Below are 56,798 nucleotides of genomic sequence, written 5' to 3'. Positions count from 1 at the left end.
GGCAGTTTTCGCTTGATCGTGGCCATTTTCTCAATATCAGGACCTTGATTGGCGCCAACTTTAGGCAGGCTCATGAGTATGGTCGGTTGTGTCCACAGTGTTGCATGCTCCTGTAAATCTGTTGGCCCATGAAATCCATCCTGGAAAAAATCCAGAGACAGTACGGCTTGGGTAGTCATTTTGCGCATGGATTGGTAGGCCTCTAGGTCAGGCATTGATTCACTGGCGATGATGGGTCTGATGCCGCTGTCTAGCCAGGGCTGCAAGTCCTCGCTGTTTTTAAAGCCAGCATCCACCCACCATTGCAGTGCCGGAAAACTTGCCATGGCCTGTTTGATCAGTTTTAAATGCGAGGGATGGCCTGTGATTGCATTTAAATCAGCAATATACAGGCAGTCAAACGCATAAACTTGTAAAATAGCAGCCACCACATCGAGCAGGGCATGACTATCCGTCAGTTGTGATTGAATTGGACGATAATGCTGGCGTTGCCCCTGTACGGCCTGTACCACCTGGCCATGCATCAAATCGATGACGGGAATAATATGCACAATAAATCTCGCTTGAAAATCTGGGTCTGTGAATATGTCAGCGCTGGCGGCCTCGCTTCCGAGCCTTTGCCTGCCAGCTTGTTGCAAGAAGGCTTGCTGATGCGTGATGCATTGCTGGCCGATCTGTCTGCGCTAGGCGTTGATTGTATCACTAGCCATGACAGTCGCGTTGCAGCGCCCCAACATGCTGCTAGCCACGCTGTTCATCCCGATGAAGATCCGTATACGCATTGGCGTCAGCAATTAAGCACGCATGATATTGATGCCTGTTGGGTCATCGCACCAGAAACGGGTGGCATTTTGTATGACATGCATACCCTGGTACAAGCGGCGAACAAACCCTGGATAGGCTGCACAGCCAAAGGCATTCACCAAACCAGCGTCAAATCGCTCATGACTGACATGTGCCAGCAAGCAGGTGTTCCTGTCTTGCCTTATGTGTTTCTAGATCAGGCGGAGCCTCTGGAAAGCCTGCCCTGGTACGGTGATGCCGTATTGAATGGTTGGGTCATTAAGCCAGATGATGGCGCTGGGTGTGAGTCAACCTATTACTTTAATAATATGTTGGAACTTATTGAATTTACAAATAAAAATAAATTAAATGAGTTGGTTTCTTCATCTCGTTGTCTTCTGCAACCTTACTTGCCAGGGCGTGCGTTAAGCATGTCTGTCTTATCTACCCTAGACCAGGTAAAAGTCATTGCCGGGCATGAACAATTGATTACAGTACAAGAGAGTATGTTCCGTTTTCAGGGCGCGGGCGTGAATCAAGCGGCTGACTATCTGCCCGCCATGCAAGACCTTGCTGAACAAGTGCATCGTGCGATCCCCGGCCTGCTTGGTTATTGGGGGGCTGACATGATATTGACGGCGGACAATCAATTAATCCTGGTAGAAGTCAATCCACGCTTAACCACGCCTTATATGGCTTTGTCTCAATTACTCAGCACCAATCCGGCTGAAATGATCCTGGATGCCGTATTGAACCAGTTGCTAAACCCTGCTATTGCAAAGTCCTCAACGACACTGACCTTGACAACGGCTGCAATCGCTCGTGAGGAATCTTTGCCAGTATGAAACCACCAGTAATAGGTTGGGATATAGGCGGTGCGCATGTGAAAGCCGTGATGCTGGATAGCCAAGGCCAGATTGTACGGGTATCGCAACAGGCATGTGCCTTATGGAAGGGGTTGCCTTTGCTTGAAGCTGCGATCCAGCATGTATTACATGAATGGAGCATAGAATTGGAACGCTGTGATCATGCGGTGACGATGACGGGTGAACTGGTCGATTTGTTTGATAACCGCTTGCAGGGGGTGTGTGCTATTGCGCAAACGGTGAATGCTTATTTGCCACATGCCGGGTTCTATATGGCATCAGCAGCACAAGGCGCGCAGTTTACAGCCAAGGTTGAAGGGAATGAACCACATATTGCCTCCATGAACTGGCATGCTTCTGCGCAATGCTTGGCTACCATGCAAGAAGACTCTCCATTATTGGTAGTGGATATTGGGAGTACCACCACTGATATTACTGTATGTGATCAACAACAAGTGCAGCCTGCGGGTTGGACCGATGCTGAACGAATGGCCAGCCAGAGTTTGTTTTATACAGGAGTGGTGCGAACGCCTTTAATGGCATTGGGTCCGACGATACAATGGCAAGGAAAAACTCGCCACATTGCGGCTGAATATTTTGCAACAACCGCGGATGTTTACCGCGTGCTTGGCGAATTATCACCTGACTATGACATGGCAGATACAGCGGACGGGCAAGGGCGGTCGGTGGTTGATAGTATGCGGCGTCTGGCGCGCATGGTCGGACACGACCTTGCTGATACAGATGAACCGACTTGGCAATCATTGGCCGAAGTATTTAAAGAAAAGCAATTGGAAGTATTAATGCGGGCTATCCATATGACGCTCAATCAAGCGTCCACTCAACCAGTGTCCTTGCTAGGGCTCGGCGCTGGCAGTTTCCTTGCAGAGGCCTTGGCGCGAAGGTTGCAGATGCCTTACCAGGCGGTCTCTGGCTTACTGCCAGCAGCTCACGCACAATTAAAAATAGATGCAGAGGTGTGTTTTCCTGCCTATGCGGTGGCGAGGTTATGGCAAATATGGCATTGATCACGCTTGAGTTACCTTATGCTGAAGGCATACACTGGTTAAGGCAGGTCAGGCATCTGGCTTGGCCCATGTTGCTTGAGAGCGGAAGGGTTGAGACGTCCCCAAGCAAGACAACTCATATACAGGCAACCAAGGATGAAGAAGTCAGCCTGGGTGCCCGGTTTGATATTGTCGTCGCGGAGCCAGTCGCCAAAATCATTCATCGCCGGCCATATACCGAAGTGCATGCCAATGGCGCAGTGCAGCAATCAGAAGATGACCCTTTCGGCGTTATTCAGCAGTGGCTGTTGTTACATCAGGTGGAACGTAGCGCTGATATCCCCTTTGCCGGGGGAGCGCTAGGCTATTTTTCTTACGACTTGGGGCGCAGTATCGAAACGTTGCCGGAACTGGCGAATGAGGATATGCCACTGCCAGAATTGCTGGTGGGTATTTATGACTGGGCGATTGTGGTGGACCACCATTTTGGGCAGTGCAAATTAGTGTCACATGCCAAATTCACAGAGCGCAAAGCTCTCAAAGCCTTGCATCAGCAGTTGCTGCAAACACGAGTCGAAGAGGTGCTGTCTCCTTTTGAAGTACATGGCGAGATAGAAGCCAATATGAGCCAGAAAGACTATGCGCAGGCTTTCCAGCGTGTGAAAGAGTATATCCGGGCGGGAGATTGTTACCAGATCAACTTGGCGCAACGCTTTGTCGTCGATGTCCAAGGCGATGCTTGCGCAGCTTATGACCAGTTCAGGCAGTTGAGTCGCGCGCCCTTCATGGCATATTTACAAGTGGATGATGGCAAGGGGATGCCTTTTGCCGTCCTCTCCATGTCGCCGGAACGCTTCCTGCAGGTCATTGACCAAAAAGTAGAAACACGGCCGATCAAAGGTACGCGACCCAGGCACCAGGACGCCGCTCTGGATGCAGGGGTCGCGCAAGAGCTGGCTAATAGCATCAAGGACAGAGCCGAAAACCTGATGATTGTGGATTTACTACGCAATGATATCGGCAAGGTGTGTGAAGTCGGATCGGTCAAGGTCGATGCGCTTTTTAAATTGCAACGTTTTACCAACGTACACCACTTAGTGAGTATTGTTCGCGGGACTTTGGCCGCAGGTTTTCACGCATTGGATTTATTGCGGGGTTGTTTTCCTGGCGGCTCCATTACCGGTGCACCAAAATTGCGAGCCATGGAAATTATTGAAGAGCTTGAGCCTCACCGGCGCGGCATCTATTGTGGCAGTATCGGTTATATCGGTTTTGATGGTAGCATGGATACGAATATCGCGATAAGAACGTCTGTGATATGCAATCATCGCATGACCTTTTTTGCCGGTGGTGGCGTGGTGGCAGACTCCGATTGCGCGCGTGAATATCAGGAAACTTTTGACAAAGCTTCGCAGTTCTTCAAGCTTGTGGCCGCTTATAACAAAGTGAAAACTCGGGAACAATAACATGTGGGTGATCAAGCTCGGGGGTAGCGTGACACACTATGGCAGCCTGGTGAAATGGCTGCACCTGGTTGCGCGCTGGGGTGACGGCAAGGTGATTATTGTGCCGGGTGGTGGCATGTATGCAGATGCCGTGCGCGACTTTCAACGCATGCGTGCCGAGATGGCTGATGGGCATATCAATGACCAGCAGGCTCATGCACTGGCGATCTATGCCATGGATCAGATGGCGCGTAGTCTGGTGGCAATGGTGCCAGCGTTAACACTGGTACGCAATCCGCTAGAGATTGCAGAAAGTGGCTGGCAACATCGTGGTCTGGTTTGGTTGCCCAGCGAAATGGCTTTGAACCCGGTGCTTGCTAATGAGTTGGCCTTACCTGAAACCTGGGACATCACATCAGACAGTCTGGCCGCTTGGCTAGCCTGGCAACTGGAAGCGAGCCATTTACTACTGGTTAAATCAGATGATCGATTGTTAGCGATGCATAATGGTTTGCAACTAGAAAAACTGCAAGCCATAGACATGGTGGATCAAGGCTTCTCAAGTTTACTCAAGCAGGCCAAATTCCAGACCTGGATACTTCATCAAAGCCAATATAGACTTTTTGAAGAGGGGTTTTCAGTTCATCCGGATCAAGATTATTTATTGAAAACCGAGTAATTCACGCACGCAGAATTATTCTTTAAGTCTAACCGTTCCTGCCCAGCAATTTATTCCAAAGCATCACTTTTCTCAAAGCGGCCAAAATGCAGCATGATCGTTGGCAAAATCAGCAAGTTGAGGATGGTAGACGAGATCAGGCCACCCACAATAATCGTCGCCATCGGTCCTTCAATTTCGCGACCAGGCTCACCGCTACCGATAGCCAGCGGTAACAACCCCAGCGCGGTGACCAAAGCGGTCATCAATACTGAAGGCAAGCGTTCTGAGGCGCCGCGAATACAGGTTTCCAGATTCCAGGTGCAACCTTCCTTGTCGACGAGGTGCTGAAAATGCGAAATCATCATGATTGAGTTACGCAATGTGATGCCGAATAAAGTCACAAACCCAACCAGCGTACCTACCGAAATCCAGCCTCCTGTAAAGAAGGTGGCAATCACGCCACCGATCAAGGCGAACGGCAGGTTGGCGAAGGTTAGCATTAAATTACGCAAGCGGCCAAAAGCGATATAGAGCATCAGGAAGATCGCTACGCCTGCTACCAGGGAGTGAATAATCAAATCCTGACGTGATTGGGCATTGGCTTCGGCTTCTCCAGAGAACTCCAGGTAGTTACCGCTATTCAATTGCAGTTTTTTATGTAGAGTGTTGCGTATATCCTGAATTAATAAGGCCTGGTCACGGCCACTGATATTTGCCGTAATCGTTTGTATGCGCTTGGCCCCGGCGTGCAAAATCTTGGAGCGACCGCCTTCCTGTGCCACATATGCGACATCGGATAATTTCAGTATTTGACCTTCTGGGTTAAAAATCGGGATATTGCGCATGTCGGCAATATCATCCCGCGAGGCATCATTCAGCAGTACGCTAACGCCTATGGAACGGTTACCCATAAAAACGTGATTGACTGGCACCCCTTCATAGCAGGCTTTGACAGTATCGAGGACATCCATGGGTTGCAATCCCCATAGGGCAAGTTTTTCCTGTTTGAGTCTGATGATAATTTCCGGTGTTTCCGGTGGTGATTGCACCATGACATCGCGCACGCCACGGATTTTGCTGAGCAAATTCGCGACTTTTTGGGCATCCCTGTCAAGCGCGTCCAGGTCCTGGCCATAAATATTAATCACCAGGCCAGCGGCATAGCCGGAAATGGTCTCCTCAATCCGTTCGGTGAGAAAGGTATTGATGGCAAAGTTGGCGCCGACAAATCCTAATTCTACCTTGCCATCGTCGTCATCATCTTCTGTTTCACCCGCAAGCTCTTCACGAATATTATGCAAGATTCGTTCTTGCTCCGCACCGGACACCGTGCCAATCTCAACTTCGAACTCACTGTAATGGGTGCCAAAGGTATCTGCTGCATTCGGCGCACGTCCTACCCATTGCGCCACGCTTTTAACGCCGGGAATCTCCAGTAATACTTTGGTGACCTGGTTGCCCAATTTAAGGGTTTGCACTTCTGAAGTGCCAGGCACTGCCGTCATGTGCAAGATGTAATGGCCTTCACGCAGCGCAGGGATAAATTGTCCTCGGAATAAAGGCAAGACGGCCAGACCCAATGCAATGCAAATAAAACTGGTTGCTAAGATCAGCTGATAACGATTTTCGATAAGATGCAGCAATTTGACATAACGCTGTTTCAGCCAATGCAATAAAGGTGAGTCTTCGTTTTTAAGTGGTGCATTGGCGAGTAAGGCATAGCACAGGGCAGGGGTAAGCGTCAGAGCGACGACCAGCGATGCCAAAATTGCTGAGATATAAGCATAGCCTAATGGAGCAAACAATTTGCCAGCTACCCCCGATAAAGTGAGCAAGGGTAAAAACACCAGGGCAACAATTATTGTGGCATAGACCACAGAGCTGCGTACTTCCATGGAAGCCTGGAACACTACTTTGGCTGCGGGTAAAGGCTGCGCAAGCAGGCGGTTCTCGCGCAATCGGCGGAAAATATTTTCCGTATCAATAATGGCATCATCTACCACTTCGCCCAAGGCAATCGCCAGGCCACCCAGTACCATGATGTTGAGGCCCACGCCATATTGGTAAAGTACAACGATGGCTGTCAGCAGTGATAGCGGAATAGCGGTGGCAGAGATGATGGCTGTACGGACATTAAACAAGAAAACAAACAGGACCAACACCACCAGCATCGAACCGATCAGGATATCGGTTCGCAAGCTATGAATCGCTTTTTCAATAAAATTGGCAGGGCGGAACAAGCCTTCATGTAAAGTGACTTTTTGTGTCGTCAGGCTGGGTCTGATATCCGCCAGTTTGCGTTCTAGTTGCTTGGTTAAGGCATAGACATTAGCACCTAATTGGCCCTGGACCGACAGGTATACTGCGGGCTGACCATTGATAGCCGCGGCGCTGATAGAAGGTGCGGCGCCTTCTGTGACTTCTGCAACATCGCGGATGCGGATAGTGCGGCCAAGTTTGCGCAGCAGGGTGATATTGGCTAATTGCTCCGGAGTAGTCGTTTGGCCCTGGCTATTAAGGATAATCCGCTGGTTATCATTTTGAATATATCCCGCGCCGCGTACACCAGTGGCGCGGTTGGCCGCATTGACCACATCTTGTACATTCAATTGATATAGCATCAACTTGCGTGGATCAATCTTGATTTGGAACTGACGTACTTCGCCGCCATACACATTGACATCCGCCACCCCAGGAATGGCCATTAAGTGGGGAGTGAGATGCCAGTCTACCAGGGTACGCAATTGCATGAGCGAGAGTTTGTCTGAGGTCACTCCTAACCCCAGCACTGTGCTGGCTGAAGAGGTTAAGGGCGTGATGTTGGGCACAATGCCTGGCGGCAACTGGTTACCCAGCATATTCAGGCGTTCTGCAACGATTTGTCGGTTGCGGTAAATGTCTGATTTATCTTGGAAGATGACTGTAATAATTGACAGGCCGGGAATGGATTGCGAACGCAGGCTTTTAATGCCGATGGCCCCAGAAACCGTATTTTCTATTGGCTGTGTGACCAGCTTTTCGACCAGGCTGGCCGAGAGTCCAGGCGATTCGGTTTGAATCACTACCTGTGTCGGTGCGAACTCAGGAAACACATTCAAGTCACTTTGGCTGAGGCTGTAAGCCCCATAGACAACCACGAGTATGGCTAGGCCTATAATCACACCATAAAAACGAATGGCAAACCTGACCAGCGCCGACATCATGCGGATGGCTCCCGTTGGTTTGACTGTGATGGCAGCTTAGTCATCATTTTCGTTCTTGATCTGGAACTTGAATTCTTCTGATAGTAGCAGTTGCGCACCGCGAGTCACCACTTCTGTCCCGGGGCTTAGGCTGTTATCAAACCAGCCGTTATCCAGCTCAATGTCGGATGCGACAGGTTTGCGCAAAAACGTGTCTGGTTTGGTTTTGACATATATCCAGGCCATGCCGCCATGCCAGGCAATTGCCTGGTTGGGCACAATGACGCCCTTTAAGGAGGAAGACGCGTTCGCCGGGACAACATTCACCCGCATGCCTACACGCAAGTAGTCTGCTGGAGCGCTATAAAAGTAAGTTTTACCAATGTTGCTAATATCGGTCTGTATTGACTGTGAAACATAATCTGCCCGGATCGGGGGGACCTCATCCTGTATCGGCGATATAAATATACTGGAGTTGCCTTCAGGCGCTTTAAAATTGAGCGGAAAGCTGACCTGTACCAGCACTTTTTTCTGCATCAGTAAATCATGGAGGGGGCCTGGCGTAGGGTGTTTCGTCACCAATGTGGCCAGCGGTTGCCCCCATTGGGCGATAATGGTATCGGTGAGTGCCTTGATTTGTGCTTGTGCAGTTTTGATCTGCGTCTGGTCATTAATTACCAGTGCCTGTGCTTCCTGTACGGCTTTATCAGAAACGTTTTTGTCATCTTCGTTTAATTGCTTGTAACGCTGGTACTGTAACTGATGGTTTGGTAACACACTTTCTGCCAGGGCCAGTTGCGCCTTCAACTGCTGATACTGGCTGTTGTAGTCGACCAGTGTCTGGATGGAAATGACGGAGCCCAGCACCTTGATATTGCCGTGATAATTGTAAGCTTGTAAAGGTTGCACGCTAATGCCGCTGTTTTTCTGCGTGGCAAGATTCAGCTTGACGACTTGTAAGCCATTTTGTTCGGAAACCCTTAGCGGACTTTCAATTTCCTCTTCATCTTCACTCTGAAGGGACTCATATTCATCACGACCAACGAATACAATCGTCCAGATCAGGATCACAATAAAAACAATCTGGGCGCCGATAATCCAAAGTGCTTTTTTATTCATTTTGCGGGCACCTCTTTATTTCTGGTTGGCAGATGCCATTTCACGCTGTGAAAGGGCTATGGGCTTTTGCATGACATTTTCGATTTCCTGCAAAGACCGCATGACATTGGCTTGCTGGGTGATCAGGCGTTGCTGTGCACTATAAAACTGGATTTCTGTTTGCAGATATTCCGTTTTGTCTATCAGTCCCTGACGCCACTGTTTTTCCAACTGTGCCTTGCGGTTGGATTGTTGCTCGTATTCGCGTGTCAGGGTGACTAGCAGATTGGCGGCACCACGATACTTGATCAAGGACTGCTCTGATAACTGGATCACCTGGTGCTGTAAGGCATAAAAACGGGTTGCTTCATTTTGGCGTACTTGCTCGGCTTGCGCCCACAGGTCTGAAGATTTGTTGAGCAGATTAAGCATGGTCCCTATGCCTAATCCCCAGATTTTATCGCCATATTCATAGGCGATGCCAGGGTTCAGCGACAAGTCCGGATAGCGTTTTGCCATTGCCAGTTTGAGTTGTGATTCGGCTTTGGCGTATTGCGCAAGTCCACGCTGGATATCCATACGATTGGTCAGGGCGTAATGCTGGATTGTTGCCGCATCGGCATAGGTTTGCGATTGCGCAAAGCGGGATTTCAAGAGTTGCGAAAGCTGGATGGGGGCAATCGTCAGGGGCAGGTTGTTCTGCTCGGTCAAGCCAGCATCATGCAGGATTTTCTGTTCAGTCTGCCTAATTTGTAAAGTTAACTGTTGCAGTTGCCAGGCTGACTGGTCACGCTGCAAGCGGATAGGCAGCACATCAGCATTGCCTGCCATACCAAGATCAAGGCGCTTTTGATAGGCTGCCAGCAGAGCCTCTTGGGATTTTTGTAGCCTGGCCAGATTAGCCTGCATGGCTTGTTGTTCCGCCAGCTGTATCAGATCCATGCTTAATTGCTGGCGTAGCATCCACGCAGTTTCCGAAATCTGGATTTTTGCAATATCGGCCTGATATTGCGCGATTTCTATGTTGATCTGTCGTTTGTTGGCAGTGATGACTGGAATGTCCACCTGCAAGCCATAAGCCCACGGGTTGATATCACCATTGGCACGGTTGCTGTGGGATAAGTGACCATTCAACCCCACTTGCGGCCGCAACCCGGCACTGGTGATGCCCGCCAATGCGACAGCATAATCGGACTTGGCCACTTTGAGCACCGGGTGGAAGTACAGGGCCGATAAAGTTAAGCTATCGATATCCCAGGCTTGAATAGGCCAGGTGGTTTGAGGTGACTGCGTTTGAACAAAAGTTTTAAAACCATCCTGTGTTGGCGTGGCCTGCTGTATGGTTTCTATGTTCTGTTGCTGTGGAATAGGGTTAGCCTGAAAGGCGATACCGCAGGCGGTTAACAAAAGCGGTGAAACGTAAGCAAGCAGGCGCATGGCATTACAGAAGGCGGGTGCTAGTCGCACATTGCCCGGTGGTTATTTATTCAACAATCGTCGCGTGGGCAGCATCCAACGCGTCTTGCAGCAAGTCTTCCGGCAACTGGTTGATGGTGGTTGCCAGTAAGTCAGCTGCCTCAACCGTGCGAATTGGCAGGTCTGTGGTATTGAGTTCCGCGATTAAACCAGCAGCCACACCAGTGATCTTCAGCAATAATTCACGCTCTCGCATTAAAAGCTCAAGTTCTGCCCTGAGCATGTTTTCTTCGGCTGAATGCATATTCCGTCCCATGAACAACTTAATTTATGATGATTAGTCCAACATCTTGCAGTTGAACGACGGGCTTGTCAATGTGAAGTCTATAAGTTTGTGAGATCAGCTTAAAATGGGCTATAATACCGAATTGTCGGTTTTGGCTGGCAATGATTGCGAAAGTGGCGAAATTGGTAGACGCACTGGATTTAGGTTCCAGCGCCGCGAGGCGTGAGAGTTCGAGTCTCTCCTTTCGCACCACCTGGATTGAATGGTGGTGGTAATGAATAAAACAGGCTTCCATTCAGGGAGCCTTTGTTGTTTTAAGCATCCTATGATGCTTAAAACAACACTAGTCGGCTATCCATACTCTATCAGGTAATATTTTCATGCGCCCAATCGGGCTGCGACCAGAAAGGATCACTATGAATATCGTACAAACATCAAATGCACCTGCTGCCATCGGACCGTATGCGCAAGGGGTTGTGGTCGCTAATATACTTTATACCTCAGGGCAAATTGCTTTGCGTCCGGATGGCAGTTTAAATGATGGTGATATTGTGGAACAAACCCGTCAGGTGCTAGCTAACCTGCAGGCCATTATCGAATCTGCAGGCGGTAGTTTGCAGCAAGTGGTTAAAACTACCGTTTTTCTCAAGAATCTTGATGACTTTACCGCCATGAACCAGGTCTATGCAGAAGCCTTTGCCGGCCATACGCCTGCACGCTCTACCGTGCAAGTAGCCAAGTTGCCGCGAGATGTCTTGGTAGAAGTTGAGGCGATTGTTGCTTTAGCCTAGGTCTTGAAGTCCAGTTTTTGTGCTCCATATTGATAATGAATGAGCCGTTTTAGTGGCTTGTGCTGACTAGCAGAAAATGATTGTGCTGCTGCTTTCAGGATTGCTGGCTTGAAGTTTATTTCAATTCGGAGTTGTGTTATATTTTTATGCTCTTTTTTCATCATTTGATCACTTGTCTAACACTTTACTGTGGTCAGGTTGTGTGAAAATATGATTAATGCCCACTTGATGGCGCTCACTTACATAACCCATCGTTAAAAAAACGATTTTTACAGGAAGTTCAGCATGGCAGCAGTATCTGTTGAAACAGTCAGCAACTTGGAACGTCGCATGACCATCAAAGTCCCTTTGGCTCCGCTCGAAGGGCAAATCAGACAACGTTTACAGCAAATTTCACGTACCGCCAAATTTGCTGGTTTCCGCCCAGGCAAAGCACCTATTGGTTTGGTGAATCAACACTATGGTGACCAGGTGCGCGATGAAATCTACTCCAAAGCGGTTGAAACCAGCTTTGGTGAGGCTGTTGAACAGAATAAATTGCGCGTAGCAGGTTTTCCTAACATTGAACACATCCCATTCAAGGACGCGGCTGAAGAGTTTGAATACATTGCTACTTTTGAAATTTTCCCTGAAGTGGCTGTCGGAGATCTGACAAAAGTCAAAATTGAGCGTCCAACCCTAGAGTTGACCGATGCTGACGTTGAGAAAACCCTGGATGTACTGGTTAAACAGCGTGTAAGTTACGAGCCAGTCAAACGCATGTCTAAAAAAGGTGACCGCATCAACATTACATTGACAGCCTCTATGGATGGCCAGCAAGTTGAGAGTACGGGTGACCGCGGGATCGACCTTGTAATTGGTGAGCCAGGCCGTGTGAAAGAATTTGATGATGCATTGATCGGTGGTAAGGCCGGTACTGAAAAAACGTTTGATATCACCTATCCTGAAGATCACAACCCAGCCCAATTGGCTGGAAAAACAGTCACTTATGATGTGAAGTTCATCTCGGTTTCACAACCAGTGTACCCTGAAGTGGATGCTGAGTTTGCGAAAAACCTGGGTGTGGAAGATGGCAACATTGAGACAATGAAAGCCGAAATCAAGCAAAGTCTGGAACAGGAAGTCGACAAGCGACTCAAAGCACGTATTAAAGAAGCCGTTTTCCAGGCATTGGTTGATGAAACCAGCTTCGAACTGCCCAAAGCGATTGTTTCAGCTGAAACCAACCGCCTGATGCAGGTCGCAGCGCAAAACTTGCGTCAGCGTGGTGTTGACCCGGCACAAGTGCCAATGGAGCCTTCTGTATTCGAGGCGCAAGCCCAGCGCAATGCCAAGTTGAGACTCGTATTGAGCGAGTTGGTTAATAGTAACAATTTGCAGGCAACAGCAGATCAAGTCCGTGCCATGGTAGATACTTTTGCACAAAGTTTTGAAAAGCCAGACGAGTTGGTGAGCTGGTATTATGCTGATGTAAAACGCTTGGATGAACCAGCTGCACTTGCAACTGAAGAAAATGTGGTGGCTTGGGTGCTGGACAAGGCCAAAGTGACCAGCAAAAAAATTAAATTTGATGAATTGATGATGGCAGGTGCTTAAACCATGAATTATATGAACGCGAACGAAGGCATGATGCAACAACGTATGGAGCCGCAAGGTCTTGGCTATATTCCAATGGTCATTGAGCAAAGTGGCCGGGGCGAGCGTTCATATGACATCTATTCACGCTTATTGAAAGAGCGCGTTATTTTCCTCGTTGGCCCTGTCAATGACATGACGGCCAACCTGGTTGTGGCGCAGCTTTTGTTCCTGGAAGCTGAAAACCCGGACAAGGACATTTCCTTGTACATCAACTCGCCGGGCGGCTCAGTGACGGCGGGCATGTCGATTTATGACACCATGCAGTTTATTAAGCCGGATGTCAGCACCTTGTGTATTGGCCAGGCGGCCAGCATGGGCGCTTTCCTGCTGACTGCAGGGGCCAAAGGCAAGCGTTTTTGCCTGCCTAACTCCCGTGTCATGATCCACCAGCCATTGGGTGGCTTTCAGGGCCAGGCCTCTGATATCGAGATCCATGCTAAGGAAATTCTGTACCTTAAAGACAAATTAAATGGCATTATGGCTCATCATACTGGCCAGAACATTGAAACCATTGCCAACGACACGGATCGTGACAATTTTATGAGTGCTGACGCTGCCAAGGCTTATGGCTTGGTAGACCAGGTGATTGCCGCACGTAGCGCTGTTTAATCAGCGAGCAACCAGCAGGGGAATAGCATGGCAACTAAATCTGATAGCGAGAAGCTTTTATATTGCTCGTTTTGCGGCAAGAGCCAGCATGAAGTTAAAAAACTGATTGCGGGCCCGTCTGTCTTTATTTGCGATGAATGTGTTGACTTGTGCAACGACATTATTCGTGAGGAAATCCAGAGCCTCAACGAAATCAAATCTGCAGACAAGAAACTGCCGACACCACAAGAAATCTGCTCTATCCTTGACCAATATGTCATTGGCCAGGTGCAAGCGAAAAAGAACCTGGCAGTGGCAGTTTACAATCACTACAAACGCCTGGGATATAATCCTTTATCTGAAGGCAACCAGTCTGGTAAAGACGATGTAGAAGTGCAGAAAAGTAACATTCTGCTGATTGGGCCAACTGGTTCAGGTAAAACCTTGCTGGCGCAAACTCTGGCGCGTTTGCTGGATGTGCCATTTGTGATGGCTGATGCGACGACATTGACCGAAGCCGGTTATGTGGGTGAAGACGTCGAAAACATCATGCAGAAACTGCTACAAAAATGTGATTACGACGTTGAAAAAGCCCAGCGCGGCATTGTCTACATTGATGAAGTCGATAAAATTTCGCGTAAGTCTGACAACCCGTCGATTACGCGTGACGTATCAGGCGAGGGTGTCCAACAGGCTTTGTTGAAACTGATCGAGGGCACGATTGCCTCCGTCCCGCCACAAGGTGGCCGCAAGCATCCTAACCAGGAGTTTGTGCAACTGGACACTACCAATATCCTGTTTATCTGCGGCGGTGCCTTTGATGGCTTGGAAAAGGTGATCCGTCACCGCTCGGAAAAAGGCGGTATCGGCTTCGGCGCTGAAGTAAAAAGCAAAGAAGACGTACGTGCCGTAGGTGAAGTCTTGCGCGAGGTTGAGCCGGAAGATCTGATCAAGTTTGGCCTGATTCCAGAATTTATTGGTCGTTTGCCAGTGGTGGCGACCTTGGAATCCCTGGATGAAGAAGCACTGATGACGATTTTGGTCGAACCGAAGAATGCGTTGACCAAACAGTATATGAAACTGTTCAAAATGGAAGGCGTTGAACTGGAGTTTGAAGAGTCTGCCCTGCGTTTGATCGCTAAAAAAGCGCTTGAGCGTAAAACTGGTGCCCGTGGTTTGCGTTCCATCATGGAACACGCGTTGCTCGACCTCATGTATGAGTTGCCATCACTCAAGAGCCTGTCCAAGGTGATTGTAGACGCTGGCGTCATCGAACACACTTCCGAACCGATTCTGATTTACCAGGATACGCAAAAACGCGTCGAAAACGCACACTAAATCTTGCTTGCAATAGCCGTCCGGCTATTGCAAGATAGCATCTACAACATTAGATGCTGCTTCTATTGAATTCTCAAAGAATGTTCCCATCTAAATGCAAAGGGCTTGTTCCTTTGACACTTTACGAAAGAAGCTATGACTGAACACACTTTGCTTGACTCCGAGACGCCTGACACTGCTTTAATCCCGTTACTGCCGTTGCGTGATGTTGTTGTTTATCCACATTTGGTGATCCCACTGTTTGTTGGCCGCAGCAAGTCGGTCAAGGCATTGGAGCGTGCATCAGAGGGTGACAAGAAGATTCTGCTGGTGGCGCAGAAATCTGCCAATAAGGACGACCCGACGGCTGAAGATCTGTATGAGATCGGCACGCTGGCGACTGTATTGCAAATGCTGAAACTACCTGATGGCACGGTTAAAGTGCTGGTAGAAGGCCTGCACCGCGTACGCGTTTCCGATTTTGTCGAGACCGATGATTGCTTTATGGCATTGGGCGAAGAAGTCGAACAAACCGACCAGGACGATAAAGAAGCAGAAGCCTTGATGCGCACTGTCATGACGCAGTTTGACCAGTACGTCAAACTCAACAAGAAAATTCCGCCCGAAATCCTGACTTCACTGGCGACAATCAATGAGCCTGGCCGTCTGGCAGACACGATTTCTGCACACCTGACCCTCAAGCTGGAAGAAAAGCAAAAAGTATTGGAAATGCTTAGCGTCATTGAGCGTCTGGAGCATTTGCTTTACCTGATGGAGTCTGAAATCGACATCTTGCAGGTAGAAAAACGTATCCGTGGCCGTGTGAAACGCCAAATGGAGAAAAGCCAGCGCGAGTATTACCTGAATGAGCAAGTGAAAGCGATTCAGAAAGAGCTAGGCGAGCAAGATGAAAACGCCGAGATGGAAGAGCTGGAACAGCGCATCAAGAATGCCGCCATGCCTAAAGAGGCGCTTGCCAAAGTGACTGCTGAGTTCAAGAAACTCAAATTGATGTCGCCGATGTCGGCTGAAGCGTCTGTCGTGCGTAATTACATCGACACTTTGCTTAACTTGCCATGGAAAAAGAAAACCAAGATCAGCAAAGATCTGCAGGCTGCAGAAGCGATTCTGGATGCCGATCATTATGGTCTGGACAAGGTTAAAGAGCGTATCGTTGAGTACCTGGCGGTGCAACAGCGGGTAGGTAAGCTAAAAGCCCCAATTTTGTGCTTGGTAGGGCCCCCAGGTGTAGGTAAAACTTCGCTTGGACAAAGCATTGCCAAAGCCGTGAACCGCAAATTTGTACGTATGGCTTTGGGTGGCGTGCGTGATGAAGCAGAGATTCGTGGTCATCGCCGGACTTATATTGGCTCCATGCCAGGTAAGGTGCTGCAAAGCATGACCAAAGTGGGCGTGAAAAACCCATTATTCCTGCTGGACGAAGTCGATAAGATGGGCCAAGACATGCGTGGGGATCCGTCTTCAGCCTTGTTAGAGGTGTTGGACCCGGAGCAAAACCACACATTTGCCGATCACTATGTGGAAGTCGACTATGATCTCAGTGATGTGATGTTTGTGGCAACCGCCAACAGCATGAATATTCCCGAGCCATTACTGGATCGTATGGAGATTATCCGTCTGTCAGGTTACACGGAAGACGAGAAAATCAATATTGCCCAGCGCTACCTGTTGCCCAAGCAGCTCAAGGCGCACGGTTTGAAATCCACTGATATTTCGGTGGCTGAAAGCGTATTGCGCGATATCGTGCGTTATTACACCCGTGAGGCTGGCGTTCGTCGTCTGGAACAGGAAATTGCGAAGATTTGCCGTAAAGCGGTAAAAGAGCAATTACTGGCCAAAGGTAAGAGCAAAACCGTCAAGAAAATTAACGTCGCCAGCAAAAACATTGAGCAATATCTGGGCATCAAACGCTACGACTTTGGTGTGGCAGCCAAAGAGAATCAGGTAGGGCAGGTGACAGGACTGGCGTGGACCTCCGTGGGTGGTGAATTGCTGACGATTGAAGCCGTAACTTTGCCTGGTAAGGGTAAAACCATTACCACGGGTAAACTGGGTGATGTGATGCAGGAATCAGTGACTGCTGCCATGAGTGTGGTGCGTAGCCGTTCCGAAGGCTTGGGTATTCCTACTGATTTCTACGAGAAGAAAGACATCCATATCCACTTGCCTGAGGGGGCTACACCAAAAGACGGCCCAAGTGCCGGTATTGCGCTGACAACTGCCATTGTTTCAGTGCTGACAGGCATTCCAGCGCGCGCAGACGTGGCAATGACCGGGGAAATTACTTTGCGTGGTGAAGTGTTACCTATCGGTGGTTTGAAAGAAAAACTGCTGGCTGCGCATCGTGGTGGCATTAAAACAGTGTTGATTCCATCCGCCAATGAAAAAGACCTGGTAGAAATTCCGGCCAATATCAAAAAAGACCTGGATATTCATTGCGTAAAATGGATAGATCAGGTGCTGGATTTGGCTCTCGCCAGTGCACCACAGCCGTTAGCTGTGACTGCACCCGCCGTCGAGATTGTCGCTTCTGGTGATGCGAATCCGGAACAAGCAGTCACGCATTAGTAAAATTGATGCGAATTATTGTCAAAAGGCCGGATTAGCGCTTGACAGCTCGTTTTGCGGCTTGATATAAAGACGGTACAGGATGTACCTGTCTTTTTAACTAGTTATTAGGGGAAACACGTGAATAAATCAGAATTGATAGATCATATTGCAAGTGCTGCTGGTATTTCTAAAGCCGCTGCGGCTCGTGCTCTGGATGCAACAACTGAAGCTATTTCCGGCGCATTGAAAAAAGGTGATATGGTGACCTTGATTGGTTTTGGTACATTCTATGTAGGTGAGCGTTCTGCCCGTTCTGGCCGTAATCCTCGTACCGGCGCAACAATTAACATCAAAGCTGCTAAATCTCCTAAATTTAGGGCTGGTAAAGGTCTGAAAGATGCTGTAAACTAGCATTCTTTGGTTGAGCAGCTAGTTTGCTCTACCAGTAGTAGCAACACAAGTGGTTGTTACGGGTGCTTAGCTCAGTTGGTAGAGCGTCGCCCTTACAAGGCGAATGTCAGCGGTTCGACCCCGTTAGCACCCACCAAAACAATTTAAATTAAGAGTGCGAAGTTTGCGCTCTTAATTTTTTGAGTGACACGGTACTTAAGAAATTACTTTAATTAGCAATGCTAAGTACCGAATAAGTAATTAAAAAAATTAGTTGATTTTATAAAAAACAATGTTATAATTTCAGCTTAACGATTACCGGGAGCGGTAGTTCAGTTGGTTAGAATACCGGCCTGTCACGCCGGGGGTCGCGGGTTCGAGCCCCGTCCGCTCCGCCAAATAAAAGCCCTGATTTTTTCAGGGCTTTTTTCTTTTCTAGAGCCTTCTTTGCTTCTTGCGGCTCAAATTACACTCGCTGTATGAACTTTAATATCCAGTCCGGATTTCTGACAAAACAATTCGTTTTTAATATCTATCGCCGGTTTGATCTTGAGCGCTTTAAATCGCTGGATGAGTCTGTGAGTGACATCCTGTTTAAACTGCAATGAATGGGGTGAACATACGGCCTCAGTCCAGCCATGATGGCGGGTTTATGGTATAGTTTGCTGTTGCAAAAAATCAGGTAATGGAAATCATAAAATGTTGGAAGCACTCAGAAAACATACACAAGGATGGATGGCAAAAATCATTCTGGCGCTGATTGTAGTGCCGTTTGCTTTGTTTGGTATTGACTCTTATCTCAATCAGGCGGGTAGCCAGGTTGCTGTCGCTAAAATTGATGGCCAGAAAATTTCGCTGCAAGAGTATTCAAATGCGGTTGAAAACGCCCGTAACTTTTTGCAGTCGCAAGGGCAAAAAGTGGATACTCAAATGTTGGAAAGCCCTGCGTTCAAGCAGTCTGTATTGGATGGCATTATTACGCGCCGTCTGGTTGAAGGTGCGATTCAGGATTATCGGTTTAAAATCAGCGATGAGCAGTTAAGCCAGCACATTCTGGGTATGCCCGAATTCCAGAGTAATGGCAAGTTCTCTGAAGATACTTACAATCAATTGCTGACACAAAATAAACTGACCCCAGCCAAGTTTGAGCAAAGTGTGCGTAAGGATCTTGCCGTTCAGCAAGTGCGTGACGGTTTATCCGCGCTGGTATTCATGCCCAAAAAAGTGGCTGAACAATCTTTGATGTCCGAGTTTGAGCAGCGGGAAGTGACTGTTACCGATATCAAGGTCTCTAATTTCCTTAATCAGGTCAACGTGACACCAGACCAGGTGCAAGCCTATTACAAGCAGCATAAAACCAAGTTTATTGCGCCTGCCAAGGTTAAACTGCAATTCGCATTGTTGTCTGCTGCCGGTTTGATGGGGCAGGTGAGTGTGACTGATGAAGAAGTGAAGCAATACTACGACGAGAACGCTGCCAAATTTCAGGGTAATGAGCAGCGTCAGGCCAGTCATATCCTGATTGGCTTTAACAGTTCTTCAAGCGCAGCAGAAAAAGCTGCAGCGAAAGAGAAGGCGGAAGCGATTCTCAAGCAAGTCAAAGCTAACCCTAAGAGCTTTGAAAAACTCGCTATTGAAAACTCACAAGACACTGGCTCTGCCAGTAACGGTGGCGACTTAGGCAGTTTTGGCCGTGGTGCCATGGTAAAACCATTTGAAGATGCTGCTTTCTCCATGAAGGTCGGCGAGATCAGTGACCTGGTGGAATCCGAGTTTGGTTACCACATCATCAAGTTGACCGGTATTACTGGCGAGTCTTCTGACTTTGATTCCATGAAGCTTAAAATTAAAGCCGAATTGTTGTTCCAAAAGGCCCAGGCGAAGTATGCTGAACTGGCGGATGACTTTGGCAACACAGTCTACGAACAATCAGGCAGCCTGGATCCCGTTGCCAAGAAGTTTAATCTGCAGGTACAAACTTCTCCAGCCATGAGCAAAGACGAAATCTCCAAGTTCTTCAAGAGTGATCGCTTGGCAAATATGGTGTTTTCTGACGAAGTATTGAAAGAAAAACGCAATACTGAAGCTGTGGAAGTCTCACCTAACAACCTCGTTGCCGCTCGTGTGGTTGAATACACGCCAGAAGCCCCTCGTAGCTATGATGAAGTTAAAGGCGGGATTGAATCGTTGTTGAAAGCCGAAGCCGCAGGCAAACTGGCGCAACAAAAAGGTGAAGCGCTCTTGGCTGACCTCAAAGCCGGCAAAGCAGTAGATGCTGACTGGATCACACCCGTCACCATAGACCGTAGAAATGCCCAAGGTTTAAGCGATGGCGTGATGAGAAACGTGTTTAAAGTGAATACGCATGCCTTGCCAGCCTATTATGGTTTTAACGAAGCTAACAGCGGTTATACCGTGATTAAAGTGATTGCGGTGAACCAGAAGCTCAAAGACCAGCCAGACGTTGCTGACCGTGCATTTAAAGCCTACCAGGCAGCGTTGGGCGCAGAAATGTCACATGCTTATGTGGGCTCGCTCAAAGCCAAAAAAGATATTCAGTTCAATGCCAAAGTATTGTTATCCAAAGGTAACGAATAATTAGCTGACTGAAGTGAGAAAGGAGGGCGCTGCCCTCCTTTTTTATTTGCTGCATTCTTTTTGGTGTGCTTAGTTTTCTCAAAGCCCACCAATCACGTCCTCGATAAAAGCCAAGCCATCCATGGAAATCAACCAAGCTAATGCTGCGCAATTAAGAATAATGGTTGCCCAAAAAGTCACTTGAAAAGAAAGCTTCTTAGATTTGTGACGAAACAGTTTTTGGCCAATGATTGCCCCAGGCCACCCACCGATCAAGGCCAAGAGATGCAACGTTTTTTCTGGTATTCGCCTATTGTTTTGCCTTGCAGCCATCTTATCCAGCCTGTAAGCAATGAGTGTGCAGGTGCTTGTCAATAAATATATTTCCAGCACCCATAATGGTAGTCTTTCGGCGAAAACAGACATCGTCATGCAAATAAGAAAAACGATTGCAAAGAACAAAAGCAACGTGCCGTCGTTTGATCGCACATGTTCATCGATGTAGTGAACGTGTTCGGCCTTTAATTTTCCACTCGCTTCCTTAGTGATTTCATAAGTCACAATTTCATCGAGAATGGGGCGTCGCTGACGGTTTGAAAATGCAGTGATATGAACAAACACCTGCTTTCCACCGCTATTAGGCGTGATAAAGCCAAAACCTTGTTCGTCTTTCCATGAAGTGATTCTGCCTTGGTAACGCATATGTGATTGCTAGGTTTTTAAAAATTATTCTTCCCAAACTCTGTAAGCCTCTGTGGCATGAACACCACATTGGAACAATCAAAAGCTCTCATGAAACCTAACGGTTGGAGTATGGGGCGTCGTTAGGCGCCCCGATTAATTATGGGTTAGCCAAAGCTGGTTCTATGCTAAGGACTAGAGTACCTAAAATTGTTTTTTTAGCTTTTATATCCACAAAATTTACCCCATCAAAACGGCTTTCATTTTGTCCTGCTTTGCAAAAGCCTCCTCCAATAGGAGTTAATTCATTAAGTAATAACCTTAGCCACAACTTTTACTAGACCAATAGTAGGCAACAACAGATCCCTTTTCATTATGCGGATTACCTAAAAGATTGGTTATGAGTGCTGACAACCCAAAAATTTCAAAGAGTGTAAACGTACCAGCTTTTCCAGATATACCAAATTTCAACATTAAACTTTCGCCACTATTTCTTAAGCCGAAAAAGAAAAAAACAGATTGAAATTTATTGGCTAACGTCTTAATTAAGGGGCGCCGTTAGGCGTCCCGCTTGAATGATGGGTTAGAGTGCATTAGCTGAACTCCAGATTTTTTCATAGTGATTTAGCTTTTCAGGAACAACATCTGGGGGAAGCTGAACTAAATAGGTAGGTTTTGCTTTTGCTGCATCTTTTACAGACTGGCCCAGAAGCCAGCAGACATATCCATCAATAAAAATGACTCGGTCATGTAAAGAATTGCTTTCTTTAAGTTCTAATACTGCACCATGTTGAGCTTTATATTTTTGAGCGGCTGGAACAATTTTTTGAGCATTGTGGCTTAATAGTAAACGGATCTTTGCATTTATATTGCGAGAGTTAAGGTAATGGTCAAAAACAGTGTGATCAAGATACGGGTCAATTATAAAAATGGATTTTTCAGCTGAAGCAATTACTTTGTTTAAAGCATTGAAGAAGTCATAAACATCACCAGCCCCAAAATTAACTTCAATATTGGATGGGACTCTAAGCTCCAAGTCCGCTATTGCGCGGTGAATTGTGCCAAATATCTTAGTTAGACTGGAGTCGCGCATTAGGCTTGATGACATAAAATCACATGCTGACTTAAAAGCAATCGCCTCGATATTATCCCATCGTTCAATTAACGCATAAGCTTGAGCAAGCCAAACCATTTGTTCTTTTGACGTGGGTGAATAGTTCGACAAGTCAGGTGCTCTTTCAAGCAGTGCTCTAAGCTGTGCTAGTAATATCTGAGGCTCCATTGTTTTAAACTCTAAGGTTTGAATTAACGGGCGCGCTTTAGCGCGTCCCGGTTGAAAGATGGGTTAGATGGCGACGATAGCCATAAAAAGGCCGCGATGTTTAAAGCCACGCCCGCTGTAACAACTAGTAGATCATAAGGTACTGGCGACAAATGCACACTTACAAAATATGGAAGGTTAGAAGCGGCTACGAGCAATGCTGTACTTACCCCAACCGTCAGAGCTGAAAATACTTTGCTTAACTGGTAGTTTTTAATGAGTCGCCAGGTAACCCAAGTGAGAGGTATTGAGCAAACAAGAATTGCAGGGGTATATGAGAAGCCAAGAATAACCTGCCAGTATAAGGTGCCCAACGCGGTGCTATCTGTTTTTATAAAAAATGTGGCAACCATGCTGAAAAGACAAAGAACCGTAGAGGCTGTAAAGGCAGAGCCGAACCAATGCAGTGGGTCAATGTTCTTGGTGCTCACATAGCCTCCTAACGTTTGAATTCACCGGCCTGCGCAGCTTTTCGCACAGGTCCGGTGGAATGATGAGTTAGAAATTTCATTTAAAGGCCTTCTGAGCTTCAATGACGTAAGCCAACTCATGAGCATTCTCAAACTCTCGTACTGCAAAGCGTTTCTTTGAGAATTCGAGAGCTACGCTTCCAAGCTCAACAAAGACCGCTGAACTTACGGCTGCTAAAGGGCCGCCAACGAATGCAGCAGCGATACCCGTCGCAGCGGCAGCCTGTACGCTCTTTGCATCCAAAAGCGATGAAATACAGCCCGTGACAGATTCGAATCCAAGCCGTTTGCGTGTAGCCGTGTATTCATCAAGGCGACGCCCCAAGTCATCAACTACGAACGCGGCGGGCTTTCCTTGATAGTTGTTATGAAAGAACAAACGCAGATTGCGTAGCTTTGCTCGTGCGTCGGGGTCTTTTCGAAGCTCCAGAATCTGTTCCCATGATGCGCAGGAGGTATCAACAAGAGGGATACCTGATAGTGTCAATGCTGCGTATGGAGCATCGTCAGGTGATGGTTCGTCTTGTGGAAGCACGACCGTGGCATAAGACTTTCCAAGAGCTTTAGTGAGCTTTCTAAACTCCTCCCGCACGGATGACTGACTTCCGAGAGAAACGTCGTTCAGATAAATTTCCCTGACGTCCTCATAGTTGTTTGCGAATCGCTTTCGCGCGGGGTGTATTGCCTTTATGAATGCATCCCATGAGTCGATGTATTTCCCGAGGTAAGTCCACTTCTCAGACGAGCTAGTTGGCGTAACACCAAATAGCAGGTGAACAAGAACTTCACCAGAAACATCTTCGGGAAGTTTGAATAGGACATCGTTGCCTTCACCCCGCCCGTGCATAGAGGAAAAGGAAACAGGAATCACGCTGTCGAAATACAGTGCGGCCGTTTTCAGATCTTCAAAGCAAACAGCATTCTGGTTGGCTTGGTAGGTCATACTGGAAAGTTCTAACGTTTGACATAAGGGGCGCGCTTTAGCGCGTCCCGCTTGATGGATGGGTTAGGTATTTGGCTAAGCTTGTTTTGCATGAACATGTTGAAGTTTATTAACGACGACAGTTGTGATTTTCCAGCAAATGTAAATTGATAAAGGAAAAACTAAAATAAAAACTACGATGGCAAGCGGCAGTATTGCAAAACCAACACCTAAATCATTTTCTGGTAGGGGTTGATTTGGATAAATGGCATTCAATAAAAGATTTGTACTAATGTACTCCACGGATGCTGTGCAAAGAATTGCAAGAAAGCAGGTTGCAAATATCTTAGCTATGCCGACAATCCACTTCATGAGATACCTAACGTAAATCAGACCCCAAAGTCAAACCTAAAGTTTTATTTAGAATGGGGTATATAATATTTAAATACTAATTAATGAATAAAATTCAACTTGTTATATAATTTCGTACACCATTATTGCAATAAAATTTTAGTTTAGTGCACCTTGCTATTTACTTATGTTTTATATTGCTATTGAGTCAGCTCTAAGTAATTTAGCGCAGTGTTGTTAAATAAAGCAAGTATTCTGAAATGAACTATAAAAAAAACGCCTGACTTTTGACAGCTCAGGCGTTTTATTTTTTGCTAACAGATTGTCTTAATCGATCTGACCTGCAGCAGTGATGTTCATACCACCATCTACATAAGTGATTTCACCTGTGACGCCAGAAGCCAGGTCGCTTGCCAGGAAAGCAGCAACGTTCCCAACTTCTTCAATAGTCACATTGCGGCGCAGGGCGGCGTGTTTTTCGTTGAAGCCGATCATTTTGTCGAAGTCGGCAATGCCTGAAGCGGCCAGGGTTTTGATTGGGCCCGCAGAAACTGCATTGACGCGGATGCCGCGTGGGCCCAGGCTTTGTGCCAGGTAGCGTACATTCGCTTCCAAGCTGGCTTTGGCTACGCCCATGACGTTGTAGTTTGGCATAGTGCGTTCAGCACCCAGGTAGCTGATGGTCAACAGGCTGCCGTTGCGGCCTTGCATCATCGGGTAGGCGGCCTTGGCCATGCCGGAGAAGCTGTAGGAGCTGATGTCGTGGGCGATACGGAAGTATTCGCGGTCGATATTATCGAGGTAGTCACCATCCAGCGCGACTTTAGGCACAAAAGCGATGGAGTGCACCAGGCCATCGAGGCCATCCCAGACTTTAGCCAGTTCGACAAACAGGTTGTCGATTTGTGCATCTTCGGCGACGTCACACGGTAAAACGATCTCGGATTCGAAGTCAGCAGCCAGGTCGCGCACACGCTTTTCGTGTTTGTCGACTTGATAGGTAAAGGCTAGCTCGGCCCCTTCACGTTTCATTGCGGCTGCAATGCCATAAGCGATTGAACGGTTGCTTAGCAAACCGGCAATCAGGATTTTTTTTCCAGCAAGAAATGCCATGCTTGTTCCTGTGTGTTTGTTAGTTAATGCGGTTAGCGTGTGTTAGAACGCGGGTCAAACACGTCACGCAAACCTTCGCCGAGCAGATTATACCCTAACACGGTAATTAATATGGCAAGTCCAGGGTAGAGCGAGAGCCACCAGGCAAACTGGATATACTCTTTGCCATCGGTGAGGATGTTGCCCCACGAGGCTTGTGGTGGCTGTACGCCTAGGCCCAGGAAGCTCAGCCCCGACTCAAGCAGCACGGCGCTGGCAATGCCTAGTACCACACTGACCAATACAGGTGTCATGCTGTTAGGCAGGCAATGTTTGAAGATGATGCGCCAATCCTGGGCCCCTAGTGCGGTAGAAGCCATGACAAATTCGCGTTGGGTCAGGCTCAGGAATTCTGCCCGGACCAGGCGGGTGACGCTCATCCAGGAGGTGAGGCCGATAACAATCATGACGTTGGTGATAGATGGGCTCAAAAAGGCAATGACAGCCAGAATCAGGAAGAAGCTGGGGATGGAGAGCATGATATCGACCAGGCGCATGATGACAGTATCTACCCATCCGCGGTAATAACCGGCCAATGCGCCAAGAATGACGCCAATGACGGTAGAAATACCCACGGCCACCAAGCCAACCAATAATGAAACGCGTCCGCCAAACAACATGCGGCTCCATACGTCGCGGCCAAGCCCGTCCGTGCCCATCCAGTGTTGGCCGGAAGGTGCAAGGAGAATGTGCTTGACGTCTATAGCATCTGGATCATAAGGGGCGATCCATGGGGCGAGCAGGGCTAATAGCAGGATGACCCCTATTAGGCAGAGACCGGTTAGCGCTAAAGGATTTTGCAGGATTCTTCTCATCGTCATTTTGCCTAGCGTTGTGGGATCACGCCTTTGCGCAGACGAGGGTCCGCCCAGGCATAAGCAAGATCTGCCAGCAAGTTACCAGCCAGCGTGAGCGCAGAACCAATAGTGAGTATGCCCATGACCACCGGGAAGTCACGCATCATCACGGCTTCATAAAAAAGTTTGCCCATGCCGGGAATGGCAAAAATGGTTTCGGCAATCACAGAGCCACCGATCAGGCCGGGTAGGGATAAGCCTATGAGTGTGATCAATGGGAGCAGGGCATTCCGCAAGGCATGGCGGTAGGTGACGGTTCTGTCACTCAGGCCTTTAGCACGGGCGGTGGTGACATAGTCCTGGCTTAATACATCAAGCATACCATTTTTAATAAACATGGTGACGCCTGCCAGGCCGGTGATGGCCGGAATCACTACTGGCAGGAATAAATGCATAAATAGGTCCTGGCATTTTTGCCAGAAATCCAGTTGCGCATAATTGAGGCTATGCAGGCCAGAAATCGGGAACCAGGGGTGGATCACCCCCAACCAATACATCAGCAGAAGTGAAAGCCAGAAGCCCGGGATAGAGAAACCGATAAAATTGAATAGCGTGATACTGCGGTCCGGCCAACGTCCATATTTTTTGGCCGCGATCACACCCAGTGGCACTGCCAATATCAGCGTCAACATTAACCCTGTGATATTCATGAGTAAGGTGATCGGCAGGGCTTCCTGGATCATGCCTGGTGTTGTATTGCCTTCTTTATCGGTTTCTGCCCAAAAAACCGGTTTCTGGTGGCTGGCAAAAGAATGACCGAAATCGAGGTGTACCATACGTTCCAGCCATAGTCCATATTGGACGATGATGGGTTTGTCTAAGTGATAAAGTTCACGCAGTTTTTGCCTGGATTCTTCTGAGGATTTGGGATCAAAAGCGGCTTCACTACTGGTGATGTCGCCAGGGGCCAGGTGCATAATGAAAAAAGAAATCAGACTGATGCCGATCAACATCGGAATCATCCATAGTACGCGTCTGATCAGGTAAGCCAACATCGTTTATTCTGCCTGTATTTGCGTGCGCCTTAATGGCTGTGGAATATACCACTTTTGAGAATCATAACTGACTCCTGCGGGCGGCACCGGGTTCATGATGCCTTGTACACGTTTATGAATGGCCGTCAGACCGTAGCCTGCAGAGAGGTAGACCAGTGGGCTGTCTTCATAGAGAACTTTGGCAAATTCATGGTAAATTTGCATGCGCTTTTCGGGGTCAAATTCAAGGCGGCCTTGCTCAAGCAATTTGTCGACAGCTGGATTGTTGTAACCAATGAAATTAAACTGGCCAGGTTTTTGCTGGCTGGAGTGCCAGATGTTGTATTGATCAGGGTCGAGACCCAAGCCCCAGCCCATCACCACCGCGTCAAAGTCACCTGGTTTGATAAAGTTAGTCAACAGGCTGGCCCATTCCAGGGTACGGATATGTGTTTCTATGCCCACCTCTTTTAAACGGCGCTGGATAATCACCGCCGTCTTTTCGCGCTGTTTATTGCCCAGGTTGGTAAGGATTTCAAACGATAATTTTTTTCCGTCACGGTCGACAACGCCGTCGCCATTGGTGTCTTCAAATCCAGCTTCTGCCAAAAATTGTTTGGCTTTAGCCGGATCAAAAGTATACGGTATTAAATCCGGATTACTCCAGCGCGTGCCTGGCTTGTAAGGGGAGGCGATGGTAATGCCCAGGCCCAGGTAAACGCCATCGATAATCTCTTGCTTATCGATAGCGTAATTAATTGCTTTGCGAACACGCAAATCATCAAAAGGTTTGCGTTTAAGATTAAACCCCAAATAGGTGTAGCTATTGCCTAACTCTTTAAATTGATTCAGGCGTGCTTGTAAAGCAGGTCTGGAAGGAATAATGCGCGCATAGGTAATCGGATCCATGCTCATGCTGTCTATATTGTCCGCCATCAATTCGAGGAACTGTGCGGCAGGGTCTGGAATGATGCGCTCGATCAAGTGATCGATATTGGCCGGTCCTAATACTGATTTAGGGTTTTTCTCCAGCTTGATATATTCACCATGTCGCCATTCCTTTAACTGGTAGTAATGGCTACCCAGCGGCTTTTGCGCAAAACTGGTGGTGCGGATATCCTGACCAGCAAGCTTGTGTTTTGGCAACACCTGCAGGCTGGCCCAGCTCTCAAGCGCTGGTGCAAAAGGCTGTGAGTAGTGGACGATAAAGGTGCGTGCATCAGGTGCTTCTGCCTTGGTCACTAACTGGTAATCCGAGGCATAAGGACTATGCGTGTTTTCATCCGTGATCAATTGCCAGGTAAATAAGATATCCGCACTTGTCAGTGGCTTGCCATCTGCCCACTGCAAGTCAGGTTTGAGTTTGAATGTGATGGTTTTTTTGTCATCGGCCACTTGCCAGGACTCCGCAAGCTCCCCAGCCAGATCAAGGTTCTGGTCATATTTGAGTAAAGAGTTAAACAGATAAGAACCGATGGCCAGCGATGCAGACTCGCCCGCAACCATGCCGATCATGCTACTGGGGTCTGAAGGCATGGCGCTGATCAGCGTGCCGCCAGGCTGCGCTGGATAGGATTGGTCAAAAAATTTTGCGCTGTGATCAGGTGTGTCTGTACTGCAGGCGACCAAACCGACACACAGTAAGTATGCCACCCATCTCTGACTTGGTGCCGCCAGTGGTTTTTTGCACAAGGAATACTCGCTGGACAATCGATTTGTCATGATTCAGGGTGCGTTAATGTTTGCTGGAGGAGGTTTTTTTACGATGTGTACTGCTTGTTTTCTTATGTGAGGATGCCTGGCTTTTTGAGCCACGATTAGCCGAGGTTTTATGCGTCGATTTGCTGCTCATGTTGGCACCGCCTTGCTGTTTTTCCATCTGCAATACCTGCCCAATGGATAATGCTGTGGATTTTAGGTGATTCTGCTGCATGATCTGTTTGCTGCTGATGCCATAACGTTTAGCCAGTTTCCCAAGCGTATCGCCCTGTTTCACTTTGTGTGAAATAGTAACAGATTTAGCGGAGGATTCTTTTTCTACTGGTACCTCGACGGATAATTTCGCCATGCTGGCGACGTCTATTGGCCGGGTCAAGCCGGACTGCAGACTGGCTGGTACTAATAGTGGGCGCCGCACAATCAGGTTGCGGTTCGGTTTCAGGTTGTTGGTCGCGCTGAGCTCGTAAATACTGATACCAAAGCGGTTTGCAATCGCACCCAGGCGTTCACCTTTTTTAGGGTGGTAACTGTGCCAGCTGGACAGTGGGCGGTTATAGCCATTGAGGTTGTTAGTGAAGTTGCTGGCTGCCCAGGTAGGCAACAATAATTTCTGGTGGCTCTTTTCAGTAATCAGCACCGGACGGGTAAAGCTAGGATTCAGTGCGTTAAATTCCTCGAGCGAAATGCCAGCCAGTTCTGCGGCCAATTTTGCATCAATCTTGTTGGGCGCTTCTACAGTCGTGAAGTAAGGCTTATTTGGGATTTCATTGAGCGTCAGGCCGTATTCTTCGGGGCGGAAAATAATATTTTTGATGGCCTGCAATTTAGGGACGTAATTGCGGGTTTCATCTGGGAGTGACAAATGTTGGTAGTCGGTGGGTAATCCCAGGCGGCGGTTACGTTCTATGGCGCGCGCAACAGTACCTTCACCAGCATTATAAGCAGCCAGTGCAAGGTCCCAGGCGCCAAACATGGTATGGAGTTTTTGCAGATAATTAAGTGCAGCCTGCGTGGCGGCCGTCACATCCTTGCGCGAGTCTTTCCAGTAGTTTTGTTTGAGGCCAAAGTCCTTGCCGGTAGAGGGGATAAACTGCCAGATGCCGGAAGCCTTGCTGGTGGAAAGTGCTTTGGGGTTAAAGCCGCTTTCAATCATGGGCAGCAGTGCGATTTCGGTCGGCATCCCTCTTTTTTCGACCTCTACAACAATGTGGTAGAGGTATTTTTTACTGCGCTCCAACATGCGCGAGACGTAATCAGGGCGGGATGCATACCATTGCTCGTGTTTGTTGGTGTATACCGAATCAATATCTGGCATATTGAAACCGTCACGAACTCGATCCCACAGGCTTTCCTGCAAGGTCAACGAATCTTCAAACTGATAGCTGGAGCTGTAACTTTCCGATTCAGGCCCACCATAACTTTCATCGTAACTACTGTCATTGTCAACGGATAATGTTGCCGGTTCAACGTATTCTGCGACGGCCCACAAGGGGGTGGCAGAAAGGGCGACACAGAGCAATATTTTTTTAAAACGCATGACGGTAATACTTAGTCCTGAAGCTGGTGCACAAGCAGGTAAAACTTGCACGGGTATTGGTAAACTCGATTGGCTGGTTAGGTCAAGCCAACCAGCGCGTGATTGGCCTAACGCACATAAGCGCTTTAAGGAGGACATCATTCTACGTCAATTTCATTGCGAGACAAGCCCTTGCAGGCAGGCGAGCTTTGTGTATGCACGATGACTGGCCTAAAAGTCATTCCGGCGACTACGTAGCTCGGTAAATACATCAATGGCAGGACGGCCCTTGAATTCAGGATGTCGCGAGATTTCCTCACAACGTAAAAATGGATTGGTCGCCAGCTCTAAACGCAGATTGGTTGGAAGGGTGGGTAAGTGCTGTGCACGTAAGGATGCTGCATCATGTGCCCTTTGTTTCAATTGTGCATTGCCAGGTTCTATGGTACGCGCAAATGCGATATTGTGCGCAGTATATTCGTGGGCCGGATAAATCAGAGTTTCTTCAGGCAAGGTTGCGATAGTTTGCAGGGAGGCATACATCTGCGAAGGCGTCCCTTCAAACAAGCGCCCACAACCGGCACCAAACAAGACATCTCCACTAAAAAGATGGTGATGGCCGATATAGTAGGCAATGTGGTCCAGTGTATGGCCGGGCAAACCTAAAATTTCGCAAGAAAGCGCGCGAAAGTGCTCGAACTCAATATGGTCACCGGCTTTGACTCGCCTTGCCTGTAGTGCTTCGTAAGCCTTGTGATCAGAGTTAGGTGCGTATACCGGGCATTGCCAGTGCTGTTGCAGTGAGGCGGCACCGTCTGTGTGGTCAGCATGATGGTGCGTGAGTAAAATCGCATCGAGCTGTAGATTGCGAGTTTTTAAAGCACTTTCAACCACCTCAGCGTCACCTGGGTCAACAATCAGTGCGTGCTTTTCATCGTGTATTAACCATAAGTAATTGTCGCTAAATGCCGGTAGCGGAACGATTTCTATGCTTGCAGAAGTTTCTTGCATCCCGCATCATTGAAAAAATGGTCATGATTGTCAAGATGCACCTAATTTTGGCGATCTATTATTACTTGCATTTTCGGAGCCTACCTTGTCACCTAGCCGGCCTGCTTCCTCTGAAACGACTGTTTTAAAATCCACTGGCTTTGAAACAATGGCATTGGGCCAATATATTGCGCAGCATGAAGCGGCGCTATACGCCCAAACTGTCGCCGATGTGTTTGGCTTTCATGCCTTGCAAATAGGCTGGCCTGCGTATGACTTGTTGGAAAGCTGCCGCATTCCTTACAAGTTCTCACTGCAACAGATGGCCAGCCCCAATGCCTCCCTATTGAGTGAAAGTGAATATTTGCCTTTTGCCGAGCATTCGGTAGATTTAGTTTGTATGCCACATGTGCTGGAGCAATGTGCGGATCCGCAACAAACCTTGCGTGAGGCATTTCGCGTGCTGCTACCGGAGGGAACATTGATATTGACTGGCATTTGTCCTTTCAGTTACCTGGGGGTACGTGCCAGGTTTGGGCAATTCAAGCAAGCTGGTCAATTTCGACGGCTATTTACGGCTTGGCGCTTGCGTGATTGGCTGAATGTATTGGGATTCGAAGTCGTGCAAAGTGGCAGGCTGGTGCACGCACTCCCAGTGAATGACCCCGTCTGGTTGGCACGGCAATCTTGGCTGGAGCGGTGGGGGAAACACAGCTGTGGGGCAACAGGCGGTGTATATTTCTTGATCGCAAAAAAAAGGGTATTGAACGTACGCCTGCTCAAGCCGGAGTGGAAAAAGTTGCCGCTTAATCCGGCTTTGCAAGTGCGAAAAGGCCACTCCGGCATACAAAAACACACGCAAAAACAGTTAGAATGCGCGGATGTCAAATCAACAATGGATAGAAATGTACGCTGATGGTGCTTGCAAAGGCAACCCTGGCGTCGGTGGTTGGGGGGTTTGGCTCAAAGCCGGGCCCCACGAGAAGTCGCTATATGGCGGTGAAGCGTTAACCACCAATAATCGGATGGAGCTCACAGCGGTGATTCAAGGTCTCCAAGCGCTTAAGAAACCCTCTCATATCAAAATTTATACCGATTCCAGCTATGTACAAAAAGGCATGACTGAATGGTTGCCGGGATGGAAGCAAAAGCAATGGCGCACTGCAGACAAAAAACCGGTAAAAAATGCTGACCTATGGCAAATACTGGAAGCCCTGGCCCAGCCACACCAGATTGAATGGATATGGGTCCGTGGACATGCCGGTAATGAAGGTAACGAACGCGCAGATGCCTTGGCGAATCAAGGTGTACTGACAGTTTGACGGGATAGGGGTATTTCATGAGGCAAATTTTTCTCGATACAGAAACGACAGGCTTGTATCCCGATCAGGGACATCGCATTATCGAAATTGCGGCTGTGGAAATTTTTAATCGGCGTCCTACACAGCGTCACTTTCATATCTATATCAATCCAGAACGGGAGATTGATCCTGGTGCGCAAGAGGTACATGGCATCTCGCTTGAATTCCTGCAAGATAAACCTTTGTTTGCGTCCATCGCTGAAGAGTTTATTGAGTTCATTCGGGGTGCCGAGCTGATTATCCATAATGCGCCATTTGACGTCGGCTTCCTGAACATGGAGTTGGCCAGACTAAACCTGGATAAGCTGGAATCATATATCAGCGGTATTATTGATACCCTGAAAATGGCCAAGGAATTGCGCCCGGGCCAACGTAACAACCTCGACGCCTTGTGTCGCCACTATGGGATAGATAACTCTCAGCGAACATTGCACGGCGCCTTACTCGATGCGGAATTGCTGGCTGAAGTCTATATCGCGATGACGCGTGGCCAGGAAAGTCTGCTGATGGACTTATCCAGTCCTGTGGAGCATGTGAGCCAGACCAGCCTGACGGTGGATTTGTCTATGATCAAATTGGTGACGGCAGATAAAGAAGAGTTGGTTGCACATCAACAATATGTTGAAGGACTGACCAAATCAGGCGCTTCGCCATGGTGATGGCGAGTTAGAGTAAAGGGAAACGATTCTGCCAAGGGAAGGCGATGCTTTTTCTTGAAAAAACTACACCTGGTCGAAAGCATCCGTCCAGCTGTTCGGTGTTTCATACAGGCGAACTCTGACGAGTTTCAAGTGATTACCAAAAGTATCCCGGTACTGTGCCTTAAGTAACTTAAAGGCTTCTGCTGCCATGTTTTCGGCAGTTGGAATTGTGGGGAAGACTATGGTTTTATGGTTGGGCAGGCTGTTCAGGAAGTCTAGAACAGCGACATCATCTTGGTAAACCAGAAAGGCGTGGTCCCAGCGGTCGACTATGGTTTCACGGGCAATACGTTTCACGTCGGCAAAATCCATCACCATTCCATTTTCTGAAGCGTGTTCAGCCTGGATAATATCCCCTGACAGGGTAATTTCTATGGCGTAACGATGGCCGTGTAAATTGCGGCATTGACTCTTGTGATCAGGAATACGATGTCCGGCATCAAATTCCAAGCGTGTAGTAATTTCCATCCTGCTATTATATCAGTAACCATTACGCTCGCTGCGCATGTTGCTGAGGATGGTTAAACAGCGTTTGTCTGGTTGATAATGCTATTAGTACAAGTCGTCAAAGTTCATTAATGCATCTTCGTCGGCAGAGTAGTGCTTGTGACTTTTTTCATAGCTACTGTAGCCAGTATCAAAATCGTCCATCTCATCACCGGCAAAATCTTCCAGCATTTGGTCGATTTTTTTAAATTTGTCGGTAGGTGTGGTTTTTTGTAACATGATTTACTCCTCTTCGTGTTGTTGATTCACTCAAACATGTCAGTCCTTTATGTTCTTAAAACATTCCTAGCATAGACTATGCCAATGATGTTTTTTGTTTCTTACAATATTATTAACGGCACGTATTAAAAAAAGTAAAATATGCGCCTTTCATGCAGAACAATCAAGCTAACTGGTTGTCTGTAAACGCATAACATAAAGATGATTAACAGGAGAGATACAATGCGAGGTTTGATATTCATGTTGTTGGGGTTGCTTGGTATACCGTTGGCCAAGGCAGAGTGTTTACCTATGTACCAGCATCAATTTAAAACCTTGCAGGGTCAAACTGTCGATTTTTGTCAATTTCAAGACAAACCTGTGCTTGTGGTCAATACCGCCAGTAAATGTGGTTTCACACCACAATTCGAAGCGCTGGAGTCCTTATATGAACAATATAAAGATAAAGGCCTGGTCATTATTGGTTTCCCTTCAAATGATTTCAGGCAAGAGCCAGGCAATAACAAGCAGATTGGTGACTTCTGCAAACTGACCTATTCTGTCAAGTTTCCCATGGTAGAGAAATCCAATGTCACAGGCAGTAACGCAAACTCCCTTTACCAGCAACTTATCAAGCAAACCGGCCAGGCGCCTCAGTGGAATTTCTATAAATATGTCATTTTGCCTGGTGGCCAGAAGGTTTACTCATTTAATAGCATGACGCGGCCAGAGAGTGAAGATATCCTGGGCAAGATCAAACCTTACCTCAAATAATTTCTTTCGTATCCTTGGCGCTTGCTGAATATTTGAGCAATCGCCATAGAAAACAAAACGATATGAAGTTTTTTTCAAGTTTTGTTGTGAAAGGCGTTGACAAGACTTCTAGCCATCATTAATATGGCGCCTTCTTTGAATTGCACTGCAAAACAAAGAACTGCAATACCAGAGATTCGGGGGTATAGCTCAGCTGGGAGAGCGCTTGCATGGCATGCAAGAGGTCAGCGGTTCGATCCCGCTTATCTCCACCAAGTGATTGAAAATATTGAATTTTTTATAAAATAAATATTTTAATTATTTGCAAAACTGGTATAATGCACGGGTTGTTAAATTTCTTAGGTCCCCATCGTCTAGAGGCCTAGGACACCTCCCTTTCACGGAGGCGACCGGGGTTCGAATCCCCGTGGGGACGCCAAAATCACTCAGTGATTTCTAGCAATAAAACTCAATAATTTAAAAAATCCATGATGGCAATTTGCCATCCGTGCATCAGCCTTTCTAATTTACTTTTAATACTCTCTCAATCGCAATCCGGTACGAGCACCTTACAAATCTAGCCATTAAGGATATGTCGCGGTTGGGCTGTCAGTTTGGGAAATGTCTCCTGCGCCTCCCTTGGTTTGAACGTTAAAGATTTAGGCTGATAGAACGTTAAACCTATCAATGCATGCCGACTGGTGATATGCAGTACTTCATAAAAATAAAAAGGAACAAAATATGCTATCGAAAATAACGTTGCTAATCGGGCTGTTGGTTAGTACTGGTGCTTATGCCGCCGCTGGTCCACTCTCTGTCACAGAACCCGAAAGTGTAAGCTTGATTGCGCTTGGCCTGGGGCTGATTGGGGTGATCGTTGCTAAAAAGAAATAGTGCGAATTGCACTATGCCGTGAAAGCCTGCTGAGCCTCACTTGATGTGGGGCTTTTTCATGTGTATGAATGCCATATATATCTTGCAGGCCTGATGGCTTGAGACAGGGTGATCGCTAAATTGCAGAAAGCTCGGCATGCCGGGCTTTTTATTGATTGATCCAGCCTTTATCCGCGGATGTTGCTTTGTGCAGAAAATTGCGATAACTCTACATATGGTTGAGGTTGCCAACCCACCGCGCGATGTTCTGCCACGACATTGGTAAAGATCCCGCCACGCACATAGAATTTGGCGGTGACACGCATAAATTTTGGATCAATCGCAGCAACCAAGTCATCCAGAATCTGGTTGGTCACGGCTTCATGGAAGCAGCCCTCATCACGGAACGACCACATATAAAGTTTCAGACTTTTCAATTCCACGCATAATTTATTCGGAATGTAGTCCAGGTAAATCACTGCGAAATCAGGTTGGCCGGTTTTTGGGCACAGGCAGGTAAACTCCGGGATTTCCATATGAATATGAAAATCTCGGCTTGGGTTGGGGTTATCAAAAGTTTCCAGTGTTTTGGTGGGTTGGGCAGTTGGTTTGCCACCGAGTAAATGTTCGTTCATTGCACTCTTCTTGATTGTTTCTTGGTAAAAGTGGGTATTATAACGCTTAAGCTAGCATTCAAATTCTTATAAGCGGTTTTCTCACTTTGCGTCTGACACATTTAAAACTTGCGGGGTTCAAGTCTTTTGTCGATCCGACCACCATTCACCTGCATGGGCAGCGTGTAGGGGTGGTTGGTCCTAACGGCTGTGGCAAATCTAATGTCATGGAATCAGTGCGTTGGGTGCTTGGTGAATCATCAGCAAAAGAAATGCGTGCCGATGCTATGGATGCCGTGATTTTCAACGGATCATCCAACCGAAAACCCATTTCGCGTGCCAGTGTTGAACTGATTTTTGATAACAGCCTTGGCGGCGCGAGCGGTGAGTGGAGCCAGTATGCCGAAATCTCCGTCAAACGAGTGATTGAGCGAGATAAAGGCTCGACGTATTACATCAATAATATTGCAGTGCGCAGGCGCGATGTTGCAGACCTATTCTTGGGTACTGGCCTTGGTGGGCGGGCTTATGCGATTATCGGCCAGAATACGATTTCACGGATTGTAGAAGCTCGGCCGGAAGAGTTGCGAGTGTTCCTCGAAGAGGCAGCCGGCATCAGCAAATATAAGGAGCGCAGGCGGGAGACCGAACTCAGGTTACGTGATACGCGCGAGAATCTGGAACGAGTAGAGGACATTTCTCGTGAACTCAATAAACAGATTATCAAGCTTGAGGCCCAAGCAGTAGTCACACAAAAATACCATGCTTTGCAGGCAGCCTTTAAGCTAGCTGAGGCGCAGTGGTGGTGGTTGCGTAAGAGAGATGCTGTGCTGGCTTATGAAGCTGCTTCGCAAGCGGTAGAAAAGGCCGTGAATGGACTTGAAGCCCAAATGGCGGCTTTACGCAGTAGTGAACTGCAACTGGAGTTGAGCCGACAACAGCACCAAGATGCCTCCAACGAGTTGCACACTGCACAAGCCGCCTTTTATGAAGCCAATGCGCAGGTGTCTAATCTTTCCTTGCAGGTCAAGCAGTCCGAAGAAGCGCGTGACCGTTTATTGCAACAGCAGCAGCAATTACTCGCGCAGCGTGAACGCGGTGGCCAGCAATATCAGCAGTTACAGACGCAATTGTCTGAGAAGACAGCAGCCCTTGCCCTCGCAGAAATAACGGTTGCCGAGAAGGCAGAGGCGTTACGGATGTTGCAACAGGACTTGCCCCAGCAGTTTGCACAGTTGCAACTCGTCCAGCAAGCGGCGCATCAGGCACAACAGGCTGTGCAGCACAGCCGTCAGCAGACGCAACTGGAGCAAAATAATGCGCACTTCTTACAACGCAACCTTAATGAGGTATCACAGCGGTTACAGCAATTGCAGCGTGAATTAGAACAGTGGACATTACCGGATATGCAGGTAATGTCGCTTTATCAACAGCAGTTAACTGACCAGCAAGCTGCGCTGGACAATGAAGAGCAATCGTTAAGTCAGCTGCGTAGCCAGGAGGGCAGCCAGCAGCAAGCCTTGCAACAGGCCAGGCAAGACTGGCAGCAGGCACAGCGAAACTTGCATCAGCTGGAAGCTGAAATTCAGTCCCTGCAGAAATTGCAGCAAAGCACCAAGCAAGACCAGCAGTTGGGACCCTGGTTGCAAAAAACAGGCCTGCAATCGGTACCTCGCCTATGGCAGGCTGTGCAGATTCAGTCTGATTGGCAATCGGCACTGGAAGCGTTTCTCGGCAATAAACTGAATGCCTTGTTGCCCGAGGAATTGTCCGGTTGGGCGCAGTGGCCCCATCCGCAAGCGGCACTGGCGGTTGCACAGCCAGCTGAGGTGAGTGAAGCTAGCGCTACGCAATGGCAGGGATTGCCCAGCTTATATAGTTTGTTGACAATCAAGCAACCCGCTGTGGCTGGTGCCTTGCAACATTGGCTGGCGGGTGTGTACGTCCTGGAAGATATGCAGCAACTGGCACAGTATCAGTCCCAGTTGCCCGTTGGCGTATCATTACTGACAAGAAATGGTGATGTTTACCAGCGGTATAGTGTGGTGTATCACGGACGCCAGACGCACATGCAAGGGGTCTTGGAACGGCAACAGCATCTGGATAGCCTGCAGGCTGATCTTGAGCCTGCACAAAAAGCCGTTTTCTCAAGCCAGCAGCTTACGCAGCGCATAGAACAGGATTTGCAAGCCATTCGCCAACAGCAGCAGCAATCGCATCAGCGTATCAAGCAACTCACGACCAGTATGCACGAATTGCAAATGCAGGTCTCAAGTATTCAGCAAACGCATGATAACGCTGTGCGCCGGCAAACCTCCTTGCAACAGGATTTGGCGCAGGCTGAAGCCAAACAAGCGAGCTTGGTTAATGAACTGGCTTTGGCGCAGGGCCGGATGGCTGAATATGAAGCGCAATTCGCTGGTCTGGAGCAAGCGGCACGCGAAGCGCAATCGCACAAACAGCAAACTGAGCAACGTTATTTCAATCTGCGAGACAGTGTGCAACAGGCTGAAAAGGACCAGCAATCGCAAGAGTTCGAGCAAACTCTACTCAAAAATGCCGTCAATGACTTGCAGCAACGTCTGGTCTACAACGCGCAGGAGACTGAACATTTACAACACCGTCTGGCTGAAATTGAGCAAGCGTTAACCATCAGTAATATGGAGGCACTTAAAGCCAATTTGGCGCAGGCGCTCACGCAGCAGCATCATTGTGAGCAGGCACTCGCGCAGGCCAGAAACCAGTTGGCACAACAAGAGGCGGCATTGCAGCAGCAGGAACGCGACCGCATGCAGGTAGAGCAGCAATTACACCCTTTGCGCGATGCAGTCGAGCAAAAGCGCCTCAAGCAGCAGGAATGCCGTTTGCAAGTAGAACAATGTCAGCAGGTGCTGGCAGAAACTGGGCTCAATGAAGAGGACATTCAGCAAGGGCTAGATTTATTAACATCTGTACAAACCCAGGCACAAGTCACGCAAAAACTGCAACAGCAAATCCAGCAATTGGGGCCTGTGAACATGGCAGCCATTGAAGAACTGGCGACAGAAAAAGAACGCAAAGGTTATTTGGACAGCCAGCTCAAAGATTTGCTAACGGCCAGTGAAACCCTGGATGAAGCCATACAGAAAATTGACCGGGAAACACGTGGAAAACTACGCGCAACCTTTGACGAAGCCAACCGCAATTTTGGCGAGCTGTTCCAGACACTGTTTAATGGTGGAAATGCCAAGTTGGAGTTGCTAGGGGATGAAATCCTGGACACTGGCGTGCAGGTTTTTGCACAGCCTCCGGGCAAGAAAAATACCACCATTCAATTGCTGTCTGGGGGCGAAAAGGCATTAACGGCGATGGCGCTGGTATTTGCCTTGTTCCGTTTAAATCCAGCGCCATTCTGCCTGATGGACGAAGTGGATGCACCGCTGGATGATAGTAATACCGAGCGTTTTTGCCAGCTGGTACGCGTGATGTCCGAAAAAACACAGTTTCTCTTCGTCTCACACAACAAAATCACCATGGAAATGTCTCAACAGCTAATTGGCGTCACCATGCAGGAGTCTGGTGTATCACGGATTGTCGATGTAGATATTGACGAAGCGATCCGCATGCATGCGGCTTAATGTCAGTTTTGTTGTATTATTACGCAAGCGCTTTAAAGGATAAGTAAGGTCACATGTCTGATTTGTGGATGATATTGGTGTTGCTAGGGGTCAGCATCGTTCTGGCAGTAGTGGTGTTTAACTGGTGGCAGGAAAAAAAATATCGCAGAGACGTTGAATACCGCTTTAGCCATACTCGTGGCGATGTGCTGGATACTGAGTCATCCAGCAAAGAAAAAGAATCCTTCAAGAGAAATACTGCCGAAAAACAGCCTGTGTCAGAAGAGGTTGAGGGCTGGATGTCAGAACCTCGTGTGCGCCAGTCTCCAAAGGTTGAGCCTGACTTTAACGTGAGTCAGGTCGCCTCATCTAAAAAGCCTGTGAGTGATAAAAGCGGTTTGAATTTAAACAAACAGCCCGGTTCAACTCCGTCGTCTAACCCTGATCACTTTGGTTCAAGCATACAGCCAGTCGTAGCACCTGCGGCTGAGATACCTTCACCGGTTGGCCAGGAAGTGATTCCTGAAGTTGCACAACTCCCTGCAGAAAATGAATTGGAGCCGTTATCAGCTCCTGAAGTAGTGGCAGAAAATCCAGCGCTACCTTCTGCTGTGCACACGGCCATGGATTGGGTTGGCCTGATAGATGCACCCTTGGGTGTCATGCTGGCCGAGCTGGAGGATATGCAAGCTGAGGTCAGAACTTTCCCCCAACATGCCACTTTGTGGGCACAAAGCTCGATCAGCGGGGACTGGCAGGACGTATTGAGTCTGGATGCCAAAGCCATGCAAGACCAGACTCCAGCCAGCCAGGTGGCCTGTAGCTTGCAGCTGGCTGACCGGGGTGGTCCCGTGGATGAAGAAACCCTGAAACGCTTCCAGAAATCCATGGAAACGTTGGCGCGTGCATTAGGCCTGACCGTGAGCTGGCAGGGCGGTTATGAACCCTCACAGCAAGCGCAGTCCATTGATGCCTTCTGCATTGAGGTTGACAAGGCAGTTGAGTTTCATGTGCTCGCCAACCAGGGCATGTTCCATGCGACCAAGCTACGTGGGCTGGCTGAAGCCTGTGGCATGCAGTTGAGCGATGAGGGACGTTTCGAGTTGTTCAATACACTAGGCCAGTTAGAATTCTCTGTCCGTAATTATGAAGGCAAACCATTTTCTGCAGACATGTTGAAATCTGCTGTGATGACTGGCATGACCTTTCAGCTGGATATTCCTACCACCCCAAATAGTTTGCAGGTGTTTGATCATATGGTTGAGATTGCACACAATATGGCAAGTAGTTTAAGTGCCAGCCTGATTGATGTGAATCGCAAGCCGATTGGTGACGTGCAACTGGATAAAATCCGCCAGCAGCTCAGAAATATTTCCAATGCAATGGCCGCACAAGGGATCATTCCCGGCAGTAGCCACGCCAAACGCCTCTTTTCTTAATGATGTCAGCCCAAGAAGCTGCGCTGCTTTTACAACAGCTCAAGCAGCGCATTGCCGAATACGACTATCACTATTATGTGCTGGATGCCCCGTTAGTCAGTGATAATGAATATGATGGCATTTACCGGCAACTGCTGGAGATTGAGCAGCAATATCCTGCACTGATTACGATAGACTCGCCCAGTCAGCGGATTGGCGGACAAGCCGTTTCGGCTTTTGACAGTGTCAAACACCGCCAGGCCATGCTGTCACTGAATAATGCGTTCAGCGATCAGGAGCTTGAAGCTTTTGACCGGCGTGTTCGAGAGGGCACAGGTGAATCACAGGTCGAATATGCGGTTGAGCCTAAGTTCGATGGCCTGGCAATTACACTGACCTATGAACATGGCGTTTTTGTGCAAGGGGCCACACGTGGTGATGGTTACACTGGAGAAAATGTCACACATAACCTCAAAACTATCCGTGCGATTCCAAGCTGCCTTAATATAGCCAATCCGCCGGCCCTGCTTGAGGTCCGCGGTGAAGTATTGATGCTGAAAAAGGATTTTGAAAAACTAAATCAGCAACAGGCTTCAGTAGGGGGCAAACTGTTTGCTAATCCACGTAATGCTGCGGCGGGGAGCCTGCGCCAGTTAGATCCTAATATTACGGCTAAACGCCCTTTGCATTTCTTCGCCTACGGTCTGGGAGCCAGTGATGGCACGCCAGACCTGCATTCGCATGCCGAGGCCATGCAATACCTCACCAATTTGCGTTTCCCGGTCTCTGCATTACGTGGCCTAAAAACAGGTGCACAGGGATTGCGTGACTATTATGCCGAGATTGGTGAAAAGCGTAGCAGTTTGCCTTTTGACATTGATGGCGTGGTCTATAAAGTCAATGCTTTTGAATTGCAAGATGTTTTAGGCTTTGTTTCGCGTGCCCCGCGTTGGGCGGTGGCCCATAAATTCCCGGCAGAAGAAGCCACCACGCTGGTCGAAGATATCACTGTGCAGGTTGGCCGAACGGGCGCTATTACCCCGGTCGCACGATTAAAACCGGTGTTTGTGGGAGGGGTCACCGTCACCAATGCCACGTTGCACAATGAAGACGAGATGCGACGCAAAGATATTCATATCGGCGACACTGTGGTGGTAAGGCGGGCAGGGGACGTCATCCCGGAGGTGGTTTTGGTCAAGCATGAGTTGCGTCCGGCTGATGCCCGCCTATTTGTCATGCCTGCCGTATGTCCGGAATGCGGTTCGCATGTGGTTCGCCTTGAAGATGAAGCGGTTGCACGCTGTACCGGTGGACTGATCTGCCCCGCGCAACGTAAACAAGCCATCACGCACTTTGCATCACGTCGCGCCATGGACATTGAAGGCCTGGGTGAAAAACTGGTTGATCAACTGGTGGAGCGCAATCTGGTGCATCACCTGGATGATGTTTACCGCCTTAACTTGCCTATGCTTGCCGGGCTGGATCGCATGGCAGAGAAGTCAGCCCAAAATGTGCTGTCTGCCATAGAAAAGAGTAAGACCACCACATTGCCACGCTTTATTTATGCGCTTGGTATCCGTAATGTGGGCGAAGCGACTGCCAAAGATCTTGCGCAGCATTTCGGTAGCCTGGAAGCCCTGATGCAAGCCAGTGTCGAGAGCTTAATGCAAGTCCATGATGTGGGTCCTGTCGTGGCTGAGGCTACCTTTCAATTTTTTGATGAGCCCCATAACCGCGAGGTGATCGCTGCCATGCGGGCTCAGGGGGTGCAATGGGCGGATATTACCAAAACGAGCACATCGACTGCTTTTGCCGGCAAAACCTTCGTCTTAACCGGGACACTCCCTACGCTGAAGCGCGATCAGGCGCAAGCCATGATTGAAGCTGCAGGTGGCAAGGTCAGCGGCAGTGTCTCCGCCAAAACCAGTTACGTGGTGGCTGGTGCGGAGGCGGGCAGCAAACTTGAAAAAGCGCAACAGCTGAATATCCCTATCCTGGAAGAATCGGCATTGCTTGAGATGTTGCAACCATTAAAGAATAGCGAGAAAAAGCCTTCTGAGGCTTCATCAACACAACCGGATTTATTTTAAGATGAATTCTAAAATTACTTTAGCTTTAATCATCAATATATTGATTTTAAATCAATCTTTCGCAAAAGATGCTGGCTTGGATTTATGTGATGCAGCGATAAAAAATCGACAATACACTCAGGCGATCACTATCGCAGAACAGCACGTCGACCATGCCGGATTCTGGTTATGTAAGGGCCGGGCACAATCTTCTTTAGGCCAGAATGCCGCGTCGCTAGACAGTTTTAAGCAAGCCATTGCGCTCAAACCTAATGGCCTGGAGTTAATCTCCGCATATATGTTGTTGGGCAATGCACAACTTGAAGCCAAAACGCACGCTTTGGCTATTGAAAGCTATCAGCAGGCGCTCAAATTAAGTGATCAGCAAGAGATGCGCCGTTATAGCCGTATTGCGCATAATTTAATTGGCGAAGCCTATTTTGAAATCGGACAATATACAAAGTCATTAAAAGCTTTTGAAGCTGGCGAGAGGCTGGCCATGAATGATGACGAGCGGGCGGACAGCTATATACATGAGGCCCTGGTTTACCAGCAAATGCAGCAGACTGATAAAGCGATTGAGTACCAACTCAAAGGCGTGCTGATGCTGCGTAAATCTGGCACGCCTGATCAATATGCCGAAGCCAGTTTAGTCTTGGGTAAATTGTTTGCCGCCAAGAAAGATTTTGTAGGTGCAAGTAAAACCTATCAGCGTCTGATGGAATATGCCCGTGAGAATGGTGGTCTGTTCTATGAGGCTAAGACTGCGATTTATTGGGCCGAAGTAAAACGTGCTGAAGGCGATATTGCTGGGGCTGATCAATTAATCAAACAAGCTGAAGCGATTGCGTTGCAATACAAAGATCCTGAACTCGATGAATTACTCGCAAAGTCGAAATAGGGTTACAACGCGCAGGTAGCCGAAAACTCAGTTTGAGACAGGCTGAGTTTTTTAGTATTTCTATAATTTAACATAATATACATTATGCGAATACATTGATCTAATAAGATTGGATTAGCATGATTTCATCTCATTTATCGGCAATTTGTGAATTCCAAACATGTGTACCATCACAAATCAATATAGGGAGATGCCATATGCAGTTATTACCCACCTCTGACATGATGAAAAAAATATCAGAGTCATGGTCATTTGTGAGCGGCGAGACTTTCGAATTTAAGGAAAGTAATCACTACACATTTCACAGCCATGAAAACCTCATGGCTGTCATCTTACCTCTATTTGTAGATAGCCAGCCTCAACGCGAGTCAATCGCGATTGGTTTGATATTGGACGATGCAGAAGCCATTAAAGTGGCTGCACATATGTTTGGTTTATCTAAAGAAACTCTTTCAGCAGCTGACGTCCAGGATGCAAAAAAAGAAACATGCAATATTTTAGGTGGTGGTTTGATTGTGGACAAAAACAGTGAGTTGGGCCTGCCACAAGAGATTCCATTAGAAGAGTTTTTTAAATTACAAAAAGATGCGACTTTCAGCAGGTTATTTGTCAGCGAAAAGCCGAATGAAGATCTGGTGAATCTCGTTATATTCGACGTAAAAAATGCGTTTTCAGGGGTACTTTTATCATGAGCACATCAACAGGCAATGTAGCTAAATTTTTGATTGTGGATGACAGCCGGGCAATCCAGAGCATTATTAAACGAGTGATTGAATCCTGTAACTATCCAAAACTGGAAATTCAGAGTGCAAGCGATGCCGAATCTGCCATGGATATCCTTGAGAAGTTCAAGCCAGATTTAATCATTACTGATTGGCATATGCATAAAATCAGTGGGCTTGAATTTTGTCAGCATGTTTCCCAGACTTATGGAAACAAGATTCCAATTGGGTTTGTAACGACTGAGTCCAGCCAAGAAAAAATCGAGTTGGCATATCAAAGTGGTGCGAAATTCGTTATTAATAAGCCCTTTCAGGACATGGACTTAAGGACACAGTTGGTACGCTTTGTACCACTGAATGGCGCTGCGAAAGCAAGCACAGTCCCTGATGAGCTGAAAAACACAATAAGCACCCTATCGACGCTGTTGAAAGGCGAACCGTTTACTTTCGAGCCCTGCCCTCCACTGGCACTGGCCGACTTCAGTGAAAATAATTTCCTTGGTTTATTTGGTGAAAATGGTAAAACGCCTCCGGTCAATGCATTGGCGATTATGGATATGGGGGCCGTGGGAGTATTATGGGGCGTCCACAATGATCAGCAGTCAATGATTCTGTCCATTGTCAAAAATGGCACTGCGTCTAATGAGCAGTTGGACGAAGCACGAAAATTTATGGATGAATTTGGTGCAGGGTTATCGATTGGGTACAAAAATGGTCCACTCAAACTCGCTCGTTCAAGTATCGTGAACAGACAGTTCCCGCGGCTGGAAATGTCTCTTGCCTCGAACGAAGGACGTACAGACTATAAGTTAACTGTGCCAGGAATAGGTGTAGGTTATGTGACCTACATTAAACTAATCTAAGGGGCATGTATGGCTTACAGTTACACTGAGATTGTTGGTAGCCTAGCACTCATCATCAGTTGTGGTGCGGCGGTATTGCTCGTTAAATTGTTGCTCAGCAATACCCTGCAACAAGAAAAGTTTTTTAATGCCTTGGGGCGATGCCATATCGAGCTCCAAAGCTCTTCCAATAAACTTGAAACACTTTGCACCATATTAGACCGCCGTTTCTCAAATATGGAGAATGACTCTGCACAAGCAGATCCTATGATAATCAATATGTTGCAACGCTTTGATAAGGTCTCTCAAGAGCTTCTTGAATGCGTTGATGATTTATTCCTACCCAATCAATCTACTGAATCAACCAGGTCTAATGCAGAGTTACCGCATGAATCTGTCATGCAAGAAATTTCCAAGTTGCAGTCCAGTCTGGAAGAGATTACTCACCAGCTAAGAAGAGGCAATTATCTTTCTATGGATGAGAATGCCGAAATGGCGGCAATGCGGAAAAGAATTGAAAGCTACCAGTCCATGGTTATGAAGGCTAGAGCCGATGCTAAGGAGTCAGATAGCATCATGGCGAGCCTCAAGGAAGAAATTGCGCGACTTAGCAATATGACTGCTCAAACACTCTCCTCCTCTAACGCAGATACCGCATTGCAACAAGAGGTTCAAGTGTTAACGCAAGAAAAACAAGCGCTTGAAGCAAAACTGGTGGCGTTACAAGATGAAATGCGCCGCAACACAATTGAAAAAGAATTTATTGAAGAGCGGTTTATAGGCCTTTCATAACCATGTATTTCAACTCATCGGGCATCAGGATGGGAAGGCCATTATTCCGCCTCTTTATTTTAAAAGAGGTTTTTTTCTTTCAATCTGTTTTAGCTTATTGGATGCCACCAGTTGTTGCCTTTGGGAATCTTTTAACTGGCCCTTAATCAGGCTTATGTTTTCGCGTAGTTCGTTGACCAACTTTTGATTCTTGGCCGTTTGACTTTTGGTGGCAGCATGCTCTTTTAACAATGCCTTTTTAAGCTCGGCGATTTCGGATTCTAATTTATAAACCCGCTGCCGCTCTCGATCAAGTTCCATGACTGATTTTGATTCAAGCTTCTTATAGCGGTCATCGGCCAATTTCATTGCAGCATGCAATTTATGTATTTTTGCAGTGTACTCATGGCTCATGCTCTTGAGGGAGGTCTCCAGCGTTGCTTTCTCGTTTTGCAAAGTGACGACGGTTTCTTTTTGTGTCGCTAGTAGCTGACTATCAATCAGTCTTCTTTTTTCATCTTCTTGCAGCTGTTTTTTTGCATGCTCAAGTTCTCGTTGCTGTAGCGCATAACGCTCCTCAAGATGCTTTAATTGGGATTTGTATTGTTCCAGCTCATGCTTGTTCGTGTGTTGCTTGCCATCGATTTCAAATTGGTTAGTTTGATAATTTTGCTTGGCAACTTCCAATGCGCCTTTCCATAACGTGCTGAGTGCTTCCCCCGCAAATTCACGTAATGATTCTGGTAAGCCTGGCTGCTCAATATCTACGCGTCTTTTTTCCCTGAGTTCTGACCAGAAACTATTGACTGCCTGGGTCGGCGTTGCCATCGTTCCTTTGCGTACCAGTTGATATAACTTATTTGCAGTGGGTTGAATGCCATATCTAAAAAACATTAAACGGCAGACTTCACGGTATAGCTCTTTTGTTTGGGGAAATTGAACGCGTAAATTCTCTACATCTTGGACCAGTTTAATTTCGTCGGTATGCGTCAAGCTCATCATCTTCATCAATTCTGGGATTGCTTAAGTTTTTGTGACAAAAGCCTGATGCATTTAGTTTGCAAAAAATTGCGTATATTGATTTTCTAATAACCAAATTTTGTATTGAAAGCAATCTACTCGTGTTTTTGCAACAAGTTAACTACCTGATTTTTATATTTTAATTTTGACTGGAGAGATTTTTTATTACGCACATCTATAGATGTTGCCACAGGATGATTAACATATTTTTGCCATGTGTTAACATTTTAAACGCAGTGGAAATTTGTCATATCAGGAGAGGAAAAAGATGAAAAATAAAAGAAAATACAAAAAACTATATACGCAACACTCATTGAAATGGAGCCTGAAAATTGGCGACTATTTGGGGACATTGACACCACATCAAGCTGTCAGGTTGGTAAACGCTAAACCTGCCATTTTTCATCGCTGGATGTCTGGTAATCTCGCTGCGCCAGTGAGTAAGCTTGAAAAAATTAAATGCTGTGCGTTTGCCGAGTTTAGAAGGCGTCACCGAAAAGCATCCCGTTTGCAACGGGTAACTGCGTCAGATGTAGAGGTGATCAAAGCAAAATTCTTATGGAAAAATATGATTTTTGACCAAATGAATATGATCACGAAACGCAGATTCTGTATTGGATTAAAAAAGTTATACCGATAGTCTGCACATATAAAAGCAGATAAAAATAAAAGCAGATAAAAAAAGACCACCTCAATAATGAAGTGGTCTTTTGTTTTTTGGTGGGCTGGGGGAATTGAACTTTCGGTGAAATTAATTAAATCAAACACTTGTAATATCCTTGTGACTAATTTGTGACCAAAACTGCATAACCTTACCTCCGGCTGAACTGTCTACTTCTGGAATCCAGCGGCCATATCTTTTACGAATCATGCCCCAATCCTTGTGGCCCATTTGCTGGGCAACCCATAACGGATTTTCTCCAGCGGAGAGAAGGGTGCTGGCATATGTATGGCGGGTTTGATATGGGTTTCTATACTGCACCCCTGCCCGCTTCAATGCGGGCTGCCACATTGTTTTACGAATCTGTGCATCAGTTTCCCAGGGAGAATTGGTTCTGGGATTATGAAAAACCTCTTTTCCTGCAAGATAAGTAAACTGTTTCTGGTCTTGGAGTGCTTCAAGCGCTGGTGGAAACAACTTAACATCGCGTTCACCTGATTTTGTTTTGGGTTGTTTTACGTGTTTATTAACACATGCCCTTCTCACTCGAACCAAGCCCGCTTTCCAGTCAATGTCTGACCACTCTAACGCGATCAGCTCTGATGTTCTGAGGCCTGTCCAACATGCGAATTGAATTAAGTTCTTTCCTTGCTGAGGCAATACTTTTGAAATCTCATAAATCTCGGCGGGAGTAAAAGGTTGTGGCTCATCAAACCTGACAGATAAATTACCAACTCGCTGTATTGGGTTCCTTTCAATCAGCCCATCCGCAAATGCATCGTTCATAATCGTCCGTAAGGGAATTAGTACGTTATTAATGCGTTTATTGCTTATGGATAGCCCACCTATCCAGCTTTTAATTTTGGAGGTTGTTAAGTCAACTAGCCTGATGTCACCAAAAGCTGGTTTCAGATGATGTTCAATTGCGCTGCGGTAATTTTTCCATGTACTTATTTCACAAGTTCGCTTTGCTGACTGAATGTAGTCATCTAGAGCTTGAGAGACGGTCTGATTACTGAGCTTTAAACCCAGCGCGGCATTTTTACTGTTAGGAAAGTGATTTTGATAAGAGAACGTGCCAATTGCGATTTCGTGCAGAATTGTTGATTTTAAGCGATCAGCAAATATTAAATTTGCTTTGGTTGGCGCAAGTTTCAAAGTTTCACGGCAACGTTTACCTAAATAGTAAAAGTCGATTTGTATACTTCTGCCACGTGCTTTTACGCCTTGCCCTCTATCCATTTTTGAATCGCCTCAAGATTAAAGACTATTCTGCCATCGGGTGCTTTACGCCAATGTATGCCATTAAGCCAAACACCCTTTTTAATTTTTGCGCGTATAGCATCATCTGTATAGCCAATAGATGCAACGACAATATTAATTAAAACCCACTTAATCATTCGTCAACATCTTTGCGTAATGGGTATTTCAACGCATCAAAAATTGAAGGTGGGTTTTCATTACCCATTTCTTTCTCAAGGGCCTGATAATGTTTATCTGCTAATTGCCAAAAATCTACTCGAGGGCCAATTTCGTCTCTTATCTCTTCGCCATCGGGCAAAATATGAACAATTTCACCCTCGTAGACAGGTATACTTTTAATAACATCCTCTATAGATGTTGACAGCAAATCGCCTACAATCTCAGTACGCGTTTTGTGTGGATACATCTCGCATAAAGCTGCTAATTTGGCAGCCACATGAACAGGCAATCTGAAAGAGTATTGTTTCGAAGTTACTCTTGAATTGTCAGGAGAACTCCAGACATTATGCAAATCAGAAGATTTCATATTAAATTTTTTAAAAATGTTAATTGAAATTCATAATAAATTATATTTAAAATTTTAGTCAAGCATTAAATAAAAAAAGAGATTGCATATGGAAGATTTTATAAAAGATTTGAAATTTCAAGTTTATGATCGATTAAAAAGTCCACTAATTACTACTTTCTGTTTTTCATGGATTTCATGGAACATTTCAACAGTAATCTTAATTTTTGGAAAAGGTGATTTCGATAAAAAAATTGAAATGGTTAAAAGACTTTATAAAACTAATTATGATTACTTTTTACAGGGATTAATTTATCCATTTTTATCTTCGTTGGTTTTTATTGGTTTATATCCACTTATTGCAAGATGGACATTCATTTACTGGAGTAATCAGCTCAAAATAACAAAGAGAGAACAAATAAAAATAGAGGATACAACTCCAATAACTCAAGAAGATTATCAAAACCTAAAGAAAAGTTATTACTTAGCAGAAAAAACCTATGAGACTGAGTTAGAAAGACTTCAAAACGCAAACAAAACTCTAAAAGAGAGAGAGAAGTCATTAGAACTGGAAATTAATCAACTTATTGATAAGGAAAAAACAATTATCCAAGAGTTATCAAAATTGAAAGAAGATAATTTAGCTTTGAAAAAAGAGCTTGATGAAAAAATGAAAAGGATATCTGAACAAGATACCTTAATTGGCCAACATCAAAAATTAAATGTCGAGATGTTGCGAGATAATTTGGATAATAAACAAATGATTCTTGATATCGATAAATTTATAATGGAATTAGGTGTAAAAACAGATGGATTGCCAAGAGAGTACATTGATTTTTTTAAAAATCTAAAACAATTTAAAGAGTCGAACAACATTAAATTTGATGAATTGAAGGTAATCACATATCTCTTGTCGCAAGATGGAGCTGCATCAAAGCAAAAGCTACAGGAATTTTTAAATATTAAATCAATTAATTTCGAAGTCGTTTTGAAAAAGCTTTTTTCAAGCGATTTAGCATATTCAGATAGCTTAAATGTGCATCTTTCAAGTAAATGTAAAGAAAAGGCATACGACGCTAACCTTACTAGAGTCGAAGCAACAACATTAAAAGAAATTGTGCAAAGATTCAGAAATTAATAATTTGTATCAGATTGAGACAAAAGTGCAGTATTACAGACACTGCACTTTAAGCATCGAGGGGCGCTGGATGCGCGCTCTCCCCTACTTTTGGCGGGCGGGCGCTAACGCGTCCGTCCTCAAAAGCAGGTACCCGTCGCGCCGCGGTGTCGCGTCCAGCTTTACAAGCAGTCATGATGATAAACCGCCTAGTCTGTAGAGGTTTTCCGTCGCTCGGGTTCGAAATATAGTGATGTTCCAATAGCCCACTCAGGAACTTGTACGATTGCTTCAGGGCGTAAAACCCTCACAAGAGGAATAACATTATCCGGTTTTGATGGCTGCCTGATTGCAATATCAATTCCGCGTTTCAAAAACTCGGTACGATAACGATAAAAAGATGCTCTGGGGTACAAAGCACGAAGATCTTCGCCTTCTTTCCAAAGTTTGTAAACAGCGATTAACCTAGCTGGAAGCCCCTCTAAATCCACGGCAGATATATTGAACTGTTCAGACATATTTAAACTTTGGATATAAGCTAATAGCTGTTCAACTGGAGTTGAAGTTTTCCATTGTGCAGCAACACTGAGCTGCTTTTCTTTCAATTGAAGGCTTCTGAGCGTCAGTTCACCACGTAGCTTATTATCAGCCCAATCATATAGATTGTCACGTTGATCTATTTCATCAGGGAGTTTATGTTTTCTCGCGTCTAATTCATCACCTTTTGAATAAAACTTGACCGACCAACGTCTTGAGTTTTTTCCGAAATACAAAGTACTACCTGTCATGATTGGGCGGCCATGCCGGCTTTTGGACTGCATCTCGGCCGCTCGTAGCCATGCTCTTACATCATGACGTTTAGGCAACTCCCACATTGCGGTGCAATCAACTCTTGAAAGCCTGTAATGGCCAGTTTTCCAAATTTCAATATCTTCGGTGCTGGGTGAAAGATTAAATAAGCCTACTAAACGAAGCATTGCCGTGTAAACAAGGCCAATCAGGTCATCGGTACCAAACAGGTTATGTCCTTGGAGCCACTTTACAATGTTTCCATCTATAAGGATGTTTTTATTATCTATGGATTTAATGTTCAGTGAGGCTTCATGAGAACCACGGACTTGCTGTTTTTTATGTACCAGCCACTCAATTTCACCATAATTGTTTGTTGAGGCGACACGACCACCAACAATCATGTCATCATGATGACAAGGGATGATTGCAGTAATCCAGTCAATCATTTCGGCCACCAATTCTTGTGACCAAATTGTGACTAAATGTGACCAATTTGTGCCCAAACGGAGACAAAAAAAGACCATTCCAAACGGAATGGTCTTTTATATTACGCTCAACAACCCATTGTTTATAAATGGTTTTATTTGGTCTGGAGTGGTCTCCAGAAAACATCACTTTGGTGGAGCTGGGGGGAATTGAACCCCCGTCCGCAAGCCCTCCACAGACAGTTCTACATACTTAGCTGTGTTGTTTATATTTAACCAGGCACCCACCAACGAGCAAGCAGATGACTAGCGAGTTGCCTTGGATTTAATGCCTTACCAAGCAACCCGGTAAGACACGATCCTCTCTAAATGACGCTGCTGCCGGTTACCCGGCCCGACCGAGAGGCTCTTCGGTGCAGCGTCCGGCTGGATTAAGCAGCCAGAGCGTAAGTTTCGTCGTTTGCGACTATACTTGTTCAGATGGATTTACGAGGGAACCTGAATCCTCGGTATGCCCTGCACTGCTTTGCAACCCACGTCGAAACCGGGTCAGCCCCAATGCAATCTTGCGATTATACGCCTTAAAGCTTGGGGAGCCAAACTTAAGAGTGCATTTCTATGACATGGTACAATTCGACTATGTTCAAAAAAATTGTGATTTTTGGGGTAGGTTTAATCGGGGGATCAGTTGCTCTCTCACTGAAAAAACAGGCACATATCCCTCAAGTGGTAGGTGTTGGCCGATCTGGTCAAAGCCTGCAAGAAGCGCTGAAACTGGGTTTGATTGATGTCGCTGAAACAGACGTTGCCCATGCAATGCAAGATGCCGACCTGGTACTCATCGCCGCCCCCGTAGCGCAAACGCCTGCAATTTTACGTTCGATTCGCCCGCATTTAAATGCAGCGACGATTATTACTGATGCTGGCAGCACAAAATCGGATGTGATGGCTTATGCAAAAGCCGAGTTAGGTGACAAGTTTGACCAGTTCGTCGGAGGTCACCCGATTGCCGGTGCTGAAAAAAGCGGCCCTGCTGCGGCCATGGCTGATTTATATATCGGCAAAAATGTAATCCTGACGCCGGACGCAGATACACAATCAACAGCGATAGACAAAGTCACCGCACTTTGGCAACAATGTGGTGCTGTGGTGTCCAGGATGAGCCCTCAGGAGCATGATAACGTGTTTGCTGCGGTTAGCCATTTGCCCCATTTACTGGCATTTGCCTTGGTAGAGGACCTGGCTAAACGAGACAATGCCGAATTGCTGTTTAAGTTTGCCGCCAGTGGTTTCAGAGATTTTACGCGCATTGCTGGCAGTCATCCTGAAATGTGGCGAGACATTGCTCTCGCTAACAAAACGGCTCTGCTAGGCGAACTCAAACTTTACCAGCAGGCCTTGAGTGAAATGACAGCCCTGCTTGAAAAGGCAGATGCCGATGGGTTGCAAGCCCTATTTGAACATGCCAGCCGTGCCCGCAACGATTGGGCAAAAACTAAAATTCAATAATTAGCACACCGTTATGGAACAACTGCATTTACCAGCTGCACATCAAGCTCAAGGCACCATCACCCTGCCTGGGTCTAAAAGTATCTCAAACCGCACTTTATTACTTGCAGCGTTGGCCGACGGCGTCACAATTATTCGCGACTTGCTTGCTTCTGATGACACGGCAAGGATGTTGGAGGCTCTGACTTCATTAGGTTTGCAACTTGAGAATATTGGCGAAAATGCCTGGCGGGTGACAGGTTGTGGCGGCAATTTCCCCAATAAGCAGGCGGATCTTTTTTTGGGCAATGCTGGGACAGCATTCAGGCCATTGACTGCGGCCCTTGCGTTTTCTGAAGGCGAATACCATTTGCATGGGGTCCCCCGTATGCACGAGCGCCCGATTGGCGATCTGGTAGATGCTTTAAAACAAGTGGGTGCACAGATTGATTATCTGGGTAATCCTGGCTACCCTCCCCTGCAAATTTCCCCGGCCAAACTGAATGTCAGTCAGCCCATTCAAATCCGGGGAGATGTTTCCAGCCAGTTCCTGACTGCATTATTAATGGCGTTACCGCTCACTGGGCAAGCCGCTACCATAGAGGTGGTGGGCGAATTAATCTCCAAGCCTTATATCGAAATCACACTTAACCTAATGCAACGCTTTGGTGTCAGCGTTAAACGAGAGGGCTGGCAGCGCTTTTATATCCCCGCCGCAGTCCGCTACCAATCACCAGGCGAAATCTATGTAGAGGGTGATGCTTCAAGCGCTTCTTACTTTATTGCCGCCGGTATCCTGGCTGGGGATGTCACTGTTAAGGGCGTTGGTGAAAGAAGTATCCAGGGCGATATCCGTTTTGCGGAAGCGGCCAATTTGATGGGTGGTCGTATCAGCTATGGTGAGAACCATGTACGTGCAGAGAAAACTGCTGCTTTAAAAGCAATTGACCTAGACTGTAACCATATTCCGGATGCGGCGATGACATTGGGCGTCATGGCGATGTTTGCTGAAGGCACAACCACCTTGCGCAATATTGCCAGTTGGCGTGTCAAAGAAACCGACCGCATTGCCGCCATGGCCACAGAGTTACGCAAAGTGGGGGCAACCGTGGTTGAAGGCGCAGATTTTATTCAGGTGACTCCGCCAGCGCAGCTCACGCCTAATGCAGTGATCGACACCTATGATGATCACCGCATGGCCATGTGCTTTTCGCTGATTAGCCTGGCAGGTGTGCCGATTACGATTAACGATCCAAAGTGCGTAGGCAAAACGTTTCCAGATTACTTTAATGTATTCGCCAGTATTGCCCGCTAGCCTCATCAGGCTGCATAGGCCCATTCATGTTCATCTGGCTCTGTTGACGCTGCGCCGTGTTGGTGGCGTTGCCAGGCACGTTCATGAAAGTAAAATACCACAGTGTTACAAGCCGGCTCTACCAGTGCCATCAGGCCACCGACAAGAATGCTGCCGGTAAACAGGTAGGCAATACTAAAAGCAACGCTGAAATGCAGCATGGCAAATGAGATGGTTTTAATCATAATTTGCTCCTTGACTAACGATGCCATAATCATATAAAACCCAAAAATCAAAATCCAATTCATTGTTTTTAAGTGATTGATAAATAAAATTTATGACAGAATCCTTACTTCCTCCTGTGATTGCCATTGATGGACCATCTGCCTCCGGTAAAGGCAGCGTGGCAGAACGTGTGGCTAAACACTTTGGCTTTCATTACCTTGACTCGGGTGCTATCTACCGGTTACTGGCATTTGCCGCTTACAAACAGCAGGTGCCCTGGTCTGACGCTAAAGCCTTGGCTGAAATAGCAGCCAGGCTCAATATCAGGTTTGAAAGTGGCGAGACTTATCTTGATAACCAGCTAGTCAGTGCTGAGATACGGACTGAACAAATGGGTAAAGGTGCCTCAGAAGTTGCCGTGCATCCCGAAGTGCGTACAGCTCTGCTGCAGACGCAGCGCAACTTTAGAAAAGCACCGGGAGTGGTCGGTGACGGCCGTGATATTGGCTCGGTGATTTTCCCGGATGCCGGTTTGAAAGTATTTCTGACGGCTGCGGTAGAAACGCGTGCCAAACGTCGCTACGACCAGCTTTTGCAACGTGGTGAAGCAGCCAGCTATGAGCACATTTTGCAAGATTTGCAACAGCGCGACCTCAGGGACAGTCAGCGTGCAGTCGCACCGCTAAAGCAATTACCTGATGCTATTTTGCTGGATACGACGGACAAGAATATCGAGCAAGCCGTCAACATCATTATCGAGGCCTTTAAAAAAGCCGGACAAAACGCATAAAAATTTGCATAAGTCATTGAACTCAATAATTTTTTTGTGTATAGTTTTGGATTCGGATTGCTCAAGTCACGCTTGGGCAATATTTTTTAAACCTTTTCCATTGTTTGCGCGTTTGCGTGGCAATGGCTCGCTGAAAGATGCCTGTCATTCATGCGAGTAAAATTGGACAATTTTTTAATGGCTTCTATTTCTAATTCATCCTCCTCCATGGAATCTTTTGCAGCCCTCTTCGAAGAAAGCCTGGCCCGCCAGGAAATGCGCGCAGGTGAAGTAATCACCGCCGAAGTAGTATCTGTAGACAATGATTTCGTTATCGTGAACGC

General features: G+C 47.0%; 55 protein-coding genes, 5 tRNA genes and 1 other RNA gene (2 of these 61 cut by a window edge). 34 read left to right on the top strand and 27 right to left on the bottom strand.

All coding sequences use genetic code 11. From position 1 onward, the window contains the following. Window positions 1–551: the 5' portion of a HisA/HisF-related TIM barrel protein gene (locus F463_RS0101645; RefSeq protein ID WP_018985296.1), read on the bottom strand. It extends 151 nt beyond the left edge of the window; 551 of the gene's 702 nt are visible here — the first part of the coding sequence; the start codon lies at window positions 549–551; its stop codon lies beyond the left edge, outside the window. Here F463_RS0101645 and F463_RS0101640 point away from each other — a divergent pair. From F463_RS0101640 to F463_RS0101625, 4 genes are read left to right on the top strand one after another with little or no spacing between them, the layout of a single operon-like run. Beyond that, window positions 546–1,628: an ATP-grasp domain-containing protein gene (locus F463_RS0101640; RefSeq protein WP_018985295.1), complete on the top strand. Its 1,083-nt coding sequence runs from the start codon at window positions 546–548 to the stop codon at window positions 1,626–1,628. The genes F463_RS0101645 and F463_RS0101640 overlap by 6 nt on opposite strands. Beyond that, window positions 1,625–2,677, top strand: coding sequence for a hydantoinase/oxoprolinase family protein (locus F463_RS0101635; protein ID WP_018985294.1), 1,053 nt, complete (start codon window positions 1,625–1,627; stop codon window positions 2,675–2,677). Before F463_RS0101640 ends, F463_RS0101635 begins: the two co-directional genes overlap by 4 nt. Beyond that, the gene (pabB, locus tag F463_RS0101630) at window positions 2,668–4,122 is read left to right on the top strand and encodes an aminodeoxychorismate synthase component I (RefSeq protein ID WP_018985293.1); all 1,455 of its coding nucleotides are present in this window, start codon (window positions 2,668–2,670) and stop codon (window positions 4,120–4,122) included. The genes F463_RS0101635 and pabB overlap by 10 nt, the downstream gene beginning before the upstream one ends. Before the next feature lies 1 nt (window position 4,123). Beyond that, the gene (locus F463_RS0101625; protein WP_018985292.1) at window positions 4,124–4,780 is read left to right on the top strand and encodes an amino acid kinase family protein; all 657 of its coding nucleotides are present in this window, start codon (window positions 4,124–4,126) and stop codon (window positions 4,778–4,780) included. Between the two features lie 50 nt (window positions 4,781–4,830). On the opposite strand, the gene F463_RS0101620 is transcribed toward F463_RS0101625, so the two are convergent. Genes F463_RS0101620 through F463_RS0101605 form a run of 4 tightly spaced genes read right to left on the bottom strand, consistent with a single transcriptional unit; the run spans window position 4,831 to window position 10,762 of the window. Beyond that, window positions 4,831–7,965 (bottom strand): efflux RND transporter permease subunit, encoded by a 3,135-nt coding sequence (locus F463_RS0101620; RefSeq protein WP_018985291.1) that lies wholly within the window; start codon window positions 7,963–7,965, stop codon window positions 4,831–4,833. Between the two features lie 36 nt (window positions 7,966–8,001). Then, window positions 8,002–9,063, bottom strand: coding sequence for an efflux RND transporter periplasmic adaptor subunit (locus F463_RS0101615; protein ID WP_018985290.1), 1,062 nt, complete (start codon window positions 9,061–9,063; stop codon window positions 8,002–8,004). A 15-nt stretch (window positions 9,064–9,078) separates the two neighbouring features. Further along, window positions 9,079–10,509 (bottom strand): TolC family protein, encoded by a 1,431-nt coding sequence (locus F463_RS0101610; RefSeq protein ID WP_245545097.1) that lies wholly within the window; start codon window positions 10,507–10,509, stop codon window positions 9,079–9,081. A 16-nt stretch (window positions 10,510–10,525) separates the two neighbouring features. Next, window positions 10,526–10,762, bottom strand: coding sequence for a hypothetical protein (locus F463_RS0101605; protein ID WP_018985288.1), 237 nt, complete (start codon window positions 10,760–10,762; stop codon window positions 10,526–10,528). A 149-nt stretch (window positions 10,763–10,911) separates the two neighbouring features. Between F463_RS0101605 and F463_RS0101600 the strand changes: the two genes are divergently transcribed. Together F463_RS0101600 and F463_RS0101595 are read left to right on the top strand one after the other, a co-directional pair. After that, window positions 10,912–10,996 (top strand) — tRNA-Leu (locus F463_RS0101600). A gap of 164 nt (window positions 10,997–11,160) precedes the next feature. Then, complete coding sequence (locus F463_RS0101595; protein WP_018985287.1) at window positions 11,161–11,535, top strand: Rid family detoxifying hydrolase; 375 nt, start codon at window positions 11,161–11,163, stop codon at window positions 11,533–11,535. Here F463_RS0101595 and F463_RS14920 read toward each other — a convergent pair. Beyond that, entirely contained in the window at window positions 11,532–11,699 is a 168-nt protein-coding gene (locus F463_RS14920) for a hypothetical protein (RefSeq protein ID WP_154650006.1), read from the bottom strand. The genes F463_RS0101595 and F463_RS14920 overlap by 4 nt on opposite strands. Before the next feature lie 121 nt (window positions 11,700–11,820). Here F463_RS14920 and tig point away from each other — a divergent pair, with 121 nt between their 5' ends. The 8 genes from tig (at window position 11,821) to F463_RS0101545 (ending at window position 20,637) form a co-directional block, all read left to right on the top strand. After that, entirely contained in the window at window positions 11,821–13,131 is a 1,311-nt protein-coding gene (tig, locus tag F463_RS0101585) for a trigger factor (protein WP_018985285.1), read from the top strand. A gap of 3 nt (window positions 13,132–13,134) precedes the next feature. After that, a complete protein-coding gene (clpP, locus tag F463_RS0101580; RefSeq protein WP_018985284.1) occupies window positions 13,135–13,782 on the top strand; it encodes an ATP-dependent Clp endopeptidase proteolytic subunit ClpP in 648 nt (215 codons plus the stop codon). Window positions 13,783–13,809: 27 nt separating this feature from the next. After that, on the top strand, window positions 13,810–15,099 hold the full coding sequence (gene clpX, locus F463_RS0101575; protein WP_018985283.1) for an ATP-dependent Clp protease ATP-binding subunit ClpX: 1,290 nt from the start codon (window positions 13,810–13,812) through the stop codon (window positions 15,097–15,099). Window positions 15,100–15,234: 135 nt separating this feature from the next. Beyond that, the gene (gene lon, locus F463_RS0101570) at window positions 15,235–17,667 is read left to right on the top strand and encodes an endopeptidase La (protein WP_018985282.1); all 2,433 of its coding nucleotides are present in this window, start codon (window positions 15,235–15,237) and stop codon (window positions 17,665–17,667) included. Between the two features lie 120 nt (window positions 17,668–17,787). Beyond that, the gene (locus tag F463_RS0101565; protein WP_018985281.1) at window positions 17,788–18,060 is read left to right on the top strand and encodes an HU family DNA-binding protein; all 273 of its coding nucleotides are present in this window, start codon (window positions 17,788–17,790) and stop codon (window positions 18,058–18,060) included. 60 nt (window positions 18,061–18,120) lie between these two features. Beyond that, window positions 18,121–18,196, top strand: a tRNA-Val gene (locus F463_RS0101560). Between the two features lie 164 nt (window positions 18,197–18,360). Continuing rightward, window positions 18,361–18,437 (top strand) — tRNA-Asp (locus F463_RS0101555). A 301-nt stretch (window positions 18,438–18,738) separates the two neighbouring features. Beyond that, window positions 18,739–20,637, top strand: a complete 1,899-nt coding sequence (locus F463_RS0101545) for a SurA N-terminal domain-containing protein (RefSeq protein WP_018985279.1) — start codon at window positions 18,739–18,741, stop codon at window positions 20,635–20,637. 78 nt (window positions 20,638–20,715) lie between these two features. On the opposite strand, the gene F463_RS0101540 is transcribed toward F463_RS0101545, so the two are convergent. The 11 genes from F463_RS0101540 to gloB form a co-directional block, all read right to left on the bottom strand. Next, on the bottom strand, window positions 20,716–21,318 hold the full coding sequence (locus tag F463_RS0101540; RefSeq protein ID WP_018985278.1) for a DUF1294 domain-containing protein: 603 nt from the start codon (window positions 21,316–21,318) through the stop codon (window positions 20,716–20,718). 562 nt (window positions 21,319–21,880) lie between these two features. Beyond that, window positions 21,881–22,579: a hypothetical protein gene (locus F463_RS0101535; protein ID WP_018985277.1), complete on the bottom strand. Its 699-nt coding sequence runs from the start codon at window positions 22,577–22,579 to the stop codon at window positions 21,881–21,883. Between the two features lie 23 nt (window positions 22,580–22,602). Next, on the bottom strand, window positions 22,603–23,049 hold the full coding sequence (locus F463_RS14915; RefSeq protein ID WP_154650005.1) for a hypothetical protein: 447 nt from the start codon (window positions 23,047–23,049) through the stop codon (window positions 22,603–22,605). Between the two features lie 76 nt (window positions 23,050–23,125). Next, on the bottom strand, window positions 23,126–24,031 hold the full coding sequence (locus F463_RS0101530; protein ID WP_018985276.1) for a hypothetical protein: 906 nt from the start codon (window positions 24,029–24,031) through the stop codon (window positions 23,126–23,128). Between the two features lie 75 nt (window positions 24,032–24,106). Next, window positions 24,107–24,382 carry a hypothetical protein gene (locus tag F463_RS14910; RefSeq protein ID WP_154650004.1) on the bottom strand — a complete coding sequence of 92 codons (276 nt, stop codon included), beginning with the start codon at window positions 24,380–24,382 and terminating at the stop codon, window positions 24,107–24,109. A gap of 306 nt (window positions 24,383–24,688) precedes the next feature. Then, window positions 24,689–25,474 (bottom strand): enoyl-ACP reductase FabI, encoded by a 786-nt coding sequence (locus tag F463_RS0101525; RefSeq protein ID WP_018985275.1) that lies wholly within the window; start codon window positions 25,472–25,474, stop codon window positions 24,689–24,691. Window positions 25,475–25,506: 32 nt separating this feature from the next. Beyond that, window positions 25,507–26,328, bottom strand: a complete 822-nt coding sequence (locus tag F463_RS0101520) for an ABC transporter permease (RefSeq protein WP_026295208.1) — start codon at window positions 26,326–26,328, stop codon at window positions 25,507–25,509. A gap of 11 nt (window positions 26,329–26,339) precedes the next feature. Then, the gene (locus F463_RS0101515; protein ID WP_018985273.1) at window positions 26,340–27,365 is read right to left on the bottom strand and encodes an ABC transporter permease; all 1,026 of its coding nucleotides are present in this window, start codon (window positions 27,363–27,365) and stop codon (window positions 26,340–26,342) included. Between the two features lie 3 nt (window positions 27,366–27,368). Beyond that, window positions 27,369–29,066, bottom strand: coding sequence for a peptide-binding protein (locus F463_RS0101510; protein ID WP_081620774.1), 1,698 nt, complete (start codon window positions 29,064–29,066; stop codon window positions 27,369–27,371). Between the two features lie 13 nt (window positions 29,067–29,079). Further along, window positions 29,080–30,600 (bottom strand): transglycosylase SLT domain-containing protein, encoded by a 1,521-nt coding sequence (locus F463_RS0101505; protein WP_018985271.1) that lies wholly within the window; start codon window positions 30,598–30,600, stop codon window positions 29,080–29,082. Between the two features lie 210 nt (window positions 30,601–30,810). Beyond that, a complete protein-coding gene (gene gloB, locus F463_RS0101500; protein ID WP_018985270.1) occupies window positions 30,811–31,590 on the bottom strand; it encodes a hydroxyacylglutathione hydrolase in 780 nt (259 codons plus the stop codon). Between the two features lie 148 nt (window positions 31,591–31,738). On the opposite strand from gloB, the gene F463_RS0101495 reads away from it, so the two are divergent. Genes F463_RS0101495 through dnaQ form a run of 3 tightly spaced genes read left to right on the top strand, consistent with a single transcriptional unit; the run spans window position 31,739 to window position 33,589 of the window. Continuing rightward, window positions 31,739–32,485 carry a class I SAM-dependent methyltransferase gene (locus F463_RS0101495; protein WP_018985269.1) on the top strand — a complete coding sequence of 249 codons (747 nt, stop codon included), beginning with the start codon at window positions 31,739–31,741 and terminating at the stop codon, window positions 32,483–32,485. Beyond that, the gene (gene rnhA / locus F463_RS0101490) at window positions 32,475–32,891 is read left to right on the top strand and encodes a ribonuclease HI (RefSeq protein ID WP_018985268.1); all 417 of its coding nucleotides are present in this window, start codon (window positions 32,475–32,477) and stop codon (window positions 32,889–32,891) included. Before F463_RS0101495 ends, rnhA begins: the two co-directional genes overlap by 11 nt. A 17-nt stretch (window positions 32,892–32,908) precedes the next feature. Further along, a complete protein-coding gene (dnaQ, locus tag F463_RS0101485; protein WP_018985267.1) occupies window positions 32,909–33,589 on the top strand; it encodes a DNA polymerase III subunit epsilon in 681 nt (226 codons plus the stop codon). A 63-nt stretch (window positions 33,590–33,652) separates the two neighbouring features. On the opposite strand, the gene queD is transcribed toward dnaQ, so the two are convergent. Both queD and F463_RS15010 read right to left on the bottom strand, forming a co-directional pair. Then, window positions 33,653–34,099 (bottom strand): 6-carboxytetrahydropterin synthase QueD, encoded by a 447-nt coding sequence (queD, locus tag F463_RS0101480; RefSeq protein WP_018985266.1) that lies wholly within the window; start codon window positions 34,097–34,099, stop codon window positions 33,653–33,655. 84 nt (window positions 34,100–34,183) lie between these two features. Continuing rightward, entirely contained in the window at window positions 34,184–34,357 is a 174-nt protein-coding gene (locus tag F463_RS15010; RefSeq protein ID WP_018985265.1) for a hypothetical protein, read from the bottom strand. A 222-nt stretch (window positions 34,358–34,579) separates the two neighbouring features. Here F463_RS15010 and F463_RS0101470 point away from each other — a divergent pair, with 222 nt between their 5' ends. From F463_RS0101470 to F463_RS14905, 4 genes are all read left to right on the top strand, one after another. Further along, window positions 34,580–35,110 carry a glutathione peroxidase gene (locus F463_RS0101470; protein WP_018985264.1) on the top strand — a complete coding sequence of 177 codons (531 nt, stop codon included), beginning with the start codon at window positions 34,580–34,582 and terminating at the stop codon, window positions 35,108–35,110. A gap of 178 nt (window positions 35,111–35,288) precedes the next feature. After that, a tRNA-Ala gene (locus F463_RS0101465) sits at window positions 35,289–35,364 on the top strand. Window positions 35,365–35,452: 88 nt separating this feature from the next. Beyond that, window positions 35,453–35,528, top strand: a tRNA-Glu gene (locus tag F463_RS0101460). Window positions 35,529–35,830: 302 nt separating this feature from the next. Further along, the gene (locus F463_RS14905; RefSeq protein WP_018985263.1) at window positions 35,831–35,983 is read left to right on the top strand and encodes a PEP-CTERM sorting domain-containing protein; all 153 of its coding nucleotides are present in this window, start codon (window positions 35,831–35,833) and stop codon (window positions 35,981–35,983) included. Window positions 35,984–36,150: 167 nt separating this feature from the next. Here F463_RS14905 and queF read toward each other — a convergent pair whose 3' ends face one another. Then, window positions 36,151–36,597, bottom strand: a complete 447-nt coding sequence (gene queF / locus F463_RS0101450; RefSeq protein ID WP_018985262.1) for a preQ(1) synthase — start codon at window positions 36,595–36,597, stop codon at window positions 36,151–36,153. An 86-nt stretch (window positions 36,598–36,683) separates the two neighbouring features. Between queF and smc the strand changes: the two genes are divergently transcribed. The 7 genes from smc to F463_RS0101415 all read left to right on the top strand — a co-directional run bounded on the left by smc (window position 36,684) and on the right by F463_RS0101415 (window position 46,916). Beyond that, window positions 36,684–40,193: a chromosome segregation protein SMC gene (gene smc / locus F463_RS0101445; protein WP_018985261.1), complete on the top strand. Its 3,510-nt coding sequence runs from the start codon at window positions 36,684–36,686 to the stop codon at window positions 40,191–40,193. A gap of 53 nt (window positions 40,194–40,246) precedes the next feature. Further along, window positions 40,247–41,611 carry a cell division protein ZipA C-terminal FtsZ-binding domain-containing protein gene (locus F463_RS0101440; protein WP_018985260.1) on the top strand — a complete coding sequence of 455 codons (1,365 nt, stop codon included), beginning with the start codon at window positions 40,247–40,249 and terminating at the stop codon, window positions 41,609–41,611. A gap of 2 nt (window positions 41,612–41,613) precedes the next feature. Next, window positions 41,614–43,680, top strand: a complete 2,067-nt coding sequence (gene ligA / locus F463_RS0101435; protein WP_051082032.1) for an NAD-dependent DNA ligase LigA — start codon at window positions 41,614–41,616, stop codon at window positions 43,678–43,680. Window positions 43,681–43,756: 76 nt separating this feature from the next. After that, entirely contained in the window at window positions 43,757–44,560 is an 804-nt protein-coding gene (locus F463_RS0101430) for a tetratricopeptide repeat protein (RefSeq protein WP_245545096.1), read from the top strand. A gap of 197 nt (window positions 44,561–44,757) precedes the next feature. Next, the gene (locus tag F463_RS0101425; protein ID WP_018985257.1) at window positions 44,758–45,252 is read left to right on the top strand and encodes a hypothetical protein; all 495 of its coding nucleotides are present in this window, start codon (window positions 44,758–44,760) and stop codon (window positions 45,250–45,252) included. After that, on the top strand, window positions 45,249–46,145 hold the full coding sequence (locus tag F463_RS14565) for a response regulator (RefSeq protein ID WP_018985256.1): 897 nt from the start codon (window positions 45,249–45,251) through the stop codon (window positions 46,143–46,145). The genes F463_RS0101425 and F463_RS14565 overlap by 4 nt, the downstream gene beginning before the upstream one ends. Before the next feature lie 9 nt (window positions 46,146–46,154). Further along, window positions 46,155–46,916, top strand: a complete 762-nt coding sequence (locus F463_RS0101415; RefSeq protein ID WP_018985255.1) for a hypothetical protein — start codon at window positions 46,155–46,157, stop codon at window positions 46,914–46,916. A gap of 54 nt (window positions 46,917–46,970) precedes the next feature. Here F463_RS0101415 and F463_RS0101410 read toward each other — a convergent pair whose 3' ends face one another. Then, a complete protein-coding gene (locus tag F463_RS0101410) occupies window positions 46,971–47,903 on the bottom strand; it encodes a DNA-binding protein (RefSeq protein ID WP_018985254.1) in 933 nt (310 codons plus the stop codon). Between the two features lie 280 nt (window positions 47,904–48,183). Here F463_RS0101410 and F463_RS0101405 point away from each other — a divergent pair, with 280 nt between their 5' ends. Beyond that, window positions 48,184–48,555: a hypothetical protein gene (locus F463_RS0101405; protein ID WP_018985253.1), complete on the top strand. Its 372-nt coding sequence runs from the start codon at window positions 48,184–48,186 to the stop codon at window positions 48,553–48,555. A 120-nt stretch (window positions 48,556–48,675) separates the two neighbouring features. Here F463_RS0101405 and F463_RS13990 read toward each other — a convergent pair whose 3' ends face one another. The 3 genes from F463_RS13990 to F463_RS14560 are packed head-to-tail and all read right to left on the bottom strand — an operon-like array spanning window position 48,676 to window position 50,365. Further along, window positions 48,676–49,818, bottom strand: a complete 1,143-nt coding sequence (locus F463_RS13990) for a tyrosine-type recombinase/integrase (protein ID WP_018985252.1) — start codon at window positions 49,816–49,818, stop codon at window positions 48,676–48,678. Further along, window positions 49,797–49,976, bottom strand: a complete 180-nt coding sequence (xisR, locus tag F463_RS0101395) for an excisionase family protein (RefSeq protein WP_018985251.1) — start codon at window positions 49,974–49,976, stop codon at window positions 49,797–49,799. The genes F463_RS13990 and xisR overlap by 22 nt, the downstream gene beginning before the upstream one ends. Continuing rightward, window positions 49,973–50,365: a hypothetical protein gene (locus F463_RS14560; RefSeq protein ID WP_154650002.1), complete on the bottom strand. Its 393-nt coding sequence runs from the start codon at window positions 50,363–50,365 to the stop codon at window positions 49,973–49,975. Before F463_RS14560 ends, xisR begins: the two co-directional genes overlap by 4 nt. An 88-nt stretch (window positions 50,366–50,453) precedes the next feature. Here F463_RS14560 and F463_RS0101385 point away from each other — a divergent pair, with 88 nt between their 5' ends. Further along, window positions 50,454–51,482: a coiled-coil domain-containing protein gene (locus F463_RS0101385; protein WP_018985249.1), complete on the top strand. Its 1,029-nt coding sequence runs from the start codon at window positions 50,454–50,456 to the stop codon at window positions 51,480–51,482. Between the two features lie 188 nt (window positions 51,483–51,670). On the opposite strand, the gene F463_RS13980 is transcribed toward F463_RS0101385, so the two are convergent. Continuing rightward, the gene (locus tag F463_RS13980) at window positions 51,671–52,699 is read right to left on the bottom strand and encodes a phage/plasmid replication protein, II/X family (RefSeq protein ID WP_018985248.1); all 1,029 of its coding nucleotides are present in this window, start codon (window positions 52,697–52,699) and stop codon (window positions 51,671–51,673) included. 171 nt (window positions 52,700–52,870) lie between these two features. Then, window positions 52,871–53,235: a transfer-messenger RNA gene (ssrA, locus tag F463_RS14675) on the bottom strand. Window positions 53,236–53,296: 61 nt separating this feature from the next. On the opposite strand from ssrA, the gene F463_RS0101375 reads away from it, so the two are divergent. Both F463_RS0101375 and aroA read left to right on the top strand, forming a co-directional pair. After that, window positions 53,297–54,187, top strand: a complete 891-nt coding sequence (locus F463_RS0101375; protein ID WP_026295203.1) for a prephenate dehydrogenase — start codon at window positions 53,297–53,299, stop codon at window positions 54,185–54,187. 13 nt (window positions 54,188–54,200) lie between these two features. Next, window positions 54,201–55,481: a 3-phosphoshikimate 1-carboxyvinyltransferase gene (aroA, locus tag F463_RS0101370; protein WP_018985246.1), complete on the top strand. Its 1,281-nt coding sequence runs from the start codon at window positions 54,201–54,203 to the stop codon at window positions 55,479–55,481. A 5-nt stretch (window positions 55,482–55,486) separates the two neighbouring features. Here aroA and F463_RS0101365 read toward each other — a convergent pair whose 3' ends face one another. Next, the gene (locus F463_RS0101365; RefSeq protein WP_026295202.1) at window positions 55,487–55,705 is read right to left on the bottom strand and encodes a DUF2061 domain-containing protein; all 219 of its coding nucleotides are present in this window, start codon (window positions 55,703–55,705) and stop codon (window positions 55,487–55,489) included. Between the two features lie 92 nt (window positions 55,706–55,797). Between F463_RS0101365 and cmk the strand changes: the two genes are divergently transcribed. Both cmk and rpsA read left to right on the top strand, forming a co-directional pair. After that, window positions 55,798–56,475, top strand: a complete 678-nt coding sequence (gene cmk, locus F463_RS0101360) for a (d)CMP kinase (RefSeq protein WP_018985244.1) — start codon at window positions 55,798–55,800, stop codon at window positions 56,473–56,475. Window positions 56,476–56,682: 207 nt separating this feature from the next. Beyond that, window positions 56,683–56,798 carry the start of a 30S ribosomal protein S1 gene (gene rpsA / locus F463_RS0101355; RefSeq protein ID WP_018985242.1) on the top strand. Its footprint extends 1,351 nt past the window's final position, so the window shows 116 of its 1,467 coding nt (coding positions 1–116); the start codon lies at window positions 56,683–56,685; its stop codon lies off the right edge, out of view.

The organism is Methylophilus methylotrophus DSM 46235 = ATCC 53528 (assembly GCF_000378225.1).
GTDB classification, from domain to species: Bacteria; Pseudomonadota; Gammaproteobacteria; order Burkholderiales; family Methylophilaceae; genus Methylophilus; species Methylophilus methylotrophus.
This window is presented reverse-complemented; position numbering and strand designations above follow the sequence as displayed.

What these genes read in the sequence shown, in the direction of transcription:
- ligA (WP_051082032.1), top strand. Translation starts at nt 41,614, where the DNA reads ATGTCAGCCCAAGAAGCTGCGCTGCTTTTACAACAGCTCAAGCAGCGC.
- F463_RS14920 (WP_154650006.1), bottom strand. Translation starts at nt 11,699, where the DNA reads ATGATGAAAAAAGAGCATAAAAATATAACACAACTCCGAATTGAAATA.
- F463_RS0101520 (WP_026295208.1), bottom strand. Translation starts at nt 26,328, where the DNA reads ATGAGAAGAATCCTGCAAAATCCTTTAGCGCTAACCGGTCTCTGCCTA.
- F463_RS0101365 (WP_026295202.1), bottom strand. Translation starts at nt 55,705, where the DNA reads ATGATTAAAACCATCTCATTTGCCATGCTGCATTTCAGCGTTGCTTTT.
- F463_RS0101595 (WP_018985287.1), top strand. Translation starts at nt 11,161, where the DNA reads ATGAATATCGTACAAACATCAAATGCACCTGCTGCCATCGGACCGTAT.
- F463_RS14910 (WP_154650004.1), bottom strand. Translation starts at nt 24,382, where the DNA reads ATGAAGTGGATTGTCGGCATAGCTAAGATATTTGCAACCTGCTTTCTT.
- F463_RS0101530 (WP_018985276.1), bottom strand. Translation starts at nt 24,031, where the DNA reads ATGACCTACCAAGCCAACCAGAATGCTGTTTGCTTTGAAGATCTGAAA.
- queF (WP_018985262.1), bottom strand. Translation starts at nt 36,597, where the DNA reads ATGAACGAACATTTACTCGGTGGCAAACCAACTGCCCAACCCACCAAA.
- clpP (WP_018985284.1), top strand. Translation starts at nt 13,135, where the DNA reads ATGAATTATATGAACGCGAACGAAGGCATGATGCAACAACGTATGGAG.
- aroA (WP_018985246.1), top strand. Translation starts at nt 54,201, where the DNA reads ATGGAACAACTGCATTTACCAGCTGCACATCAAGCTCAAGGCACCATC.
- F463_RS0101410 (WP_018985254.1), bottom strand. Translation starts at nt 47,903, where the DNA reads ATGAAGATGATGAGCTTGACGCATACCGACGAAATTAAACTGGTCCAA.
- F463_RS14905 (WP_018985263.1), top strand. Translation starts at nt 35,831, where the DNA reads ATGCTATCGAAAATAACGTTGCTAATCGGGCTGTTGGTTAGTACTGGT.
- F463_RS0101405 (WP_018985253.1), top strand. Translation starts at nt 48,184, where the DNA reads ATGAAAAATAAAAGAAAATACAAAAAACTATATACGCAACACTCATTG.
- F463_RS14565 (WP_018985256.1), top strand. Translation starts at nt 45,249, where the DNA reads ATGAGCACATCAACAGGCAATGTAGCTAAATTTTTGATTGTGGATGAC.
- F463_RS0101425 (WP_018985257.1), top strand. Translation starts at nt 44,758, where the DNA reads ATGCAGTTATTACCCACCTCTGACATGATGAAAAAAATATCAGAGTCA.
- F463_RS0101515 (WP_018985273.1), bottom strand. Translation starts at nt 27,365, where the DNA reads ATGTTGGCTTACCTGATCAGACGCGTACTATGGATGATTCCGATGTTG.
- F463_RS13990 (WP_018985252.1), bottom strand. Translation starts at nt 49,818, where the DNA reads ATGGATAGAGGGCAAGGCGTAAAAGCACGTGGCAGAAGTATACAAATC.
- F463_RS0101440 (WP_018985260.1), top strand. Translation starts at nt 40,247, where the DNA reads ATGTCTGATTTGTGGATGATATTGGTGTTGCTAGGGGTCAGCATCGTT.
- F463_RS0101640 (WP_018985295.1), top strand. Translation starts at nt 546, where the DNA reads ATGCACAATAAATCTCGCTTGAAAATCTGGGTCTGTGAATATGTCAGC.
- queD (WP_018985266.1), bottom strand. Translation starts at nt 34,099, where the DNA reads ATGGAAATTACTACACGCTTGGAATTTGATGCCGGACATCGTATTCCT.
- F463_RS0101505 (WP_018985271.1), bottom strand. Translation starts at nt 30,600, where the DNA reads ATGCGTTTTAAAAAAATATTGCTCTGTGTCGCCCTTTCTGCCACCCCC.
- F463_RS0101615 (WP_018985290.1), bottom strand. Translation starts at nt 9,063, where the DNA reads ATGAATAAAAAAGCACTTTGGATTATCGGCGCCCAGATTGTTTTTATT.
- tig (WP_018985285.1), top strand. Translation starts at nt 11,821, where the DNA reads ATGGCAGCAGTATCTGTTGAAACAGTCAGCAACTTGGAACGTCGCATG.
- F463_RS0101495 (WP_018985269.1), top strand. Translation starts at nt 31,739, where the DNA reads ATGGCATTGGGCCAATATATTGCGCAGCATGAAGCGGCGCTATACGCC.
- pabB (WP_018985293.1), top strand. Translation starts at nt 2,668, where the DNA reads ATGGCATTGATCACGCTTGAGTTACCTTATGCTGAAGGCATACACTGG.
- F463_RS0101385 (WP_018985249.1), top strand. Translation starts at nt 50,454, where the DNA reads ATGGAAGATTTTATAAAAGATTTGAAATTTCAAGTTTATGATCGATTA.
- F463_RS0101620 (WP_018985291.1), bottom strand. Translation starts at nt 7,965, where the DNA reads ATGATGTCGGCGCTGGTCAGGTTTGCCATTCGTTTTTATGGTGTGATT.
- xisR (WP_018985251.1), bottom strand. Translation starts at nt 49,976, where the DNA reads ATGATTAAGTGGGTTTTAATTAATATTGTCGTTGCATCTATTGGCTAT.
- F463_RS13980 (WP_018985248.1), bottom strand. Translation starts at nt 52,699, where the DNA reads ATGATTGACTGGATTACTGCAATCATCCCTTGTCATCATGATGACATG.
- F463_RS0101605 (WP_018985288.1), bottom strand. Translation starts at nt 10,762, where the DNA reads ATGCATTCAGCCGAAGAAAACATGCTCAGGGCAGAACTTGAGCTTTTA.
- F463_RS0101625 (WP_018985292.1), top strand. Translation starts at nt 4,124, where the DNA reads ATGTGGGTGATCAAGCTCGGGGGTAGCGTGACACACTATGGCAGCCTG.
- gloB (WP_018985270.1), bottom strand. Translation starts at nt 31,590, where the DNA reads ATGCAAGAAACTTCTGCAAGCATAGAAATCGTTCCGCTACCGGCATTT.
- rnhA (WP_018985268.1), top strand. Translation starts at nt 32,475, where the DNA reads ATGTACGCTGATGGTGCTTGCAAAGGCAACCCTGGCGTCGGTGGTTGG.
- F463_RS0101545 (WP_018985279.1), top strand. Translation starts at nt 18,739, where the DNA reads ATGTTGGAAGCACTCAGAAAACATACACAAGGATGGATGGCAAAAATC.
- F463_RS0101415 (WP_018985255.1), top strand. Translation starts at nt 46,155, where the DNA reads ATGGCTTACAGTTACACTGAGATTGTTGGTAGCCTAGCACTCATCATC.
- F463_RS0101510 (WP_081620774.1), bottom strand. Translation starts at nt 29,066, where the DNA reads ATGACAAATCGATTGTCCAGCGAGTATTCCTTGTGCAAAAAACCACTG.
- F463_RS14560 (WP_154650002.1), bottom strand. Translation starts at nt 50,365, where the DNA reads ATGAAATCTTCTGATTTGCATAATGTCTGGAGTTCTCCTGACAATTCA.
- F463_RS15010 (WP_018985265.1), bottom strand. Translation starts at nt 34,357, where the DNA reads ATGTTACAAAAAACCACACCTACCGACAAATTTAAAAAAATCGACCAA.
- clpX (WP_018985283.1), top strand. Translation starts at nt 13,810, where the DNA reads ATGGCAACTAAATCTGATAGCGAGAAGCTTTTATATTGCTCGTTTTGC.
- F463_RS0101375 (WP_026295203.1), top strand. Translation starts at nt 53,297, where the DNA reads ATGACATGGTACAATTCGACTATGTTCAAAAAAATTGTGATTTTTGGG.
- lon (WP_018985282.1), top strand. Translation starts at nt 15,235, where the DNA reads ATGACTGAACACACTTTGCTTGACTCCGAGACGCCTGACACTGCTTTA.
- cmk (WP_018985244.1), top strand. Translation starts at nt 55,798, where the DNA reads ATGACAGAATCCTTACTTCCTCCTGTGATTGCCATTGATGGACCATCT.
- F463_RS0101635 (WP_018985294.1), top strand. Translation starts at nt 1,625, where the DNA reads ATGAAACCACCAGTAATAGGTTGGGATATAGGCGGTGCGCATGTGAAA.
- F463_RS0101470 (WP_018985264.1), top strand. Translation starts at nt 34,580, where the DNA reads ATGCGAGGTTTGATATTCATGTTGTTGGGGTTGCTTGGTATACCGTTG.
- dnaQ (WP_018985267.1), top strand. Translation starts at nt 32,909, where the DNA reads ATGAGGCAAATTTTTCTCGATACAGAAACGACAGGCTTGTATCCCGAT.
- F463_RS0101525 (WP_018985275.1), bottom strand. Translation starts at nt 25,474, where the DNA reads ATGGCATTTCTTGCTGGAAAAAAAATCCTGATTGCCGGTTTGCTAAGC.
- F463_RS0101535 (WP_018985277.1), bottom strand. Translation starts at nt 22,579, where the DNA reads ATGGAGCCTCAGATATTACTAGCACAGCTTAGAGCACTGCTTGAAAGA.
- F463_RS0101540 (WP_018985278.1), bottom strand. Translation starts at nt 21,318, where the DNA reads ATGCGTTACCAAGGCAGAATCACTTCATGGAAAGACGAACAAGGTTTT.